This window comes from Bacillus cereus group sp. BfR-BA-01310 (genome assembly GCF_022664325.1).
In the GTDB taxonomy this organism is placed as follows: Bacteria; Bacillota; Bacilli; order Bacillales; family Bacillaceae_G; genus Bacillus_A; species Bacillus_A paramycoides.
In genome coordinates this window covers 230,687-288,357 of sequence record NZ_JAKUHD010000006.1, presented here as the reverse complement: position 1 = coordinate 288,357, position 57,671 = coordinate 230,687, and the positions used below count along the sequence as shown (strand labels likewise).

Genomic DNA, 57,671 nt, shown 5'->3' with positions numbered 1-57,671 from the left:
ATTCTACTGGCATGCGTAAAAAAATTGGTCTTGCACTTGCACTCCTCCATGCACCGAAATTACTCATTCTCGATGAACCATTTGAGGCAGTAGATCCTATTTCTGCAACTACTATTAAAAAGATTTTACAGAAATTTGTTAGTTCTGGTGGTTCAGTAGTATTTTCAAGTCACGTCATGGCGTTAGTTGAACAACTTTGTGATCACGTTGCAATTATTTCCAAAGGAAAAGTGGTATCTTCAGGAACAATGGTAGATGTTTGCGGTGAAGAAACGCTCGAAGACATTTTCGTTCAGTTAGTAGGCGTCCCTGCTGTTAAAGGAGGAGAACTGTCTTGGCTAGTGTTTTGATTCGAATGAAGTTATCAATCCTAAAAAATTCAATGAATAGTGGTAAAGCAGTTCTTTTAATTATTACAGGAATAGTTGGTTTATTGATTGCAATTGGAACCATCTTGCTCTTTTCTTTCTATCCTACGGAACATAACGTTTCAAAAAGTATTCTATATGTGATATTCGCTCTGTGGACAGTAGGGTGGATTTTGGGCCCACTTCTTACTGGGGGAGATGGAATGTTACGTCCTGAATATTTCGCGCTGCTTCCACTCACTTCATTTAAACTTGCTAGGGCGTTACTCGCTGTAGCTTTTATAGGATTAGGCCCACTTGCTAGTCTTATAGCATTCATAGGATTATTAATTTACGCAGCTAGGGCTAGTTTAACTGCAACTATAGTTGCAGTTCCAGCAATTATTTTACAGTTAATATTTGTCGTGCTGTTATCAAAAGTAGTAGTTAGTATAATTGGTGAGACGATGAAATCAAGGATCGGTATGGAATTTGGAGCAATGCTCTTTGGTTTCATCATTGCGTTTTTAAACGTAGGCTGGTATGCACTTCCTGCTATTAATGGGATAACACTTAACGAACCTACATTTCTTTACATGTTTCCGTCTAGTTGGGCGATACTTGCTGTAGAGTTTGCTATTCAATCTAATTGGTTATTAGCTTTTGTTTTATTAATTGTTCTAACAATATTATGCGGACTGCTTTTATTTATATGGACGACATTACTGATGAAAAGTACAGTGAAGGATACTAAGAAAATCCAAAATACGATTACTATTAATAAACATAGAAAAGCTCTACGAATCTTTTCAGAAAAGAAAATTGGAGCAATAATAACTAAAGAATTAAAAAGTTGGGGAAGAGATCCACAACGAGGTCGTTTCCTCCGGATGGGTATTTGGATAGGAGTGTTTTATGGTATTTTAATTACAAGTGCTCATATATCGTATTTAATGCCTTGGGCAGGGGTAATTATGATTGTTTTCACAAGTATGTTTGCCTGCAATATATATGGGTTTGATGGGAGTGCATTATGGTTAACATTAACGACACCTGGCGCAGAACAGATTGATGTGCGTGGTCGTCAATTGGCTTGGTTGATAGCTATTGGCCCGATTGCAATTTTAACAACAATTATTTTCACTATCTATAGCGGACTTACTTTCGTTTATCCTTGGGTATTTGCGATAATTCCGGCATTACTCGGTGGAGCTGCAGGTCTTATTATGTTGTTTTCTGTATTTAACTTAATCCCAATAACTGATCCTCATCGCCGCGGAAGAGGAACCGTTATCTCAGGTGATGATATGAGTGCCAGTAAAATGTTTATAACAACGTGGTTAATGATGGTGATGGTATTAGCAACAGCTATACCCGCTTTGTTAGTTGTATGGATTGGGACATTACTACATATAGAGCTCTTACAATGGCTAGGTGTACTGACTGGCATTTGTACAGGAGTGTTTTTAGCTTGGTGGCTTGGTCGAATTGCTTACTTAAAACTTGAAAAAAGTGGCCCTGAGTTGCTATTTGCAATGAAAAGTGGCATGAAAATATTGCGCGATGATAACAAAGAGAAAAATAACAGAATGGCGGCTGAATTACCTAAGAAAAAACTTGCTGTTGTTGTTCTATTAGTATTTATGGGTATCTTTTTTTTGATTCATCAAAGTATAATACCGTTAATTTTTGAGATATTTAGTGTAGATGAAAAAGTTCGTCTTTTCTTTCTCCCACGCTACTTTTCGCATATTGTTCGTATTCCTATAATCATCGTATTTGCTGTATTAGGTATAGCATCTTTGTATAAAGCTATTTTAATTAAGAAAAGACATGGGAAGGAACATCAATTTATAAAAGATGAAATGTAGAATATACCTAAAAATAAACTAGTAATTACATGATGTTGTTCAACTATGATAACCGTGTAGTTGAACAACATCTGTGTTATATGTTACTGAAAGAATGATTATTTTCGATCTTCATTCTATAAAGATTCATTATCCGTACTTGTTCCTCAGTTAATTCTTCTTTATCCCAATACATATGCATTAAGCTATATTCGAATATCTCCTTTAATTTAATAAACAATGGTAGCTGGTATAGCATCTCTTTAGGTAAATCATGTTCCTCTTTGTATCCTTCAACTATTGCTTTTGTAATAGAGTTCTCATAGTCAACTATGTTACCATTCCCAACGAATGAATATTCTATCGCACTATAGATTGGAACTGCCAAATCGAATATATAAAAATGTTTTTCACAGTCTTGAAAGTCAATCATTGTTAAATTCAAATCATTTTCCACTAATATATTTTCTAGCCATAAATCTCCGTGTATTAACCCGTAATTTGAAGGGGATTTTGAAAGTTCCTGTATAGAAGTTAAAACATCAGATGCAATTTCTCTTATAGTAGTTTCTTCTATAGGGATATAGTGAAGAAAATTATATTCTTCATTTTCATACCAATCGTTTATATGTATTACCGGTTCAATACTTTCAAAGTTTTTAGATATACGATGTAATTTGCCGATTTGTTGTCCTAATTTTTTAAATACATTGGAATTCCATTCGCTTTTTGGCAAATGAATACCGGGAGCAGCTTTATATAATACAGTAAAGAGTTCTTTGTCTAGTGTTATTTTTTCTACTAAATTCCCCGTTAAAGAAGGTATTATTGGAGGTACTCCTAATCCTTCTTTATATAAAAAGTCCGTATATTTTACTTCTTCCAACTGCTCTTCATAAGTTTTATAGTTAGTTATTCTAACGAAATAATTTCCTTGTTTCGCGAGACATTGATACATTTCATTTGTTACTGGTGTAATTTTAATAAAATCCAATGGATATAGCTCGTTAATTCGTTTAAGTATTTCTTTTTCTATATTCTTCATATTAACTTCCTTTCCAAACATGGTTTTTCCATTTACAAAGCTACTAGTTTCTTAACTTACAAAATTCGTGTTTTATTTTACAGAATCCTTTAAAAAGTATTTCTCAGACTGATTAAGTTGGAACTTTATTGGAAATTTAAGTAAATGTATGCCAAAATAAGATAGCTGAAAAAATGTGAAAATAAAAGTTACATATAGTATTTAAAGATTTTAGAGGATGTTTAACGCTATAAATCACAAGAAATATCAAAAGAAAGAAATGGATAGCTCGTATAATTTTATTCAGGGGTGAGGTTAATGAATGAACATATACAACTTATGATCGATTGGATTGAAACAAATTTAAATAGTGAATTTTCATTAGATGCATTATCTAATTATATGGGTTTTTCTCCTTATTACTGTTCTTTTAAATTTCACCAAGTAACAGGTATAAGTATTAGACGCTATACTCTTCTTAGGAGATTGTATTTATCTACGGAAGATTTGATGAATGATAGAAAGATAATTGATATTGCATTTGAATATGACTACTCTTCTCAAGAAGCTTATAGTAGAGCCTTCAAAACTGTTTTTGGTATAACCCCAAGAGAATTCCAGCTTAAGAAAATGCCTGTCCAATCATTTAGTAAACTCTCAATCAATAATGGTAAGGAGTGGTGTAGAATGAATATTTCTAGAAAAATTGAGGTAGAACAGCTAAGACATAAAAAGAGTGAGTTGTTTGATAGAGATGTACTTAACATATTAAATGGTCAAGTTATGTATGAAGAATTTAAAAATGAAAAACTAATGGGAGAGTCTGATTATGCTCCATTTAATGAAGCAATGTGTGTTAACGCAGCTACTACACAAGTTTTTGATGATGAGTTTATTAAAATGAGGGCGGAGGGGCATAATAGCTCAGTAGAAGATTATATAAAAAAGGTTATTGATCCATTAGAGAATCTTTTTAAAAGAGAGTATAAATGTATCGTTTTATGGTTCGGTGAAGATATGTTTTGCCAAATAAATCTACTTACATTACTTTCATACCTTGAACAGTCTGGTTATGACGGGAAGGTATACTTCAATAGCTTCAGAGAGGATGAATTTAAAGTAAGTCAGATGGAACTTGAGTTAGGAAACTATGATGCTATTTACAATGAAGTAGTAATAAATCATAAAAAGCCATCTCATGAGGTATTACCCGTAATGTATCAGGCAATAGATTTGTATTTAGATATGCTGAAAGAAAATAATGCAGTAGTAAAGTATATCTCCAAAAATAAAGATTTACCAACACAAGAACTATTAAAAAGGTTATTTAATCTTTTTCCAACAATAGGATATGGGGATCTACAATATATAAAGCTTATTAATAAAGTGAGATAAAAATTGAAACAAATTAGGAGAGAATACGGAAAAAAGATGCACCTAAAAGGATAAGTGCATCTTTTTTTCTTATATTTGTTTAAGTAAATTTAATTCTGCTTCTACAAATGCCATTAATTCTTTTATTGTTTCACTAGAAAAATCAAAACGAATTCCAGCTGCTTCATATACTTCTGTTAAAGATTTAGAGCTACCTAATGATAAAGCTTTTTTATAATTTTCTAGTGCTTGTTTTGGATTTGCTTTATATTGTTTATACATTTGAAGCGCACCAAGTTGTGCGATTGCATATTCGATATAATAGAATGGCACTTCAAAAATATGTAGTACAGGTAACCAGCCAGTTGCTATCCAATTCTCATAACCTTCAATATTTACCACATTCGATTGGTAAGTGTTATGTAATTCTAAATATTTTTCATTTCTTTCTTTAGCAGTATGATTAGGGTTTTCATACATCCAATGTTGGAATTGATCAACGATAAGCATTTGTGGTAAATACTTAATAATATCTTTAAAGAAATCTAATTTTGCTTTTATAAATTCTTCTGTATTCTCATAAAACGCATCCCAATACTCCATCGAAAACAATTCCATTGTCATGCTAGCTAGTTCGGCTGATTCTGAAGGGATTTCTAAATATTTTTGTAGCTCTAGCTGCTTCATACATTCATTATGAATACTATGGCCCATTTCATGGAGGAAAGTAGTAACATCATCATGTGTATGATTGAGATTCATAAAAATAAAAGATAATTGAGAAGCAGGTAAGTGTTCGCAAAATCCTCCGGGTCCTTTTCCTTTACGACTTTCTAAATCTAAGCAATCATTTTTATGCATACGGCTCAATAATGCAGAAAATTCAGGGTCTAATTTGTGTAAAATGTGAGAACTTTTTTCGATTAAATCCTTCTCGTCTTCAATAGGTCTTAATACTTTTTGATTTGGTGCGGCTGCTTTTAGATCCCACGGACGAAGTGTATCTACTTGAAGCTCAGCTTTTTTCTCATTAAATATATTATCAATAAGTGGTACAACGTATTTACGAACAGATTCTGCAAGTTCGTAGCAATCTTCCGCTGTATAATCAAAACGTTCATATTTTTTGAACATATAATCACGATAATTATCTAATTGAATGTTTTTTGCCTTTTGATGGCGAATTTCAACCAACTTATTTAAGATGTTTTGGAGTTCTTTCTCAACAGTTAAATACTGTTCTGAGATAAGTGTTCTTGCTTTTTTACGTATATCTCGATTTGGATCTTGTAAATATGATTGTAATTCAGTTAGTGTTTTCTCTTCGCCATTCCATATTGCACTTAAACTTCCTGTGATTTCAAAGTACTCTGTTACGAATTTATCTTCCCTTATTTCTAGTTCAATATTTTTCTCGCAAAATAATGTTTGAGCATTTTGTATTTTTTTATCCAACAAACCATAGTCTTTAGAATCTAATTCCATTCGAAAAGGTGATTCTAAATATTTATTATCAAATGAATTTTGATAACGTTTGATAAGTGGTCTTACGTGCTGCTGATCGTATTCAAATGTATCTTTAATATCCTGATTATCTGTATTACATTGAAAAGCGATATAATGAGATCTTAGCTGTTCTTCGATTTCCCAAATTAATTTAGATTGCTCTTTTAGCCAGTTTTCAAGGTCTAGTTTTGAAGAAATGTGTATATCTAATAAAGACGAAAGAGCTTTTTCTAATTCTAGTACATTACTAATATCAATCGTGTTTAAGCGCTGCATTTTACATCCCTCACTTTTTATTTATTCATGGAAATATTCTTCTTTCGCGCTAAAATTCCTTTTTTACCCAAAAAATTTGTACCTATTACACCAATAATAATCATAATTGTACCGATGATATGATAGTAGGCAATTTGCTCGTGTAAGAATACAACGCCTGCGATAATGGTAATAAGTGTAGATAAGTTGCTAAAGACACTTATTTTAGCTGCTTCAATATAAGATAATGAATAGTTTAATAATAAGGCCGTTAGTAAGGATGATAGTAATCCTAAATATAAAATGGAGATAAGAAATGTTCCGTTTGTAAAGGGTTTAAAATATATAGTTATTGTACCTTTATTTAAATGATCGACGATTGCGATGGAATTAAAACTAATAAAACCGAGCGCTGTCATTGTGTAGGTTAAATCCATTAGCTTGAATTTCTTTGTCATTTTTCGAGCTAACACATTATAGCAAGCAGATGATAATGCTGATAACAGGATGAGAATAACACCGATGAAGCTAGTTTTATGAGCAACGATACCATTCATGATAAATATATAAATGACACCGATGACAGAAATGAGTACAGATGTTTTTTGCCATATATTCGTATACTCTTTTAAAAAATAGGAAGCGAGTATCATTGTAAATATAGGGATAGCAGCCTGTATAATTCCAGCTTCAGATGAACTTGTATATACTAAGCCAAATGCTTGGAAAGCAAAGAACAATGCTGGATAAAATATTGCAAGTGGCAAAAGTGCAAGTATGTTTTTGAATGAAATATTCAACTTTACAAAACCAAAAATAACTGGAATACTTGCTGCTATGAAAGCAACTGTAAAACGATGAGCAAGAGTATCAAGAGGGTTCGTAATGGTTAATGCTAGTTTCACAAACATAAATGAAAATCCAATAATAAATGAATAGAGTAACGCTGATATATATGCTTTTGTTGTATTTTTCATAATTTCACCTCATAGTAGTTGATTTCTTACTGGCCAGTATACGTACATAGTAATCTTTCTGATCTAGTGCTACAATGTGAACAAATACAAACTGTACCGGTACAAATTAAATGTTGGGGTGGTAATGATGTATAAATATTTACATGTTTTAAACGACTTAGAAAGTATGATTCAAAATGGAGAGATAAAAGAAGGAAAGAAATTACCGTCAATACGATTACTTGTTACGCAATATGAATGTAATAAGGCTACAATTATACGTGCGCTTCATGAACTAGAAAAGCGTCATATTATTTATTCTGTACATCAAAGTGGATACTACGTTGTTAAGAAATCTGAGAGTTACATAGAAAATAACGAGATGATTGATTTTGCTTCCTCAGCACCTGATCCAGATGTTTTTCCGTACTTAGATTTTCAACATTGTATTAATAAGGCAATTGATACATATAAAAATGATTTGTTTGTATACGGAACACCGAAAGGCTTACCGTCTTTAATTCCAGTTATTCAAAAACAGCTGGCAAACTATCAAGTCTTCACAAAAGAAGAAAATATCTTTATAACGTCAGGTGTGCAGCAAGCACTTGCAATATTAACTTCTATACCATTCCCGAATGCACATAGCACAATTCTAATTGAACAGCCAAGTTACCATTTATATATTGAATATATAGAAACAAATAACGTCCCTGTAATCGGAATAAAGCGTACGCATAAAGGGATAGATTTAGATGAACTAGAGAGGGTATTCCGAACAGAAAAAATTAAATTCTTTTATACAATACCAAGATTTCATCATCCGCTTGGAACTTCTTATTCTAAAAAAGAGAAAGAGAAGATTATTCAACTTGCGAAGAAATATAATGTGTTTATAGTGGAAGATGACTACTTAGCGGATTTAGAAACTGATTCAAAAGTAGATCCGTTTTACAGCCAAGATAATTGTAATCATGTTATATATTTAAAAAGTTATTCGAAGATTATCTTCCCAGGCTTACGAGTCGGTGTTGCAGTCATTCCGCAATCTATTGGAGAGGCATTTTATAAATATAAAAAAATATTAGATATAGATAGTCCTATGATTTCACAAGCTGCTTTAGAAATTTACATAAAGAGCGGGATGTTTGAACGGCATAAACATAAAATTAAAGCATCTTACTACAATAGGTCAAAAAAACTTGCGGAAGTAGTAGAAGGTGTTCAAAATGAAAATCCACATTTGTTTACTTATAGAGCAGTAGATCCAATTGGAATACACACGTGTTTACAGCTGAAAAGAAACATAGTTACCGACACATTTATTGAAAATGTAAGCAAGAGTCAAATAAGCATAGATTCTATTGATAAAAATTATTTAAGTAACTTTCATAAAGAAAGATTGTTAAAGTTAAATGCATCAAATGTAAAAGAAACCAATATTGAAGAAGGTATTTGTAAGATAATTGAGGAAATAAAACGAATGAACCGTGTGGATTTTCAGTTCAAAAAAGAATAATGTTTTTTAGGAGGCTTATTATGAAAAGAAAAATAATAGCCTTGTTTGTATGTATTGCTGTAGTAATTGGAGTGATTACATTTACTATATAATAAAGAAAGTGATAAATGTATAGCGATTGCTATTCACTCAAAGTCAGTTGTTGTTGGCCGAAACGACAATCCTATATCATTTGTGAAGATTTACGCAGGCTCAATTAAAAATAAGGAAGTCGCTATATCAAATATGCAAGGCGAATTTCAATTTTATAATGGAGTTTGCGGTGTAATTACGCTAAAATTTATTACTCCAGATGGAGAAATCTATACGAAAAAATATGATAGTAAGAGTGTACTCAAAATAATAAAACTTGATAATGAAAATTAAGGAGAATGATATGAAACCATTACAAGGTAAAGTAGCAGTTGTAGCCGGGGCAACAAGAGGTGCGGGTAGAGGTATTGCGATGATGCTCGGCGAAGCAGGCGCAACTGTCTATGTAACAGGAAGAAGTACAAAAGGTAATCTATCCTCTATGGGAAGAACTGAAACGATTGAAGAAACGGCAGAACTTGTAACAAAACAGGGTGGGACAGGAATTGCTGTCCGTGTTGACCATACGGTTGAAGAGGATGTGAAAGCGCTATTTGCAAAAATTCAAGACGAGCAAAATGGACAGCTTGATATTTTAGTTAATGATGTTTGGGGCGGTGACCCTTTAACAGAATGGGGCAAAATGTTTTGGGAACATGATTTACATAACGGATTATTGATGCAGCAAAGGGCAGTCCATTCTCATATGTTGACGAGTTATTACGGCGTGCCATTAATGGTGAAAAATAAAAAAGGACTCGTTATTGAAATTACAGATGGCGTCGATTATCAATACCGTGGTAATTTGTACTATAGTTTAGCCAAAGTCTCCACAATTCATTTAGCAGAAGCGATGGCGAAAGATTTAGGGAAGGATAATATTACAGCAGTTGCAGTTAGCCCAGGATTTCTTCGTTCCGAAGCGATGTTAGATATATTTGGTGTAACAGAGGAGAACTGGCAAGAAGGAGCAAAAACGGATCCTCATTTTATCGCATCAGAAACTCCTTTCTTCATTGGAAGAGCTATTGCAGCTTTAGCAAGTGATCCAAATGTTCATGAAAAAACAGGCCGTGCGCTTAGTTCATGGGAATTGGGAAGAGAATACGGATTTACAGATGTAGATGGAAGAAGACCAGATTGGGGAAAATACTTCGAAGAGAATGTTTTAAATCAAAATTAATATTTTTTTAGAGCACTCATTTGTAGGAGTGCTCTTTTTAAAATTTAATTATTATAGATTTTCTGTTAAAACAATGGTAAATAATTCCTGTTTGATGATATCCTATAAAGTATAGTTTATTTATTTTATATGGGGGTAAAGTATATGGCAGTTCTTTTAGTGGAAAATTTATATCAAATGTCTATAGTTTTACTGCTCTTATGCTCATTTTGTTTTTATAGATATTTAAAGAAGATGAAAAGAGAAAGAAAGCTTACAGGTTTTGAACTTACGATGTATATCGTAACACAACTTGCGTATTTCATTTGGGCATTCACTTCTTTTATTAAATTATTGTCTAAATCATAATTTGTATTAAAATTATCTATTTTAAGTGGTTCCTGTTACCTTCTAGGAAAATATATATAGTCTGTGTCTAAATCAATTACAATATCACTTAAAAAACCTTTTAAATAAACCTTTGAAATACGTTGGTAATTATTTTTAACGCAAAATAAAGTAACAATTTCGTTATAAGATAGATCATCTTGTTTTATGCTTTGATACTTTTTCTTCAAATCAGCAATAGAACAGTTACTTCCAATAATATATTCATTTATTTCAAATCCTTCAAATTCAACAATCACTTTATCACTGTTGGTTGCTAGCCAACTCTATAGCTTTAATTTTGGATGAGACATCCATATTAGTTATTATATATAGTTCAAAAGTTAGTTTGAATACATTTCCATAAAAAGAGAGGATAACAATGAAACAATATAAGTTAGTGTTAGAAGGACCCAAACAACTTAAATGGGAAACGGATGAAGTCAGGTTATTACAGGACGATGAAATAATAGTTAAAACAATAGCTGGTGCAATTAGCCTTTTAAAAGTGTACGTTTCATATGAATAATGAAAAACTAACCAAATATTTGTCACATACCTTACATATGTTTCGTCTCAATTATGATATTCAAAATGAGGAGGAACACATATGAAGATTTTTGTAGCAGGTGCAACAGGTGTAATAGGACGTAATTTATTACCGATGTTAATAAATGAAGGGCATACGGTATATGCAATGATTCGGAGTGATTCACAAAAAGAGTCATTGAAAAATCTGGGGGTATTACCGGTAATAGCTGATGTATTTAATCGTAAAGAAGTATTCTCTGTTTTAAAAGAAACATTGCCAGATGTAGTCATCCATCAATTGACGGCGCTATCAACTTGGAATTTAGAGGACAATGCAAGGATTAGAATTGAAGGTACTCGTAATCTTGTCGATGCTGCTAAAAATGTAGGTGTAAAGAAAATAATTGCCCAAAGTATTTCGTGGGCGTATGAATCGGGGGATAAACTTGCGACAGAAACAGACCCGCTAGATTTTTACGCTCCTATGCCTCGTCAAGTTACGATAAATGGTATTGCTAAATTAGAAGAAACAGTTTCTGAATTACCTGAAGCAGTTATACTTAGATACGGTACGCTATATGGACCAGGAACATGGTATGCGGAAAACGGAGTGTTTGCGAATCAAGTTCGTAATAACGAAATTATTGCAACAGATGGTATGAGCTCTTTTATACATGTGGAAGATGCCGCTAGAGCAGCTGTGTTAGCTCTTGATTGGCCTTCCGGAATCGTAAATATTGTAGATGACTCTCCTGTAACTAGTAAAGAATGGTTACCGATATATGCAGCTGCAATAGAGGCACCTGAATCTAAAGTTCAAGTTTGGAAAAATAGTTGGGAAAGAGGAGCTTCAAATAATAAAGCCCGTAAAGAATATGGATGGAAGCCTTTATTTCCATCATGGTCCGAATGGTTTAAAAACTTGAAAAGTATGTAAAATATAATAAAAATGATCCTTTAATGGGAATGCTAGTAACATTCACTATTAAAGGATTGGGCTATTATGAATATTCTTTTGGAAAGCATTATTTTAATCCTCACTGGAATTATTGTTTTAAAAATGACAGGTAGTAAATCTGTTAGCCAAATGACGAGAGCTGAAATAATTATAGTTGTATCAATTGGACGTATTATTGTAGAACCAGTATTGAGTAGGAAAGTGATTCCATCTATTTTTGCAGCTATAACATTTTCGAGCATACTATTTATTATTCATTTCTTAGAATTGAAATCACGGAAGGTAGAACAATTTCTAAATGGAAGTAGTATTGTAATTGTTGAAAACGGAGAGATTGTAAAAGGGAATTTGATGCGGGCAAAAATGTCAGAACAACAATTATATATGCAGTTAAGAGAAAAAGGGATTCATGATTTAAAGAGTTTACAGAAAGTTACAGCGGAACCGAACGGGCGTATTGGGTATCAACTTAATGCATTAGCGCAACCAGTTACTTTGGAAATGCTAGAAAAAATATTAGATCAGCACATTATGAAAAAGTGATTTGTCATGAGAAAAGCCAATACTACATTACAAGTATTGGTTTTTCTCATGTTTATAAATGACTTGATTTTAAAAAAATACAAATGGTTTTCATGAGAATGTATCGAAAAATTAGGAGGAGAAAGGTTTTGTACTATGACAATTCCAAGAAGTAATACAACAAAAAAATAATCCTTTTATTAATCAAGTGAAAATATTTATAAATAAACATTTTCAGGAATTGCTATATTTTGTGGTGGAATTAGTTTTGTTCTTATAATAATAACGTTAATGGATTGTTCTTTAATCAACGTCGGAAATAGAACTCGATTAAAGTGACATGACATTAATAGATACCATAGTGACATCTCTGGAAAAACCTGTATTAAAAAAGTTGATAATTTTAAAAAAAGTTTGATAAACCCCTGTATAATAGGATTTTTCTTTTGACCCTTTAACTTCATCTGGAATGTTCAATTAAAGGGCCAGTTTGTAGAGGGTTTTAATAGGTTCTTAGAGTTATTATATAAATAGGGATTTTGAAGTCTTTTGGTGAATATTAAATGTTAATCTAAAAGATGGAGGTTGCTGTGATGTTGAAACTGTTTCAATATAACTGGCAAGTTCGTGATGATTGGTTTACATTGTGCGAAGATATACCGGATGAAGAACTATTAAAAAAACGGGTCGGTGGGTTCGGCAGTATCCTACATACCCTATTTCATATTGTGGATGTGGAATGTATGTGGATCTTAGGTTTACGAGGTGAACCAGTGCCTGAGGAACTATTGTTTGAAGATTATGCTAATTTACAAAAAGTGAAAAATCTTTCAGCTCAATACCACGAGAAAGTGAAGGCATTTGTGACATCTTGGACAAATGAAATGGATTCTCGGAAACTTTCAGAAACTGATTTCAATGAAGAACCGATTAGCTCTAGAGACGCACCAATCAGGCGCCGAGTCATTGAATGTACACATGGAGAGATTATACGTCATGTCATTGCCCATGAAATCCACCATATCGGCCAGTTATCTATATGGGCACGTGAAATAGGAAAGGAGCCTGTTTCCGCAAATCTGAGAGGAAGAGGGCTATTCGATAATTAGACTGCCTTTGCCAATTTCGCAATTGGACGCTTTAATAGCACGAGGATCAAGAAATGATCAAACTTATTTCTACGATTTTTATGCATTAACGTGAGAGTCTTTTGAAGTGTACCTAAAGATGCGTCAGGATATCGAGCTATCGAAACAAAATTCCCCTGAAATTAAAAAGTACGCTATCCTATCTGTAGAATCATAAGAAATGATGGTGTTTTGATGCTGGTGAAAGAACACTAAAGCTTTCGCACGTGAACCTAATATTATTAATTTCTATACCAGCATCTTCTTTTATGAAAATAAGATAACAATTTTATTTAATCTTATTTGTTTTATAGGAATTATAAGCTATGCTGAATGTAGGTGCAAAAATGTACCATTTGAAAAAGAGTGTGAGGCAAAAAGGAACCTATAAAAGGTTCCTTTTTTGTGTTTAAAAAATGAAGACACATTATAAATCTGGAATGAAAAGGGGTTTTATAAACAACCGTATATTAAGTTGTGTTAATATATTGTTACAAATATATTGTTATTCAGTGAATTATCCTAATTTTACGGAAACATTTGATATAATAAACTGCAAAAAATAAATATAATGGAGGCTATTATGAAAAAAATAATTGGTGCAGCAACAGCAACAGTTTTTGGGTTGGGGGCTTTTACAACATCCGTTACCGCAGAAACTATTGTAACAGCTGATGTACTAAACGTACGCGAAAACCCAACTACAGAATCAAAGGTTGTCGGTAATGTATTAGATGGGCATAAGTTAAATGTCATACATACTGAAAAAGGGTGGTCGAAAATTGAGCTAAACGGTAAAGAGGCATTTGTAAGTTCCGAGTTTACAAAAAATATTTATCATGTAACAGCAAACTTGTTAAATGTACGTTCTGAAGCGAACACAGAATCAGAAATTCTTGGCAGACTGAAAAAAGATGATGTAATTGAAACAACGCAGCAAGTGAAAGATGGATGGCTGCAATTTGAGTATAAAGGAAAAACAGCGTATGCAAATGTTTCTTTCTTATCAAGTACAGCAACAGTTGAAAAGAAAGGTGAAGAGAAAACGCAAGAAGTAGTAAAAGCGAAAAAAGCAATGCAAGTGAAAGAAGTAGCAAAAGCACAGGAAGTAGCAAAAGCGCAGGAAATAGCAAAGGCAAAAGACGTATCTAAAAATTACACACAGTCTGCTAAACGTGAATTAACGGTTATAGCAACAGCGTATACTGCTGATCCAAGTGAAAATGGTACATATGGTGGACGCGTATTAAGTGCGATGGGGCATGATTTAACGGAAAATCCGAATATGGGAATTATCGCATTTGATCCGAAAGTAATTCCATTAGGATCAAAAGTATGGGTAGAAAATTATGGTGAAGCGATCGCTGCTGATACCGGTAGCGCAATTAAAGGTAATCGTATTGATGTTTTAGTAGGTTCAAAAAACAAAGCTATTAATTGGGGAAGACAAACTGTTAAAGTAAAAGTTCTATGATAATTATGGTTACACAAATAGAAGTCAGTTCTCTTTATTGAGACTGGCTTTTATTTTTTGAGTTAGTGCAACTCATTGCCGACCTAGGCATTTCAAAATCTGCACCTAAATATTAATATATTGGTTCAAAACCTAATTAACATTTAAACGATTTAAAATAAAAATTCGAAATTATTAACGCTGATAAACTGTCAAATAAACAAAGACCCTGTAAAAAATACAGGGCCGGATACAGGGTTAAGGGAACACATAGTTTCTTAGCAACATAATAGCATATGTTTTTTGGGGAATTACATATGAAATTTGACAACTTTAAGAACAAGATAGAAGGTTTTTAAGAGAACAAATATAGTACTGGAATTCGATTAGATTAAAAAAGAAAAGACACCTTTTTGGTGTCTTTTCTTTTTTAGTATACAGCTCACACGTTGCTGAATTAGATATGAAACCATAATTCGATTATGAAATAAACAACACAAGAAATTCTAACATAATTTGGACTATAAAGAATATGTAATACTGCATTCTATAAGTTTTTATTTACTTTATTGGATATAGCAGCAATGTAAGTAAAAAGGGCATGCAGTTATATCTGCCGCCCTTTTTAGGAGGAATTTATTCTGGATAAAAACTACGAATAACCAGAAAATGTGCTTATGATCTGTAAAATCCAAATATTAAAGAAGCTAAGGAGGAATTCAAGACACCAATAGGACACGTATTGGTAAATAGGTTCAAAAATAGTATATGTGAAAAGGAAAAGTCTTATACAAAAAGTAGATAGAACCTTACCCTTTCTGCTTTTTCAAAAATCAATTTCCTTCCTGTTTAAAATCAGTACAGCACGCTATTTCTATATGGTTTGAAATGAAATCAGAAAAAGTATACATGAAAATGGCAGGCAACAATTTTTGTTGCCTGCCGGTACCAGTGGATCGAATGAGTTAGTCAATTACAATAAATTGCTTTCCCATTACCAGAAGAGTGAAGCCGCTAGTTCAAACGGCTTAGGCATAGTTTGCCTAATAAATAAAAAATTATGAGTAAAAATTCTGTTTGCTCTATATGAAAAGATAAATAGATATTCATCAGACAAGGATAAAACAGCATATCTTGAATAGGGTGTAGGAACTAAATAAGGAAAAGGGTATTCATGAAGGAAGGGACTGAATCAGGAGTGGGGTTTTCAGACAGGATTTGGAGAGCGGTAGTTGCTTGTATATAGCCATTAAAGTCTACTGAAGAATAATAAATTTCTTTTGGTATACTTTCTTTAGACTGGAAATGTGCTTTTGAGTACTTTACATAGTGGCATTTAATAATTTTTGATTCAGGAACAAAAGTATTTTTGTGTAACAGTAGAAGATGGTATGAACTTAATAGAGTCTTGATAATGATGATTTTAATATACTATTAAACCTGCTTAATGAGTTCATGGTTAATATTTTATAGTTTTAAAAATTTAGCGCATAAATTGTAAGGTTTGTTGTATAAATATAAATTATTATACAGATGTTTATATCTATGATTTGGGAATGTTTTGATATTAAAAGGTGGAAAAATAAGTTTTATTATAACTTGACAAGTTCAAATATAGTGGATATGCTTTAACATGAAACAAGCAAAAAATTTTAAATATTTATAACCTGTTAGGTGAGGCTCCTATACAAACACAGGCTATTGCCCAAAAATATCGAAAGATGCCAATGGGTAGAACAGGAATTGTCGGATTAAGGCTCTTCTTAAGATAGCTAAGTGATGAATGATTCATCCTTTACGTTGTATAGTGCCAAAACTCAACTAGGGGGAATGAGCTTTATTTAGCTATGTCTTTTTTAAAATCAGCCTCCTTTAGTTGAATCACTAGGGGAGGTTTTTTATATGCAAAATTTTATTTGTAATAAATCTCTTATAAAAGGGGGGGAAACTAATGATTGATGATATTGATCCCATATGTATTAAGAAATTTGTTTTCCCAAAAGTGGGAAAATGAAAACAAGTACCACTGTCCTTAAGGAGGAATTACGATGAAACAATGTTTACAACAATTATTAACGACAAAAGACATACACTTAGTGCGAGAGCTTATAAAAACTCAATCCTATGATATTGCAATGGAAATGAAAGATTTTCATTATAAAGATCAGATATCTTTAATGAAATGTTTTCCTACTGAAAAAGGTGCGAAAATTCTTAGTTACCTTACTCCAGAGGAGCAATATAATATTTGCACCAACTTGTCTGTGGATAAAGGGGAAGAGCTATTAGCTAGGCAATCTATTGATGACCTTGTTGATGTAATTCTTTCAATTCATCCACTTCAGGCTGAAAAGTTGATACAACTTTTGTCTGAAGAATCTCAACAAAGAATTAGAAGTCTGCTGGTTTTTCAATCTGGAACAGCTGGCAGTCTGATGACAATTGACTATATTGCTGCCAGAGAAAATTGGAAAGTGAAAGATACGCTGTCGCATATTAGAAAAATTGGGGCAGGGGTAGAATCAATTTCGTATATTTATGTTCTTGATACGCGTGGTCAGCTTAATGGAATTGTTTCTATTCGTGAATTATTGCTAGCTTCAGATGATAAGACTTTATCATCAATAATGGCATCAGATGTTATTTCAGTTTCAGTGGACCTAGACCAACAGGAAGCTGTACAAAAGCTAATGGATTATGATTTATCCGCTATACCTGTAACAACGATGGATAATCGGATGATAGGTATCATAACCTTTGATGATGCAATGGATGTTTTCGAAGAAGAAGCAACTGAAGATATTCAAAAATTAGGAGGGAGCACCCCATTAGATAAGCCATATTTCGAAACCTCTATTTGGCAAATATACCGTAAACGTATAGGTTGGTTATTACTTCTGTTTGTAGCAGAAGCATATACTGGTTCTGTACTTCGACATTATGAAGAAACCTTGACTCATGTAGTTGCACTGGCTTTCTTTATTCCATTGTTAATTGGAACTGGTGGAAATACAGGTACACAGGTCGTAACTACATTGGTTCGTGCTGTAGCTCTAAATGAAGTGAAATTTAAAGATATATTTCGTGTTATGAAAAAAGAAGCATTAGTAGGTATTTTACTCGGGCTTACATTAGCCGTGGCGGCATTAATTCGTGCGTACACTTTAGGCGTAGGTACAGAAGTCGCACAAGTTGTAGCTATTACTGGATTATTCATTGTTATTTGGTCGTCTATTGTTTCATCTGTATTACCCTTGATTCTAAATAAGTTAAAGCTGGATCCAGCTGTTATCTCAGGTCCGTTCATTACGACATTAGTCGATGGGACTGGGTTAATTCTGTACTTTACCATTGCAAAAATGTTACTAGGTTTATAAAAAATTTATATTAAGTTTTTATACCTAAGTTCGTTCCCGCAAAGTTTGTAGACAAATTTGTTGGAAGTATGGGGAAAGAGAGAATAGAAATGAAAAAAAGTATTAAAGTTAATAGATTATCCGTTGGTGTTTTCGCTTATCATTACAATTCAAAAGGAAGGTTTTTTACCTAAGCCTCATACTGATTTTACTATGTCAATTGTATCTGAGAAGCTTGGTATTATAGGGGTACTGATCATATTAACTGGTTTATTAACTATAGTACTTCGCTCTTTTAAAATTGCTCAAGAGTGTAAAAATCAATTTGGAAGGTGTCACGGGAATTTTTCCCCCTTCCGTTTATAAAAATGAGCCCATAGTAAAAATAACCTAAAAATAGGCATATGAACAAGCTGCATCATCTAGTGATAGGTCATATTTTGTTGGTGTACGTATTGAACTTAGTTTATAGCGCTATTTCTACTTAGATTTAGCGAACGGAAATATAGGAAAACATCGATGGGGTTTTAGTTTATAAACGGGGGGCATGAAAATGAGTAATTTTCAACAAGAACTACAATTGTTAAGCCTTAATGATTATCAGTCTGGAAATGTTGTGTATTGGGACCAGCAAAACCAATATCCATATTACTATATTGAAGATGATGCTCGTCGCTGTGGCGGTTGTGGTCGTTGTGGCGGTGGTCGTTGTGGTGGATTTCGTTGTGGTGGATTCCGTTGTTTTGGTTGCTTCGGTTGCTTTAGTTGTTTTGGTTGTGGTGGTTGTGGCGGTTGTGGTGGCGGTGGTTGCTCTAATTGTTTTGATGGTTTTGCCGGTACTACTGATACTATTGTAACATATGAATATTGATAAGAGACAAAAGGAATCCGTTTTGAAAAAAGATTGATCAAAATGGATTCCTACTTTTTTAATAATTATACGAATTTTGTAAAATGTTTAATCAAAACTCACTTAGAATTTTTAATTTGAAGGAATAAAGCATCGTTTCTTTTTTATAAATATCGTAACTTTATTTCAAAGCTACAACGACCACTTAATAAATTTCGGGGAATTCCGCACAAAACAGAAGAAAAGTTAAACCGAAAGGGAATACATTCTATCGGAGATTTAGCCATTTACTCTCTTAAACACTTAAAACAAAGCTTCGGTAAGAACGGAGAGGAATTGCACTTACATAGCAACGGAATTGACTTCAGCCATAATTCGGAGAAATATATTCCTGCTACAACTTCTGTCGGGAAAAGCCAAATTCTAATGCGTGACTATACAAAAGAAGGGCATGCAAAGTTTGGTGATGATGGGAAGGTTGTATCAAGAGGAAAGCTTGCGCATGCATTACTAAGGAACGAATCATGGTTACGTTTATTCTGTCCAGATGATTGGCAAGTAGAAACAGAAATACGCTTCAGGAAGAATGGAGAGAAAAAGAAAATTATTCCGTATGTGAAATGTCGAGATGAAGAAGGCGTGCTCCATGCAATTAAAGTAAATCGCTCACAGAAAATGAAAATGAATGAAGAGAAATTAAAAAAGTACGAAGAGTTCACATGAATTTATAAACAGAAATATAACGGGAAAATGCCGATTATTCATTTTTTTACGATTACAAAATACAGAGAAAAGAAATTGGAAGAGTTAGCAGCTAAGTATGATGTTTTTGTGAAGGTGTATGTATTAGAGGGAATATAAAAAAGTGCTAACAAGTTTGCAAACGAACTTCAAAAATAATAAATGAAGAATCTACACTACTATACTAGCGACAGACCACATTATATTCAAAAGTTTTGCTGCTAATAAGAGGAAACTTATAAATAAAAATTACTTTTTACGGTGAGAATAATACTATTTAAGTGCAATAGCACTTCTAAATTTAATTGAAAATTCAGGGTGATTTTAAAAATGTAGTTTTAAAATTATATTTTGAAAAAACAGGGGGATTTTATTTAATGGATAGGAGGTTAAGTTGTTGCGATCTAATAAAAAAAAATCTTTTTATAATCAGGAAGTACTAAGCAAAAATTATAAAATGCTAAGTGAAATTGCAAAAAGTGATGTTGAGTCGACGTTAGCTTTTTTTAAAACAACGTCTCGTGGACTTTCTCAGGAGGAAGCTACTAAGCGGCTTGAAGTATATGGGGAAAATAAAGTAGTTTATCAAAAAAGAATAAAATGGTATATAACATTATTTAATTCTTTTAGAAGTCCGTTTATTTCTCTTCTAATAATATTAGGCATGTTATCTTTTCTTACTAATGATATAAAGGGTACTATTATTGTAGGGATTATGGTGGCTGTAAGTGCGTTAATTCGGTTCATACAAGAAATTCGTTCTCAGAAGTCTATAGAAAAATTACAAAATCTTGTATATGAAAAGGTAACCGTTCTCAGGGCGGGGAATGTTTTACATAAAGAAAATAAGAGGGCGGTATTAGAAGAAAGTGAAAAGGTACAAGTTGCTCTTGAGAATCTTGTACCAGGGGATATTATAGAATTATCTGCTGGGAATATTGTACCTGCAGATGTACGAATTATCTCATCGGAAAATTTACTTGTAAATCAATCATCACTAACAGGGGAAGCATTACCTATTGAAAAATCAAATCAATATTTCCTTATGTACAAAAAACGTAAAATTAGAAAAATCCAAAATTTAATTGAATTAGAAAATCTCTGTTTTATGGGAACCCATATTATAAGTGGTACCGCAAAAGCAATAGTTGTAGGTACTGGAACAGATACTTACTTTGGTTCAATAGCAAAGAATCAGTTCAAACTGAACAAGAAATCTGATTCTAGATTCGATAAAGGGGTAAGCAAAGTTAGCTGGCTATTAATTAAATTTATGATCATCATGACACCTATTGTCATGATGATACATGGGGTTATAAATGGGAATTGGTATGAGGCATTTTTATTTGCTATAGCTGTAGCGATTGGACTTACTCCAGAGATGCTTCCAATGATTGTAACCGCTAATTTAGCTAAAGGTTCTATTAATATGAGTAAAAAGAAGGTACTTGTAAAACAACTATCTTCTATCCATAATCTCGGAGCTATGGATATTCTCTGTACCGATAAAACAGGAACGTTGACAGAAGATAAAATGGACCTGGTACGCCATACAGATACAAATGGGGAGAAGTCGGATGAGGTTTTGAAATTAGCGTATTTAAATGGTTACTTTCATACAGCATATAAAAATGAAATTGATCTATCGGTTATGCGTTATGTAAGAGATAGTAGTAAATATGATATATCTCAATACACAAAAATAGATGAATACCCATTTGATTTTGATCGAAGACGAGTTTCAGTTGTTGTAGAAAAAAATGCTAACGAACGAATAATGATATGTAAAGGTGCTGTTAGAGAAGTTGAATCAATTTGTAGTTATATAAAAGAAAATAATAAGATTATTCCTATTACAGATGAAATCCAACGTAAAAATAAACACTTAATTGAACTCTGGCAGGAAAAAGGGATGCGAGTTATTGCAGTTGCATATAAGCAGTTAAAGAGTGATAAAGTGGGGAGTTACTCAATTGATGATGAATCAGATATGATACTTGTTGGATATGTAGGCTTTTTAAATCCACCCAAACAATCGGCTATCGCTGCACTTCATACTCTACAAAAGAAAGGAGTACAAGTGAAAATTTTAACTGGTGATAATGAGTCCGTGACAAGAAATATATGTAGGAAAATGGGCTTGTATATAGGAGAACCAGTACTGGGTTATGAAATTGATAGTCTTCCTGATAAAGTATTAGTAAAACTTGCAAGTAAAACAAGTGTGTTCGCAAAATTAAATCCTAGTCAAAAATTCCGTATTATTAAGGCACTTCAAATGAATGGTCATACAGTTGGGTTTATGGGGGATGGAATTAACGATGTGTTTGCTTTAAAACAGTCTGACGTTGGTGTATCTATCCATACAGCAGATGATATTGTTAAAGAGTGTTCAGATATTATACTTATAGAAAAGAATTTACATGTTTTAGAAGATGCTATAGTGGAAGGTCGGACAACGTTTGGAAATATACTGAAGTATATTAAGATGACAGCAAGTTCAAATTTTGGAAATGTATTAAGTTTATTAATTGCTAGTGCATTTCTTCCTTTTCTTCCAATGCTACCAATTCAAATATTATGTCAAAACTTACTATATAATCTATCCCAGCTTTCAATTCCATGGGATAAAGTAGACAATGAATTTTTAGTAAAACCAAGAAATTGGGATACAAAAGATTTATTTCGCTTTATCATTTTTATTGGGCCGGTAAGTAGTGTTTTTGATATAATCATTTTTATTGTAATGTGGAATATATTTGGTGCAAATATTCCTGAAATGCAATCCTTATTTCAAACGGGTTGGTTCGTAGTAGGGTTATTAACACAATTATTAATTGTACATATGATTCGTACTCAACATATTCCTTTCTTACAAAGTACGGCTGCTGGGCCAGTTTTGGTACTTACAGGCTTAGTTATGATTATAGGGATTTCCCTTCCATTTACCAGTTTAAGTGCTCAAATTGGCTTAACTCCACTTCCGTTTTATTATTTTCTGTGGTTATTGGGAATTTTAACAATGTATGCACTAGTTACTCAGATTATAAAGAGGATATACATCAGGAAGTTTAATCGATGGCTTTAAAACTAAAAAAATTGGTCAAATTAGGACTTTATAATGCCTCAAAACAAAGGAATTGTACATCTTCTTTGTTTTGAGGCATTTGCTTTTCTTAGTATATTGGAGATGAAAAGACTATTTAAAATTGCTTATTGTATCATGTAATTTCTCTAAACCAATCAACATATCTTTTTCATTTAACATTGAATAACTAATTCGCAAGTGATTACATTGAGTTTCATGATTTAATAGACAAGCTGTGCCGGGTAAAAAAGAAACATCTACTTCATTAGCTTTTTGTAGTAATGTAAAGGGATCGATTGAGTCAGGAAGTGTAACCCATAAATTAAATCCGCCATTAGGTATTTCAAACTGTATTTCTTTTAATGGCAATAATATATCAATTGTTATATCACGTCTTATTTGTAAAGCTGTACGTAATTTTTCTAAATGATTTTTCATACGTTCTGCACGTAAAAAGGGAAGGAGTGCTTTTTGTGTTAATAAAGGACTGCCAATATCCATTGAACCCTTTACTGCATAAAGCCATTCAAAAATAGGTCCTTCGGCTACAAGTGCTGCAATGCGAAGTCCTGGTGCTAACGTCTTACTAAATCCTTTTACATATATAACATGACCATTCGTATCAAAGCTTTTCATTGGAGGTGGTACTATAGCATCCTCAAAATATATTTCTCCGAAAGAATCATCTTCAAGTATAAAAAATTGGTATAACTCTGCTAGCCCTACAATCTCCATGCGTCTTTCTTTACTCATCACAGTACCTGTCGGGTTCTGAAAAGTAGGATTCACATACAACAAAACAGGATTCTTTCTTTGACAAATATCATCGATCAAATCAGAGCGAATTCCGTTTTCATCAAGACTGATAGGTATAATTTGAGCTCCTTTATTAACAAACACATCAAGTGCAGCGCTATAACACGGACTTTCTACTAACACTATGTCTCCAGGCTTTAATAATGTTTGGGCGATTAAATTGATTCCTTGCTGGGCTCCGCTTGTAATTAATAATTGAGATGGATCTGTAACTAATTGTTGGTGTTCTTTTAAGTAATTGGCTATTTCACCTCGGAGCTCACTATCGCCTTGAACAGGTCCGTAAGTAGCTAGTATCATCTGGTCTTTATTAAGTAATTTGTGCATTTCATCAGATAGAAATGGATTTGGTAATAAACGTGGATACAAGATCGCTTGTGAAAAATCATAATATTTACGATGTTGATTCATTACATATTGAGAACGCATAACATTGATGGATTTCGTTTGTTGCCATTGATATGGAATTGGTTTGAAATCTTTCTTTACACGTTTATATATATAAGCACCTTTTCCTTGCTCAATCCGTAAATAACCTTTCGTTTCTAACTGTTTATATGCCTTACGAACAGTTAATAAGCTAATTTGCAAATCCACGGCCATAGAGCGTAAAGAAGGGAGGGAATCACCATGTAAAAGCATTCCGTTTTGCACTCTCTCAACAATTTGCATATATATTTGTTGATAATAGGGTATGTTGGATTCTTTACGTAGTACAATCTTCATGACATCACCTATTTTTCTTTTTAATTTTATTAAAGCGAAAAATATGCTAGTAATCAACTATAACTGTGGGCAACTGTTATATGCGCTAATACACTGTTATACACCGTATCCTCTATACTCATTTCAAGAGTAAAAAGGAGGAAGCTTAATGGTCATTTTCAATTACATTTTAGTATGTATCATTTTTGGAACAACATTTTTAACGATAAAGCTCGGAATAGAAGCAGGTGCACCACCTTTGTTTTCGGCAGGAATTCGTTTCTTTTTGGCGGGGATTATTCTTATGGTTATATTTAAGTTAAAACGAAAAGAAATTATGCCGTATTTATTTTCAAAGCGTATTATGTACGCTGGTTTTTGTTTAACATTTATGACATTTGCAACATTGTACTGGGCTGAACAACATATTTCTTCTGGCTTAGCTGCTGTCCTTTCTGCGACGGGACCAATGATGATTTTGTTATGGCAGTCAAGGCGAAATAAAACGAAATTACAAAAAGAACAACTCGTTGCTTTAGTTATAGCACTTGTAGGTGTTTTTTGTATTTCTTTACCTGGACTGCATCAAGAACTAACATTTATATGGAGCATCGCTTGCCTCGTTATATTAGTGGGAGAGTTATTTTACGGAATAGGTTCTATTCATTCAAAAGAAATACTTTCAGATTTATCGGGCGTATCACCATTTCTAATTAACGGTATTCAAATGTTTTATGGTGGGATTTTGTTATTAATTGTATCTATTGCATTTGAACAGCCAAATCTAGCAATCTTAATATCTTGGAATGTACAATGGCCGATTTTATATCTCATATTTGTAGGGTCGATTGGTGGACACGGCTTATACTACTGGCTCTTATCAAAAACAAATCCAGTATTTCCATCAACGTGGTTATATGTATCACCATTAATCGCTGTTATTGTGGGATATATCATTTTAGGAGAGCCTTTAAATCCTGCAATGGGTATTGGAGCTTGTTTAATCTTGATTGGTGTATTTTTAGCGAATCGTACTACACTTGGAGTTTATTTTAAGCAAGGGAAGTTATTGAAGAAGGAAATGTAGTTTTGAAAAATAAGTTTTTATAATAAAAAACACACTAGATAACAAGTGTGATATCTAGTGTGTTTTCGTAATTAATTCACTTTTTTTATAAATCCTTTATAATGACGTTTCACAAGTTGGCTTTCTAACGTCTTCATCGTTTCTAATGCTACACCTACGATGATAAGTAAGCTTGTACCACCGATTTGAGCAGATGGCGGTAATGTAGCGATTTTCGTAAATACAAGTGGCAATATTGAAATTGCTCCTAAGAAAATTGCGCCAATAAATGTTAAGCGATATAAAATTTTTGTTACATATTGTTCTGTAGATTTACCTGGACGAATGCCAGGTACGTATCCATTTTGCTTTTTCAAATTCTCAGCCATTTGTTCAGGGTTCACTTGAATGAATGCATAGAAATATGTGAAAGCAACGATAAGACCTACATAAAGTGTCATTCCAATTGGATGTGCGAAATCGAAGTTCGCAATTATCCATTTAGATACGCTTGAATCAGGGAAGAGCTGCGCTATTGTACGCGGCGTCATTAAAAAGGCAGAAGCAAAGATGACAGGGATAACACCTGCACTATTTACTTTAAGAGGTAAATGAGTATTTTTTGCTCCTTGATATTGATTGTTTCCTGAAACAGCTTTTGCATATTGAATAGGTATTTTTCGAACAGCTTGTTGGATGTAAATAACACCTACAACAATTGCTAAAATAACAAGTCCAATTAAGACAATTTTTATGATATGCATAAATAACTGATCGCCTGCGTTTTGAAATTGTTGTAAATAAATTTGATTTGCAACGTTTGGAATCGCTGCAACAAGACCTGCGAAGATAATCATTGAGATTCCATTACCGACGCCGTTAGCGGTGATTTGTTCACCTAACCAAAGTAAAAATGCAGTACCAGCAGTTAAAACTGTCGCAATAAATAAGTATGTAGTCCAGCTTGGATCTGTTATTAATTGTCCGCCTGCTATATTATTAAAGCCAATAGACATTCCAATGGCTTGTATGAATGCGAGAATGATTGTAAAGTATCGAGTGAATTGAGCTGATTTCTTGCGGCCCATTTCTCCTTGTTTTGCCCATTCTGTAAATTTAGGTACAACGTCCATTTGTAGTAATTGTACAATAATAGAAGCTGTAATATATGGTGTGATACCTACAGCAAAGATTGAGAAGTGTTGCAGTGCTCCTCCGCCAAATACGTTCAGCATGCCTAAAACGTTGGCTTGATCTTGTACTTTTAATACCTCTGCGTTAGTATGAGGAACTGGAATAAACGTGCCAATTCGAAAAACAATTAACATCGCTAGTGTAAAAAGAATTTTGTTTCTTATCTCAGCCACTCTCATAAAGTTTGAAATCGTACGAAACATCATGTCGCCTCCTGTATTTTTATCAGTTCAATAAAACCGATTATTATATCCCGATGAAATAACCACAAACCTCCTTCCGCATTAAATTCATTTGACAAATGGAATTTCATACATTTTGTAGTTTTCACGGATATAAAAATATAAGGTGTTATATAAGCGACCTATAAATTTTTCGTAATCATTCAATACCCATAATATATCGAATAAATTAACAAATGTACATACATACGCATTAAAAATGAATGAATAGGGTGATTTTTTACATTTATTTAATGTTTGATTGATAGAACATGTTCTTAATTGTTATAATTTTCTTAACGAATAAAAGGAGGTGAGTAGATCGGATGAAGTCTTTAAAAGAGAAACATGTGGAAATACATCTAGATCTTTCTCACATAATTGATGGTGTATACATTAATAAGTAATAAGCAGTATTTTATACATCATACATAAAGTACATTTCCACATTGTTTAAAAACGTGATGAGGTGGATTGTATGATGAAATTAAGTACGATGTTAAAAGTGGTCGTAACTGTTGATGAAGAATGGCGAAGTTCTTTTGCTGAAAATATTTTAACAAACTGGGAATACGATGAAGGTACTCTTTATTACATGCGTGCTAGCTCAAATTTTGTATTTATTTTTCAAAATAATGGTGAGCATTTTTTCCTTAGATTTGTAGAAAAAGAAGAAAAAAGTACAGAAGCTATTCAAGCTGAAATTCATATTTTGCAATATTTATCAAGTTGTTCATTGCAAGTGAATGTACCAGTTTTATCGAAAAATCAGTGCTTTATTTGTACCGATTAAAAAAATACAAAATAACAAATAACTTCATATCCGAAATATAAGTTTAAATAAGTTGTATAATTAAGTAAGTTAGAAGTATAGTTCTTATTCATATATTAATACATTAAAAAAACAGCTAATATCTTGATATGATATTAGCTGTTTTTTTGTAATGTAGCAAGGCATTAGCGGAAATAAACTTATTTTGTCTAGAAGATAAGTTTATTTTCAAATTTAAATACTATTCACTCTGTCTAACTTTAATAAGTTGTGACTTTAACCATAAATGAAATTAGTAAAAACAGAAAATTAATAATATATTGACCTCTTAGTAGTAAGTGCTATAGAATGAAAGCGATAACAAACGATTGCTTTAAAATGATTTCCCTGATCTTTTAGTATTTACAAATATAATAAGGTATAAACAAATCTATTTTTTTAATCTTTAATGCAAACGCTTTCGTATTAAAAGATCATTGAAATACGTATGTGAAAATAGCAAATATGGAGGTGAAGTAAAAGAGATTTCTAGATTAATTTAAGCAGTGTTATTTAGTATGAGTATAATAAATCGCTCGTAATATTTAAAGAAAGGGTGTATGTGGTGCGAATTACAAAAAGATTAATTAACAAATCGTTTTTATTACTTACCATTATCGTTATGTTATCATCTGTTTTCTCTTTTCAGAGTGTGAAGGCAGTTTCAAATTCGAAAACTACTGAAATTATCATTCATTACAAAGAGAAGTCTGGAAATACAAAAGACTGGAATCTTTGGATATGGGGAGAAAATGCAAATGGTAAATCTTATGAATTTACTGGTGAAGATGAATTTGGAAAGTACGCTAAGATAAAAATAGATGGTGACTATAATCGTGTAGGATTTATAATTCGCACGAATGAATGGGAAAAAGATGGTGGTGATCGCTGGATTGAAAATATAAAGGACGGTCGTGCTGAAGTATGGGTCCTTTCAGGCGATGAAAAAGTATATGATTCTAAGCCTTCTTCTGAACTCTCTATTCAAAAAGCTACTATTGACAGTTTCAATGAAATCACTGTAACTACTAATGTTCCGTTTAATATTAAGGAACAGAAAATTGAAATTGAGGGCGTTAAAATTAAGGGAATTAGTCCTTTTGATACAAATGGTGGGGATATTACTAATAAAGTTAAAATAATTACGGAACAGAAAATTGATTTAAAACAAACATACAAAGTTAAAATAGAAAACTTCGCTGATGCGAATACTGAAATCGGTAAAGTCATTCGTAGCGAGGAATTTGATAATTTATTTTATTATGGTGGTAATGATCTAGGGAATATATATACTCCACAACATACAAAGTTCCGTTTATGGGCTCCTACTGCGAGTGAAGCGAAGTTAGTTACATATAAAAAATGGAGCGATAAAATAGGTACTGAAATAAACATGCAACAAGGTGAAAAAGGAACTTGGATAGCAGAACTTAAAGGGAACCAAAAAGGTCTCTTTTATACGTATAAGGTGAAAATTGGTGATAAGTGGACTGAAGCGGTTGATCCGTATGTGCGTGCTGCTTCTGTAAATGGAGATAAAGGTGTAGTCGTTGATTTAAAAGAAACAAATCCGAAAAACTGGAAAGCGAATAAAAAGCCAAAATTTAAAAATCCGGAAGATGCTATTATTTATGAATTGCATGTACGCGATCTTTCCATCCAACCTGAAAGTGGTATTAAGCATAAAGGAAAATATTTAGGTGTAACAGAAAAAGGAACAAAAGGGCCTGAAGGTGTAAAAACAGGGCTTGATCATATTAAAGATCTTGGTGTTACTCACGTTCAGTTTTTACCTATATTTGATTATGCTTCAGTAAATGAAGAAACTTTAAACGAACCACAATATAACTGGGGGTATGACCCGAAAAATTTCAACGTCCCAGAGGGCTCCTATTCTACAAATCCTTATGAGCCGACTGTTCGAATAACGGAATTAAAGCAAATGATTCAAACACTGCATGATAATAATCTTCGTGTTGTGATGGACGTAGTATATAACCATATGTATAATGCCGCTGAATCTAATTTTCATAAGTTAGTTCCAGGTTATTATTATCGTTACAATGAAGATGGAACATTTGCAAATGGAACTGGAGTAGGAAATGATACCGGTTCAGAACGAAAAATGATGAGGAAATTTATGGTGGATTCTGTCACATACTGGGCAAAAGAATACAATTTAGATGGGTTCCGTTTTGATTTAATGGGTATTCATGATTTTGAAACGATGAATGAGATACGTAAAAGTGTTAATCAAATTGATCCTTCTATTATTCTGCATGGAGAAGGCTGGGATTTAAATACACCTCTTGCCGCTGAGTTGAAAGCAAATCAAAAAAATGCAGAGAAAATGAAAGGGATTGCTCATTTTAACGATAATATACGTGATGGATTGAAAGGCAGTGTATTTGAGGATACAGATAATGGTTTTGTAAATGGAAAGCAAAATATGGAAGATCGTATTAAAAAAGGCATTACAGCAGGTATTGACTATGATACAAATTCGTCTACCTATCAAGATCCAGAGCAGGTGCTAACTTATGTGGAAGCACATGACAATCATACATTATGGGATAAACTTGAGTTGACTAATTCAGGTGAAAGCGAAGAAGTGCGAAAACAAATGCATAAATTGTCTTCTTCTATTTTATTAACATCGCAAGGTATTCCATTTTTACATGCAGGACAAGAGTTTATGCGCACAAAGTATGGTGATCATAACAGTTACAAATCTACTGATTCAATTAACCAAATGGATTGGTTGCGCCGTGCAGCGTATAATAATGAAGTAGAGTATATGAAGGGCTTAATAGATTTACGCAAAAAATACCCAGCTTTTCGAATGACATCTGCAGAGCAAATTAAAAAGGATATATCTTTTATTGATGCTCCAAAAAATGTTGTAGCTTATACAATAGATGGAAAGGGTAATGGGAATAAAACTGAATACTTTATGGTGGCTCACAATGCAAATAGAGAAGCGGTTGACATAACGCTCCCATCGAAAGGTCAATGGAAAGTACTAGTAGACGGTAAGCAGGCGGGAAGTAAAACACTTTATGTTGTCCATGACAATAAAATTAAAGTTCCTGCATTAAGTTCATTTGTTTTAAAATCAGAAAAGCCGATTAAATAAAAGCAAATAATGTGAAAGTGTATACTGAATTGAGCAAATTAAATAAGGATTATAAATGCAAAAAGCGAAGTGACGGTTGTTTTCACTTCGCTTTTAAAGTTAAATTAGTATAATTTCACATACTGTAATTATATTACAATTTAATAAGAAAAATAAACAAGAGATTGTTGCTATTGTAACAGTAGGGGGAGATATTTTTGTATTTATTTATAAAATTATCTAAAATACATTTTTCTTTTTCTAGACTCATGAAGAGGTATGAAAATCAGAATTTACAATTCAAAAGCCAGCTTAAAGTAATTGCAATAATCACTTTAGATATTAATCTTAAAAAAATAAACAAAAAGAGAAGAACTCACCAATGTTCTTCTCTTTTTTATGTGTAATTAGGGTTTCCATAACTGTAGATATGGATGGTGTAAATTAATGGATGAATAATTTACTCTTAAAATTATAACAGAACAAATAAAGATTTTTATATGTAATATTGCATATAAAGGGTAAACAACAATAATTTCTTTTGATAAAAAGGAGCCACTGGTGAAAATGATGAGTAGCGCTTTTCCATATGGAGAGTTTGTTTCTTAGTTATTTCCTATATTTTATTTCATTTTCCAATCGTGTAAGGTTAAGGGAGATACCAGTAGAAAGGAAGATTTAAAAATGAGCTTGGTATAAAATGAAACATTGCAAGTATAAGATTCTGTACTTAGTAATCTCCCGTCTTACTGCATGTCATTGGGTAAGTGTGGGGGGTTCAATCGATTCCGAATAAAATCGATAGTATCAATTGCAATTTTTTTACGTTTAAGAACAATCCCGGCATGTCCACATGTATAAATATATCGTGTAGGTCTTTCCCAGGATTCCCACAAGTAGTCCGTATCCTCAGAGTGCACATATAGATCGTGCTTGCCTGAAATTAATAAAATATTTTCTTTTTTTACTTTTGGTAATGCTTGACTCGGTTCAGTGATTTTCCAATAATCTATTAAATCATCATACGTTATACCATGATGTTCCAAGTCTTCTCTAATAAATTTACCTGGATTTGTCTTCCAAATTGAATAAGATAGTCGATTCGCGTAGAAAATGGATGCTAAAACATTAATCTCTGGTTCAACAAGAGCTGTTAGGTTAGTAATAACCCCACCTAAACTGATTCCTATTAGAATCAGGGGACCATTTTTATTTGCTTTAACCCATTTGATCAAAGTTCGTAAATCAGCTACCGCTTGTCTAGTTGCTTCTACAGTTCGTTCAATATTGGCACTTACCATGTACTCTCCACTGAAAAGGGATTGTTTGGGTTTTCTTTCAAAGTGATATGGTAGAGTGAAATAATACATATTCCACCTCAAGTTGGTCATATGGTCGTGAAATATTTTTTTTACACGTTCGTTAGAATCCATTCTCCAACCATGAACAAAGATGACATGAGGTGCATCTTCATTTTTATGTAAGAATATTTCTCCAGTTACAGAGTCGTTGCGTGAATCACCAGATTGAACCGAGCTTTTATACTTGAATTGTCCAACCATGTATTCCTTTTCCTGTTTTGAATGCTTAATGTTAAAATGAATATCAGATGGTTTTACTTTATAAAATAAATCTATGTCCTTTATATCTAGTGAAGTGTTAGAAAGAGAAGCATACTGAAACTCTACACTTCTTTTTTTGTGCAAATCATACAAGGCGTATCGATCAATGAGTTTTGAAAAAATCAAATTAACCTCCTCCAAAATACATATTGTTTAAAACATGGGCAAAATTTTTGTTTTATTTATGCTGTAAATTAATTATAAAATATTAAAAGGATTATACATCATGAATAATCTAAATGTATTTCTAGAAGAATATCAATTTATCAAATGTTCTCTTTTCCTAATATTAGGTGCTTGAATTATAAAAATAGGTGATAAATTTGTATATTATATTATAAAACTAGCAATAAAATAAAACCATAAATAATTTATACTAAAATCTAAAAAGAAAGTTAATATTCTCATTATTATAAGAGAATATTAACTTTCTTTTTTTCGTATTAAAAGGTACACCTTTTGAAGTGACGTGCTTTCTATGAAATACATTAATAAATACCCATATAACTATCCAAATAGGATGCTTTTTCTTTATTGTGTAAAAACTGCACAATAAAGAAAAATTCGTATGTTATATACATTAAATAAAGCTTAACTCTTTTTTCTATAAGTGCCTTAAATGGAGTGATTCCTTACCAATATTCAAAAACGATTACGTCTTTTGAATATGTGTTCCGGTTTTTTTTGACCAGGTCAATGAACAACTACACATAAACTCCTTATATCTCTAGATAAACTACCGATTAGCTCCATATAGACTCTAGATAACCTATATAGAATATAAGTTATCAAGGAGGTAAGAAAAAATGAACTTTATGAAACGAGCAATTCTCAGTATGAAAAAAAGAGTAGGAACATCATTAATTTTGATGGCAGTCTTCCTAATTGTTACAAATTTAGTGTTGGCAGGATTTGCAATCCAAAATGCATCCAAAAAAGCTGCGGATGCAGCAAGAAAAAAACTAGGTGCAGATGTTACTTTAAGTCTTGATTTTGACAAATTAGGTCAACAAGCGCGGGAAACTGGAGAGATGCCTAATCCGCCGAAGCTCAACACGAAAGAAGCAGATCAATTAGCGAAGTCAAAATATGTAAAAGACTATAATTACATAAGCAATACTTTCGGAATTTCGGATGGACTTAAACTAGTAGGAGCTTCAGAAGGAGAAGAAGAAGGAAAGGGTAAAACGGGAATGGCGGCTGTACGAGGCGGTTCAAGCTCCGGTACAGAAATAGATATGAATGCTTCCTTTATGATTGAGGGAGTTCGCAAGACTGCATTACAAGAAAGCTTTAAGAACGGAAAAAGTAAAATCATTGATGGGAAACCAATTACAGAACAGATGAAAGATCAGAATGTAGCTTTAATGGAAAAACGATTAGCGGAATTAAACAATTTGAAAGTAGGAGACAAAGTTAAAATGCAATCAGGGGATAAGAAGGAAACCCTTGAAGTTGAAATTATCGGCATTTACGAAACGAATGAGCAAGCAATGGGTCAACAGGCCCCTCCTATAATGGATCCAGCTAATAAACTATATATGCCGCATTCAACTATAAAAAAATTAGAAGTAGACCAAGGTATAAGTAGCGTTCAAGTCGTGTATTTCTTGAAAGACCCACAAAACATTGAAGCATTTAAAAAAGAAGCAAAAAAATCTAATATTAATTTTAATTATTATAAATTAGATGCACATGATTCATTGTACAAACAAATGATTGGGCCTATCGAAAATATCTCATCTACTTCTCAAATGATTATTTATATTGTATCAATTGCAGGTGCGATTATATTAGGGTTAATCATTATGTTATCGATTAAAGGGCGTCGTAAAGAAATGGGGATTCTATTGTCCATTGGAGAAAAAAAGTGGAAGCTGATGGCGCAGTTTGTAGTAGAAGTAGTATGTATCGCTATTTTAGCATTTGGATTATCCATAACAACAGGAGCTAAAGTTTCTCAATATATAGGGGATAATTTACTTTCAAGTGAAGTTGCTACAGCAAGCGAAGAAACAAACACCCCGCAAAATGGGACTGTAATGATGTCTGGACCTGGTGGAACTGTACAAAATCAAAAAGAGGATCCGATTGATAAAATTGATGTAAGTGTAACAGGAGAAGATGTAGGCAAAATGGGAGGGATAGGACTAGCTATTGCTATATTAGCAACGCTTCTTCCAGCATTATCTATTCTACGTTTAAACCCAAAACAAATTCTTTTAAAAGATGAATAAGGAGGCTCGATATGGAAACGATTTTACAATTTAAAAATTTGGACTATTACTATGAAAGTAATGGCAAAAATGTAGCGATATTAGATAATGTTAATTTTTCTTTTCAAAAAGGGCATTTCTACACGATTTTAGGACCATCTGGATCTGGTAAAACCACAACTCTGAGCTTAGGTTGTGGACTGGATGTCCCTAAAAATGGTTACGTACTGTATAACGGAAAAGATATTCGGAAAATTGGTTTGGATCGATACCGTAATCAAAATGTATCTGTAATTTTCCAGTCTTATAATTTGATTACCTATATGACTGCTCTTCAAAATGTCCTAACAGCAATGGAAATTACAGGTGTTAAAGTGCAAAATAAAACTGCAAGGGCATTAGAATTATTAGAGAAGGTAGGACTCACAGAAGTAGAAGCGAAACGTAACGTTCTGCAACTAAGTGGCGGGCAACAACAGCGTGTAGCAATTGCTCGAGCGTTATCTTGTAATGTTGATTTACTGATTGCGGATGAGCCGACAGGAAACCTTGACGAAGAAACGGCAATGGATATAATAGAACTGTTTCAAGAACTTGCACATAAAGAAAATAAATGCATTATTGTTGTGACGCACTCACAGGAAGTTGCTAAAAAATCAGATCGTGCAGTTTATTTAAGTAAGAAGAAGTTGGTAGTAAACGAAATCTAATATAAATACTCTAATTTTTTATTCACATAATTTTCGAAAGTCGGTTTCTTCAAATATTTATATTTGATATACAATAAAACCAAGCCATAATCAAAATGGTCTCCCTGTATTGAATGTTAAGATAGTTTGTTGTTCCCTTTTTAACAATATTTGAAAAAGAACTTGTAGGATATTCTACAGGTTCTTTTTGTTATAATCGGTTAACTATATCATTGAGGAATTACATATAAAAAAAGGGACATTACCTAGATGTATAATCTAAATACTGTCCCGTTTAACTGTTTATCTGTATAGTTATTGAAGAATTAAACCTACAATCATAATTAAACTAAATACTATCATCCAACCAAACGCACAATAGCCGAAAATTCTAATCCATTTTGGTAATTGATTCATGTTAACTTTATTTGTGGGAACTCCTTGCATAGAAAGCATCATTTTTTGATCTCTATCCCTATTATTTTGTTGTTCATACATAATATCATCACCCTTCTAGAACGATTGTGTTTATAGTATATCAGCCTGGAGATAACTAAGCACAGAATATTCGACAACTATAGTGAATTAACCTGTTTTCCAGTGCTGCATACTAAATTTCAAAAAACTAAAATTGGATTACTCAAAAGCTATATACTAAAGTATTTGCTCATTTAAAACATAGTAAACCTATTAACAAGAGATGCTTATTATTTGGTATTGAATAATTTAAATACATTCAATGATACTGCTCATTTAAAACATAGTAAACCTATTAACAAGAGATGCTTATTATTTGGTATTGAATAATTTAAATACATTCAATGATACTTCTTAGCGTTTAGATACGTAAATGTCTTTCAAACTATATGTACCGTAAAGTAGGAGCAGCTTACATTCATGACTATTATTATTTATTCGTTACTTTTAAAGCATCTAACACTATTTTCGTTGCATCTGTAATAAGTTTATCATCGTACTTCGCATCCTCTTTCGCATGATTAGAAAGTATCGCAAGAATAATTGGCTTCTTATTTGGTGGCCAAATGATTGCGATATCATTCCTTGTTCCATAAGATCCAGAGCCAGTCTTATCGGCTACTTCCCATTCTCCTGGAACTCCAGCACGAATTAAGTTGTCCCCCGTAGTATTTCTTTTCATCAAATCTATTAAAAGGTTCCGTTTCTCAATTGAAAGTATATCACCTAGCGCGTAAGCTTGAAGACTAGTAGCTAATGCCTTTGGGGTACTAGTATCACGAGTGTCTCCTGGCTGTACTTCGTTTAATTCTGGTTCAAAACGTTCAGGATTTGTAACAGTATCTCCTATTTCTCTCAGTGATTTTTTGAATTCACTTGGCCCACCTAATTGCTTAAGAATAAGGTTTTGTGCAGTATTATCGCTATATCGAATGGAAGCATCCACAAGCTCTTTCAAAGTCATACCTGTATCTATATATTTTTCAGTAATTGGATTGTAATTCACAAGATCTTTGCTAGTATACTTAATTTTTTGTTCTAAATCTTCTATTGATTTCTTTTGTAACAGTGCTCCAACAGCAAGGGCTTTGTGGGTAGATGCGTATGCAAACCGTTCATCTGAACGATAAGTAACAGTTTGATTCGTACTTGTGTCCAATGCATAAATACCAAGTTTAGCATCATATTCTTTTTCAAGTTTAACAAAAGATGGATTACTTATATGTTCTTGTTTGGTTTGTTTGGGGGATTCAGATTGAGTATTACTATTGGAACAGCCTATAATCGTTGCACATGAAAGTAATACTACAGGTAGCATCTTTTTATAATGTGAAATATGAAAAAACTTCTTTGAAACTATCATACATTTTCAACCTCTTTCAAGAATATATGGATTTTGTTTAGGTATTTTACATACCGATACAATTAACAAATGTACAGGATAGCACTCCTCTTGTATTTCTTACGTTACAAAATGAGAGAACTACCAAGAACACCTTTTTTATACGTAATAGACAATCTAGGTAACACATTTGTTCCATTTATGATTAAGGTTTTGAATATATCCATTAATTTTATTTATAAGAATCACAAAATCCACCTTTTTTGAACTCCACTTAATTTAATATGGATTTAGATTGAGTTTCCCTCGTAATGGGAATTTCAATTGGATAGCGCATATATAACAACCTCGTTTCGGATAGAATAAGTAATAACAACTACTGATTTCATTTTAAGTGAGGTGTTATACGATACATACGACAAAACAAAAAAGACTTGTGGTGCAAAGTATAACTACATTTAGTCTACTAATAACGACTATCTTCACACCCATGCTTATTTACATTGTTTATGGATTACAGATTTCGAAAGGCTTTGAGGGATACTGGCCATCAATCTTGTTTTATACAACCTATATGACGGGTGTGTTTATCTGGATACCTATTGTGAATAAAGCTGGGATTCAACGCTCCTTATATTGGGCTGTTTCTATTCTGATAGTATCATTACTTAGTGTTACTTTCTTTGGATGGAGTTCAAAATGGCTAGAAATAAGTGCGTTAGTTTCTGGTTTTGCAGTTAGTACAATTTCTACCATGACGAGTACTTTATTGTTTCTACATGTTGAAGGTGGGGGAAAGATTTATAATAAAAATCAACAAGCGATTATTATTGGCATCGTTTTTCTTTTACTAATCATCGTATTGTTAGCGATTAGTTTTCTATCGCCGCCGCTGATAACATGCATATATGGGATTTGTTTAATCAGTATCCTTTTTGCTATAAAAATGATGCCGAGAACAGAGTTAGCCAAAGGGTTTTTACCTATCTCCATCGTATCGGTAGTAGGAAAGTTTCTTTTTGTCTCAATGCTTATTCTTATGATACGAACAAGTCGTAACATAAATAATGAACAATATATTTTCTATTTTTTTCTACTCTCTATAGCGCTTATTTGTTTCATGTTTTTGAGTTTGTTGAAAGGAAAGTTCTTTCATAAACTTTCATCTTCTTTACCAATTCGATTAAAGGCAGAATCATTTTTACTTGGATTAGGAAATGGATATTTATTTTTGATGGGTATTTTTTATAGTTTTACTTTCTATAACATGTTAACCTGTATTTTCATTGTAGTTGGTCCATACCTATTAGGGGTTTTGATGTCCATATTTTTAGATATCAAAGCTGCTAAGAAACTTAATCCAATCCATTTATTTTTAGTAAGTACCTTAATCATGATATTCGGGTTTTATTCTCCAATATTTATAGTCCTTAGCGTTACATTTGGGAGCTATGCCATTAATAGTATTTCTTCTCAAAATAATATGAAAGTATATATGGTGAATGCTGCTACACATAGAGAGCTTTCTTTACTCATTTACACAACATGGAGAAATATGGGGAATATATTTTTACAATTTTTTATATTGATTGTGATTGTGGGAGTAGGGGTGTTTTATGATGTCGAATGGTCGCAACTTTTCCAAACAATTGTTGGGAAGAGTCAAATGCAGATTGAAGGTTTATCCGTAAAACGATTGATGTTTATGTTAGCAATTTGCTGTTGGCTTGGCATGGTGGGCTTAGGTATGTGGATTGGTAAAAAAGCTAATCCCAATATTGCTTAAAAAGTATCTAGAAAAATACCGGTACTAAAAAATGAAGTACCATCTGATTGTAGCTTTTAGTTTGTCCACAATCTAAGTAACATAAGGTGGATGGTAAAAATAAAGGGCGTAAAAAAACGAGATGTAATCACATCTCGTTTTTTTATGGTCAGATCAATTTAAAAAACTAAAGGGGTACCATTCGTAGTATGGTCACGAGTATGCCAGTACCCATATTTTTAAGTGTATTACCAAAATTAATAAAGCTTAGGGCTAGTTATTTTCTCGAAAAGATAAATACGAATCTGCTAATAAACTCGTCCTACTAAGTGAGGAGTTTGTTTGTTTTTTGTTTAGATAATGGAATGTTCATACAAAATTGCACACTATGTTGCATATTTTTTATAGAATACTTTATACCTAGCGTTTCAAGAATTTGTTTAACAATATATAGCCCCAAACCACTTCCTCCAGTATTTCGATTCCTTGATTTTTCAATTCGATAAAATGGTTTGAAAATTTGTTGTATATCTTCTTCTTTAATATTGACACCTGTATTCATAATTTTCATTTTAATTTGACCTTGTTTAGAATCCTCACTTAACTTTATATAGACTTTTTCATTATGTGGTGAATACATAACCGCATTATGGATAATATTTTTACATGCTTTTTCAAAAAGAACACGATCTGTATAAACAGAAAGGTCAGAATCAATTTCTTTTATTATTTGGATGCTTTTTTGAGAAGCGAAAAATTCGAGATCTTTTGTGATTGTACCTATTAACCTTGAAAGATTAACTTCTTCTATTTTTAGTTTAAAGGTATGTTGTTCTAACTTCGACATGCTTAAAATTTCACGAACTAATTGTTCCATACTTTCAATAATTTGATGATTTTTCTTTAAATATTGATCACGATTTTGATAAGGGCCAATATTGTATATCATCCCTTCTAAGTATCCTTTCATTACAGTAAGAGGGGACTTTAATTCATGTGCTACAATCGCAAAAAACTCTCTGCGTTTTGTTTCTATTTCTCTTTCTTTTTCAATATCATTTTTTAATTGTTGATTTGCTTTTTTTAAATCAAACATAGCTTGTTGTAAGTTAATAGACATGTCATTCAAACTATTAGATAATTCTCCTAACTCATCTGTAGAGCGAACCTCAATTTTTTCGGAGAAATCTAAATTTGCCATCTTTTGTGCACCTTCATTAATATAAATAAGTGGCTTTGTAATAAACCTGGAATAGAAATAAGCACTCCCTACACCAATTACGAGTACAATGATACTAATATAGGGAAGAAAGCGTACTAAAACCTGTGAAGCTTCATCAATCGGTTGAAATGTTGCGAACACTACAAGCGTTAAACTACCATCTTGGAATTGAATTGGTTTCGTAACGTTATATGAATTGCTAAGGGTACCTGCATTCTCAAACCGTGTCGCTCTAGTAACTACTGTTGTTTGCGAACCACTTTGAGTAAAAGAAAATGAAGGAGAGTATTTAACTATTCCCTCATTATTTTGAAGATAAAGCATCGCATTATTTTTTTTTGCATATTCATCAAAAAGTGGTATCGCATCTTGAAACGTAAGATCTTTAGACTTATCAATGATTTCTTTTATCCCTGTTTGAAGTTGATCTGTTTTGTATTGCTCATAAAACGTAGGGAGAAAGAAGTATAAAGTTAAATAAATCAATACTGCAAAGGATAACAAAATGAGAGATGTAGTCATAAAGAGTTTATAAGTAATTTGCTTCATCTTCATGATTTTTACAATTCTATTCATCAATTTTATAACCAATACCCTTTATTGTTTTAATGTAAGGGATAGCTAATTTTTTGCGTAGGTTTTTAATATGTGTATCAATTATTCGTGTTTCTCCAAAATAATCGTATCCCCAAACTTTTTCTACGATATTTTCTCTTGTAAGTACTTTTCTCTCATTTAGAAATAGTAGTTGTAGAATTTCAAACTCTTTTGTCGTTAATAAAATTTCAACGTCATTTACATATACTTTATATGCATCAACATCGACACGCACTTCCTTAAACACCAAATGATTATTTACATTGTTATCATAACTTCTTCTCAGTACAGCTTCGACTCGTCTAATCAAAACATGAAACGAAAAGGGTTTTGTTATATAATCATCGATTCCAAGATCAAACCCTTTCATTTGATCTTCTTCTTCCTCTAATGCAGTTAGCATAATAATTGGTATATTTGACTGGCTTCGAATCATCTTGGAAACTTCAAATCCATTAAGATTGGGCATCATTACATCTAGAAGAATTAAATCAAAGGATTGCTTATTAAATTGTGTCATACCCTCTAATCCATCTGATGCAACTACAACTGTATACTGTTGTGTCATTAAAAATTGTTTAATTAATTCTTGAATTTCTTGATCGTCTTCTACCACGAGAATATGATAGTTCCTCATAATATCACCTCTGGTAGTCATTATAGCCTTACTATGTGGAGTTTATGTGGAGCTTCATAAGTCGTTTATCGTGTTAGCTCCACGTTCAAGATTGCGTGTTATCAACTAATAAGTATTAATAGCCACATTACTTCTATATGGATAAATAATTGTATGCTTGAAAAATACTCATCGTATAAAAAAATGAACGATTAATATTTAGGGGAAACCACTGTATAATAATGTAAAATGCATGTTACTTCTTAAAGTGTATGAAAATATATTTTTGCTTCTTTACCAGAAGGGGAAAGGAAATAAATTTCAAAAGAAAAGAAGTTACCGAAATACTAGAGCGCGTGGCACAAACTTTGAAGTCTTTTATCAAGTCTCTGTTTAATCGTTAATTACCTAAATAACAATTCTCCGGGTAAACCAAAAGTTTAAAGGTACAAACTAGGAATTATTTATAGAATGCAAGAAAGGTTGTGAAATGATTTGAGGGGCTATAAAGCTATGCTATTTGATTTAGATGATACGTTACTTGATAGGGATATGGCAGTAGAAAAATTGTTTTCTATTATTTTAGAGAAGTTTTATGGGGATATTAAACAACATGCAGTAAAAAACGCTATGTTACAGAAATTCAAAGAATATGATAAAAAAAGCTATGGCCACAATGACAAAGTAAAAGTTCTGGAATTATTTTTTGATGAATTTCCACCAAAATATAGATTACCACGCAATTACGTTCAAGATTTTTGGAATAATAATTTCCCTTATTGTTTTTCTATAAACCAAAATACTATTAATATTATAAATACTATAAAGTTGCATGTTAAAATTGGAATTATAACAAACGGCTCAACTCAGAGGCAAAAAGCTAAAATAATTAGCACGGATTTAAATAGTTATTTTGATACAATCATTATTTCTGAAGAATCGGGATTTAGTAAACCTGATAAACACATTTTTGAATTAGCATTAAATAAGCTAAATGTGCAACCAGAAGATGTACTATTTGTTGGAGATGACTTAGAAAAGGATATTGCTGGTTGTCAAAATGCAAATATAAAGGGCATATGGTTTAACCCTCATATGATCGAGAATACTACCGAAATAAAACCATATGCCGAGATTACTTCTTTTGATAGTTTGTTAAGTTATTGTGGAGAGATACATTTTCAAAAACAGTGATAGATTACCCTTAATTTCATTGACCGTATGAAAAATTTAAAAATAATATTTATTTACAACGGCATAAGGAAAATATTGAGCCAGGGCAAATCATTTATGTGTGTTAATGAAGAACTGCAAAGTATGTTTTCTACATGATGTGAAAATTATAGAGGAGTGAAACTATGGAAATAAAGAAAATAGTAACCAGCGGAATAAATATTGCTGTCGTAAGAAACGATACAGTAGTAATATCTGACGTTCAATCTGCATTGGATCTTATGGCAACAGTTCAATATGAGGTAGATGCGAAACGTATTATTATCCATAAATCATTAATAAGTGAAGATTTCTTTAACCTAAAAACACGTCTTGCGGGTGAAATTCTTCAAAAGTTTATAAATTACAAGGTAAAGATTGCTATCGTTGGGGATTTTTCTATGTACGCTAGTGAAAGCTTAAAGGACTTCATTTATGAGTGTAATAAAGGTAAAGATATTTTTTACTTAGCAACTGAGCAACAAGCAATTGAAAAATTAAGTACAGTAAAGTAATTTGGTCGATTTGTTTTTGTTCCATAGGATTTTTTTGAAAAAATACAATCATACTTCTCTTTTTCTAATGCTGCTATTTGTATTTTTAAAACTTGATTCAAAGTTGATACTCTTGCATAATCATATTCCACTAAAATACCCCTCTTTTTCACGTCGCTAATGACCATATGTTATTTATCCAATATATAAGAACTAACGTTTGTGATAAACTTAGTGATGGATAAAGGGGGCGTTTACTTGAACAATTTTAATGATATAATCCAAAATTTAAATAATATAGTATATAAACCAAATAACTTAATGATAACTAATTTAAAAGAAGAAAAACAAAACTCAGAGTATGCAGGGGCGTTATTTCACTTAAATAACAAAACGATACGTTTTAGAGTATCAAAAATTACTCCTAATAAAATTGGTCAATTTGTTTCTTTTTGGGAGAAAAATGAAAACATGCAAAATCAAGCATTTTCTTATGACTCTGTTCCTGACTTATTAGTTATCACTTGTATAGACGATAATAAACTAGGACAATTTATTTTCCCAAAAGATATTCTTCTTAAAGAGAAAATATTGAAAACTCAAAGTCAAAAAGGAAAGATGGCTATGAGAATTTATCCGATTTGGGATATCCCTGTTAGCAATCAAGCTAAAAAGAGCCAAATGTGGCAACTTCAATATTTTGTTGATTTAAGTGATACTAATAATTTATCCATAGACAAACTATTACATTTATATTCGTAGCTTCTTGTTTTAGTTTTGTATGTGGCTCCAAAAGAAGTAATCGTTGCTGTATCCCAGAGTAAAGAAGAGGCATTTGTAAGGATGCCTCTTCTTTTAATTCTCATATTAAGTTATCTTGTGAATTAGAATTTTTTGTACCGGTACAGTTAAACGAAATGTACATTGTTACAGTACCCCATCAAATTTACAATCAGCATATACTATTTTAACTTATAACTATTAAGGGGTGCTGGATATGAAAAGTTTACAAGATCAACTCTTTACAAGATTAAACCTTGAAAAACGTACTGAAATAAAATTTGAAGAATTAAGTACAATACTCTTTGCATTTGCACACACTATACCGTTTGAGAATTTAGATGTAATAGCAGGTAATACGAATAAAATCTCTATGGAAAACTTACAAGAGAAAATTTTAACTAGTTCCCGCGGTGGACTTTGTTATGAATTAAATACTCTTTTTTATTATTTTTTAAAGGATAGTGGTTATGATGTACAACTCGCACTAGGTACCGTATATAAAAATGATATAAACGCTTGGGCACTTGAGGACGGACATATAACAATTATTTTAAATAATGATAACGTACGGTATTTAATTGATGTAGGTATAGCTTCGTTAGTACCTCTCGTTCCTGTACCTTTTACTGGTGAGTCTGTTTCTTCAAAAAATGGTTCGTACCGGGCGAGACGAAAAGATACGAGTAAAGGAAATTATGTTCTAGAAAGAATAGATGTTGATGGAGAATGGAAAGTTTGTCATGCTTTTTATATTCATATTATTGATGAGGCAGTAGTAAATGAGGTTCAAAGACGCGTAATAGAAGATGAGAAGTCTATTTTCAACAAGGGACCAATTGTAGTAAAGTTGACGAACGCTGGCCATGTCTCTTTAACGAATACTAGTTTGACTGAAATTATTTATGGAGAAAAAACGAAGCGTGAAGTTACAGACGAACAATATAGAGAACTTTTATATACTTTATTTGCTATTAAGTTATGAATATACAAATAGCCGGTTCTTATTCAGAATCGGCTATTTGTATAATTTTCGGTTTAAAAGGTTTTCTTCTAATATGTTTTGGAAACTGCGGTATAGTTAGTGTTTTTAACGTTTCTGCAGCCACTTCATACGTATGAAAAACGGGTTCTTTTCCATTGTCTCCTTGCAAAACTAGTCCTTCATCACGGATTACATACGGCATAAAACCACTCCTTCTAGTAAAAGAATTATGTCCTTTTGAAATAGAATGATACGATTTAAAGTTTGATTTTCTTAATAGATATAATACACTAGAACAGTATAAAAAAATATGTACAATGAATTTTGAATGTAAAGGAAGATTATTATGTCAGTTATCGATAAATTGAAACTTAATAAGTATACAAATATGGTCGTTATTAACGAACCAAGTGATTATAACATTTTTACAGGTAAAGAAACTGCATTTTCAAAAGAACACGATGCTATTTTTATTTTTGTTGAAACGCTTGATGACATGGTGAAACAAACGAATTTTATTATTAGTAATGAAGAATTACTAATTGAAAAAGGTTATGTGTTTTTCGCATATCCGAAAAAAGGCAATTCTCGTTACAGTACGTTTATTCATCGTGATGAGATGTTTCCAGCATTACAGGTTGGGGACGACGGGTATGTAGGAAAAAGCGATATTAAATTTGCGCGAATGGTAAGTATGGATGATGTCTTTACTGTTGTAGGTTTAAAACGTGAAAAGAAAAAAGCGACGAAAACGCCTGCTGCGAGTCAATGTGTAGCTGATTATGCAGATCGAATACAAGATGTGGAAGGCTTATTAACTAATCATCCGAATGAACTTAAGTTTTATCAAAGTTTAACACCTGGATACCAAAAAGATTGGGCACGTAATCTTTTTTCTGTAAAACAAGAAAAAACACGTGAAAAACGTCTTGAGAAAATGATTGAAATCCTTTCACAAGGCTATAAAACAATTGAATTATTCCGTAAGAAGAAAAAATAGCGATTAGGAAAGTCACAATGATGCAACAATTAATTGCGATGAGTACATTGAAAAAAGTATTCCTTCCATTATACTAAGGAATGTTCTTATATTTATATAATTAGCCAAAGAGAAAAGGTGTTTGAAATGAAATCTTATATTGTAGTTGGAGCTGGAATTTTAGGAGCGTCTACTGCTTATCATCTTGCTAAGGCTGGTGCGAATGTTACTATCGTAGATCGCCAACAATTAGGTCAAGCAACTGATGCAGCAGCAGGTATAGTATGTCCATGGCTTTCACAACGTCGTAATAAAGCGTGGTATAAAATCGCTAAGGGCGGTGCACGTTACTATTCTTCGTTAATTCAGCAATTAGAAGAAGACGGTGAAACGGATACAGGATACAACCGTGTAGGTGCAATTAGTTTACATACTGACGAGAAAAAACTAGATCAAATGGAAGAGCGAGCTTATAAACGACGTGAAGATGCGCCAGAGATTGGTGAAATCACTCGCTTATCAGCTGAAGAAACGAAAAAATTATTCCCAGCATTATCGGAAGAATATAGTTCTGTTCATATTAGTGGAGCTGCACGAGTAAATGGAAGATCATTACGCAACGCATTAATAAGCGCTGCGAAAAAACATGGTGCAACCTTTATAAAAGGCGATGCAGTATTAGTCCGTGAAGGGAATCACATTACTGGAGTTAAAGTAAACGACGAGACAATTTTAGCAGAAAAGGTAATTATAACTGCAGGCGCTTGGGCGAACGAAATATTAAACCCATTAGGTATTAATTTCTTAGTTACATTCCAAAAAGCACAAATTGTTCATTTGCATATGGAAAATACTAATACAGAAAATTGGCCAGTTGTTATGCCGCCAAACGATCAATACATTTTAACATTTGACAATGGTCATGTTGTAATTGGTGCAACACATGAAAATGACACTGGTTTCGATCATCGTGTAACAGCGGGTGGTTTACATGAGGTATTCCATAAAGCATTGACGGTTGCACCTGGTTTAGGAGATGGTACAATGCTTGAAACGAGAGTTGGATTCAGACCATTTACACCAGGATTCTTACCTGTTATCGGACCACTACCTAACTTTGAAGGTATTCTCGTTGCGAACGGATTAGGAGCTTCAGGTTTAACGGCTGGTCCATACTTAGGAGCAGAACTGGCTAAACTAGCGCTCGGACACCCTATTGAATTAGATATAAATGATTATGATGTTGCTGGTGCAATTGAATAATAAAAAAGATTAGGATTTTATCCTAATCTTTTTTATTTATACTTAATTACTATATGGAGTGGGGGTTCTTTTGAATAAAAACACTACTGACAGAATAATAATTACAGCCTTCAAACTGCCCCAATATGGATAAACAGCATGGTCAGTTAAACTAGCATATTGAAAAATATTCTCTAAACCGAAAATCCCTATCATGACTGCTAAAAGGAATGAAACTGTTCCAAACCTCCCATTACGATAGAGGCTAAATAAATACACCGCGAAAATTAGTGGTAAGATGATTTGTAGTACGATTGTCATAGTTCGTCCCCCAGATTATTTATAATTATATTATATGCAAAATTGTAATAAAAAGGAATGTTGCTTGTTTGATACTAATAGAACTACTCTAATCATATTCTTCTATAAAAAAGAATAAAAAGGGGTGTACAGTTAATTGACAAAAGTTAAAGTTAGTTTACGACCCATTGTTCATAATATAAATTTACCGACTGTAATGAAAACAACTATACTTCCGGGCGATTCAACTGAAAGACTATTTATTGCAACACAACTGGGAGAGATTTTTTACATAGGAGACGGAGTTATAAAAACATTTTTAAATATCCGTCCGCAAGTTATCAAGTTAGGTACATCTGAAGAAGGCGTTTCTAGTAGTGGCTATGATGAACGTGGATTGCTAGGTCTAGCGTTTCATCCACAATTTTATCAAAACGGTTTATTTTATCTTCATTATTCAGTAGCTGGAACTCAAGGACCGGGTGCGCTTACTGAACAATTTAAACCGAATCCTTGTGACCCTAAAGCTTTAAACTTAAAGTGGGTAAATAGAGATACTCAGTATGATCATATCGATACAGTTGAGGAATGGATTTTACAATCACATGGTCAACCTCAAAAAAGACGAACATTACTTAATATAAGAAGGCCATTTTTTAATCATAACGGAGTCAATAGTTTAAACTTTTCACCGGAGACTGGAAAACTTATTTATACAAATGGAGATGGTGGATCGGGTTATGATCCATTTAATTTAAGCCAGGATGATTTAGAAATAGCGGGTAAAATAATTGAAATCGATGTAAGTAAAAATACATTCATACATAATCCGCCAGTTGTTACACGTTTCAATGAACTTCCTTTATCTATACAAGAAACACTTACAGTAATTGCGAAAGGAGTTCGTAATATAACAGGTATTTCATTTCAAAGATTTTATAATCAATTTGTAAAATATGCTGGAAATGTCGGACAGGATATTGTAGAGTCTATTTTTTCGTTTGTTCATTATAAACCAATCCCGGTTACCGAACTTGTTCAAACGTATTTAATGAGATCTACTCCTAATCAAGAAGGATTTATTAACTTTGGTTGGCGAGGATGGGAAGGAGACTTGCCCACCTCTTTTATAAGACACTGTTCTGAGAATCCTACTTTGGATGAGAGAACAATGGCTTATTATGATGAAACAATACAAACATCAGTGAAGCGTATTCAACCTCTTATTAGTTATTTTCATAAAGATTCTAGACCGGATAAGTTTGGAGGAACTGCACTTACAGGAGTTCAGCCATATATGGGAACTGCAATCCCGAATTTAAATGGTAGCGTTGTGTTTACTGATCTCGCCAAGAAAGAAGAATCTCAATCTCCAGTTAAAGGCGTTTTAGCTTATACTAGAGCAGGTACAGACGGTAAACATAATGACTTTCATGCTATTGAAACCAATTATGATTTTGGTGCTCAAGCAGCTTATTATGTTAGTTTGGCAACAAATTTGGATCAAACTAGATTATATTTAGGAGTGTATGGTTCTATGAAAGTATCTGATTTTAATAAAGGGACTATTTTTGAAATTATTCCTTGATACGATATAAACTCTCAGTCTAAATTCTTCAAAATACACGATCTGTTGTCCCCCTAAAAATACTTCTATGTATAAATGACTATTGTATAGTGATCGATAACCAGCAGAAAGTAACGCATAAACAAAAAGTGTATGAATAATATAGGAAGTGATGAATTAGGTATATTTGGGGGGGATTTTGATGAATCGGTTTGTACGTTATTGGTATCAACTGATGATAGAGCCGGATGCGAACTTTGTTCATAAAAGAAAGTTGTCCCTTGTAAATAAGTTAGTAATTACAGCTTTAATGAGTGCATTGGCCACCATGTTTCAAGCAGCGGGGAACTTAATTCCTGGTATAGGATTACTCATTAGTCCATTTGCAACGTTACCGATTTTTTTTGCTATTTGTTATTCTATTCGTGAGGGAATACTCTCTTATGTCCTTACTATTTTCCTACTATTTATTATTCAACCAAGCGAACTATTTGTTTTCCCTTTTACTACAGGTTTATTAGGTATAGCGTTAGGAGTATCCTTTCTACAATTAAAGAGGAGAATATGGGTTGTTTCCTTTTCCGCGACATGCCTACTTATAGGTATTATGATCGTTCTCGATATTTTCCATTTTCCAGTACTCGGTCCTGCTGTTCATACAACTATGGATATAAAAATTATTTCATTAATATTTATACTGAGCTTTCTATACTGCTGGATCTATGCAGGTCTTTGTAGAATAATGATGAATAGATTATATAAAGTATTGTATTAATAATGTCATAAAATATTTTTGAACGAATATACGTGTGATGCCATAAAAGTTTAAAAAGAATCAATACACATAAAAAGGCTACTGTTTAGTGCCAAAATAATTTACAATATAAACTTTTCTCGGATATTTTCATAGATTGGAGAATTAATTCATGACTTACGTTGCGATTAGAAGACCGAATTCGAATGATTTAGATGAACTGTACTTGTTTTTCCGCATGGTTATTACGAATACATATAAAGATGAAGGATTATCACAATTATTGGATGACAAAGAAAATGAAATTAATACGAAAAAGCAATATTTGAAAAATGATTTTGATAGTAATGGAGAAAATCGTTACTTTTTATTAGCAATAGATACAAGTAACGAAAAAATCATTGGAACAATTGAAGTCGGTCCAGCAAGTTCATTGATTAATAGTTGTACTGGCGATGTACTTAAAAATTTATATGAAATAGGAACTGTATTTGTCCTTCCTGAATACCAAAGAAAGGGTATAGGGAGTTTACTACTAAATGCAATGTATCTTACATTACTTAGCAGAGGGATAACCGAATACTGTTTAGATAGTGGATACAAAAAAGCACAAAGTATATGGACAAAAAAGTTTGGAAAACCTAGTTATGTACTGAAGAATTATTGGGGAGAATCAAGCGATCATATGATTTGGAAAAAGAGTTTGCATGATATACCTATAATATTTGAATTATAAAATGAAATATACCTCTGAACGTAGCTTTTCTTACATATGTATGCTATTATTTATCTTTATAATAAAAGAGGACGTGAATGAACTTGATTAAAATTAATATTCCTGAGGCTGATGTTTCAATTACTGAACGTAAACAAGTTATTAAAGGAGACGAGCCGATAATTACTCCTATTAACGGTTTTATCGATTTCCACTTGTTCCCTAGAGATAAAGGCGGCATTTTTATGTTTTACAATATTAATGACGAACTTCTTTTCGTAGGTAAAGCTCGTAAGATTAGACAACGTATTAAGAAACATTTTGAAGACAATGTTTCACCAATTAAAAATCACCGTGATGAAGTATACCGCATTGATGCATGTATCGTAGAAGATCCAACAGAAAGAGAAATTTACGAAACATATATCATTAACGAATATAAAGCAAAATATAACGTTGATAAAGTATTCTATAAATAAGCAACATAAACGAAAAACAATCCTAGCATATATACTGGGATTGTTTTTTATTTAGCTTCATTCTTCATTTCTTTCTCCTTTTTTAAAGTGATTAGCAACAATTAAACAGAAAAGCCCTATAAATAAAATTATTACTCCAAGCGTTTTATGTTTTCCTTCAAAGAAAGGAATGTCTGAAATAACATTAGTCATACATAACCCTAAAAACACAAGGATAGGTCCCACCCAAAGTAATACATTGCCGAATTTTGTATGCTTCCACATATTAACCCTCCTCGATTCTCTTTACATATATATCCATAATTTAAAAGTAAATTCATAGAGAAATATAGTTTTTTTCATATCGAAAATTTAACCTTCATATATTGGTACAAGCAAACGAGAAAGGAGACCATCATGAATTGGTTAGAAGCTTTTATTTTAGGCATAATTCAAGGTTTAACAGAGTTTTTACCAATAAGTAGTACAGGGCATCTTTATTTAGGAAGGCATTTGTTTCAATTAGATGAAGCAGGATTATTTTTAGATACGATGCTGCATATTGGGACTTTGCTTGCAGTGTTTATTTATTACAAAAAAGAATTTATATATTTAATTAAAAATCCATTTTCAAAGCTAATGTTATTACTTATTGTCGGGACGATACCTGCGGTCGTAATCGGATTATTATTTAAAGATTTCTTTGAAGATATTTCAAAAACAGGTATCACCATTGGTTGGGAATTTTTAGTGACAGGTTTATTCCTGTATATGGCCGATAAACAAAAGAATGGTCGTAAAAAAATGGACGACATTACATATAAAGATGCATTTATCATCGGTTCATTTCAAGCGGCTGCTATTTTTCCGGCAATTTCTCGTTCTGGAATGACAATTGTCGCTGCATTATGGAGAAGGTTAGACCGCGAAACAGCTGCTTACTTTTCTTTTTTATTATCAACACCAGCCATTGTCGGAGCTATCATCTTGCAATTTGTTGATGTTTTTCAAGGGAAAGCAGAATCTATTTCTAGTACATCCTTAATTGTCGGAACGTTATCAGCAGCTTTCTTTGGTTACATAGCAGTTTCATGGATGATTCAATATTTAAAACGTCATTCATTAAAAGTATTCGCGTATTACGTATGGGGGCTAGGTATTTTAATTTTAACGTTGCAATTTACTCATGTATTTTAAATATAATGATAAAGAAGCTATTAGTTTAAGATCCTGTTTCATTCATACACGACAGGATCTCTTTTCATTAAGGGGGAAAATATGTTTAATAAAGCTATTGTTATTGGCGGAAGTATTGCGGGAAAACTCGCAGCAAAAGCATTATCAACTACTTTTAAAGAAGTAATCATTTTAGAGGCTGGGGAAAGATGGAACGGAATAGACCCTCGTAAAAGAGTTCCACAAAGCAATCACCCTCATGTGTTATTAAAAGGCGGAGAAAAAGCAATTGAGGAATTGTTCCCTAATATTACTAATGAATTAATAGAAGCAGGCAGCATCGTAAATAACTTTACTCGGGATTTAAAATGGCATCAATTTGGCTTATGGAAACAGCCATTTATAGGAGAAGTGCATATGATCCAACAAAGTCGTCCTATGCTAGAATCACATATTCAAAACCGAATTAAACAAGTTTCAAATATTACTACGAAGTATGAAATATTGGTTGAAGCATTACAAGTAGATGAAAAACGTAACAAAGTATATGGAGTAAAGGCTAAATGTTTAGAGAAAGGCACGCAAGAAGAAATTCACGCAGATATTGTTGTTGATGCGAGTGGATTTGGTTCAAAAAGCATAGGGTGGTTACGAGCATACGATATTGAAGTGAAAGAAGAGAAAGTACGCATTGATTTATTTTACGCAACTAGAATGTTTAGGCTAAAAGAAGATGAGACGTTAGACTATTGCAATATGCTAATGTCTCCAAGTTTTCCGGAAAACCCTTATGGTGTACTTATACAAACGATTGAAGATAATCGTTATTTTGTTACTTTTAGTGGATATGCAAATGAGAAAGCACCACGAACTGATGATGAGTTTTACAATTTTGCTGAAAATCTTTCAATCCCTAATGTAACAGATTTTCTAAACAAAGCTGAGGCGATTACCGATATAAAAACGTACAAAATTCCTTATCAAGTACGTCGGAGATTTGATCTAGTTAATAATTTACCAGAAGGATTGTTAGTAGTTGGAGATGCACAATGTCGTTTTGATCCCGTTTTCGGTCAAGGTGTTTCAGTTGCAGCTATGGAAGCTCACCAATTGCAAGTACTTCTGCAAGGGAGAAAACAGCTCGATAAAACATTTACACAACAATTTTATAAAAAAGCCGCTAACATAATAGAAACCCCTTGGGATATGACAACAACGGAAATATCACGTCACCCGCAGCTAAAGAGAGAATTAACTATGAAGCAAAAGTTTCAGCTTTGGTACACGAAACAAATATATCGACTATCCGCAAGTGATTCTGACGTTTATATTCGATTAGTACGAGTGATGAATTTAATTCGTAGTCCATTTCATCTTTTTCATCCGAAAGTGTTACTAGCTGTATTACTTAATCGAAAGAAATAGCAGGAATATAATCGATTAAAAAAGAATGTATAGCAGTTAGTAAATTAAGAAGGAGTATACGGGATGGAAATATACATAGAGCAACTAAAGAAACAAGATGCTGAGGATTTATTTACGTTTGAACTTACGAATAAATCTTTTTTTGAAACAATGGTACCAAATCGCGGTTCAAAATATTACGATTTTGAATATTTTCAAAAACTACTAGACGATTTATTAATAGAACAGGCAGATGGAAATTCTTATTTTTATTTAATTCGTAATGATGAAAAAGAAATTGTAGGACGAATAAATTTAGTAGATATAGATACGGAAACTCGAATCAGTTCGTTAGGTTATCGAGTTGGAGAAAAGTTCACTAAAAAAGGAGTTGCAACAGCAGCTGTAAAATTAATTTTAGACGTAGCGAAAAATAATGAAATTAATGAGGTTCATGCTAAAACAACGACTAATAATCTCGCATCACAAATTGTACTAGAAAAAAGCGGATTTTCTTATAAAAACGAAGCAGATACAACTTCTGTAGAATTAAACGGAGAACATGTAAATTTTGTACATTATATTTGGAGAAATACTTCGTGTTCAAAATAATAGGGGGGACTTATTCATGAAGGATTTACGTTATCCAATTGGCCAATTTACTTATGAAGGTACAATTACAGAAGAAATGATTGATAAATGGATTCAAGAAATTGAGGATTTACCAAATGAATTAACAAAAGCGATAAAAGACTTAGATCAGAAACAGCTAGATACACCGTATCGTGTTGGTGGATGGACAGTTCGTCAAGTCGTTCATCATGTTGTAGATAGCCATATGAATAGCTACATACGCTTTAAATTAGCACTAACAGAAAAGAATCCGACTATTAAGCCATATAAAGAAGAAAAGTGGGCAGAGCTACCTGATTCAAAGCTACCAGTAGATGTTTCACTTGTTATGCTAGATTCATTACATAAAAGATGGGTAAACTTATTATATTCTTTAGAAACTACGGATTTAGAAAAGACATTTAATCATCCTGAATCTGGGGAAACAAAACTTGCTGCTGCAATCGGTTTATATGCATGGCACGGTCGTCATCATACAGCTCATATTACGTCGCTCCGAAAGCGTCTAAATTGGTAAAATGGAAATTACATTAGAGAAGGCGACAGAAATTGATGCAGAAATTATTTTTCATATGCAAGTAGAATCATTTAGCTCATTATTAGAAAAGTATAAGGATTATGAAACAAGTCCAGCAAGTGAATCCATTGATAGAACAATTTCAAGAATAAATCATCCGGACGGTGGTTTCTATAAAATTATAGTAAATACGAATCTTGTTGGCGCGATATGTATATCACGAAAAGAAGATCCCTCAAGATTTTGGATTAGCCCAATGTTTATTCATCCAAACTATCAAGGGAACGGAATTGCTCAAAAAGTATTAATTTTAATCGAAGAGATGTTTCCGGAAGCAACTACTTGGGAGCTTGCTACAATTTTAGAGGAAGAACGAAATTGTTTTCTATACGAAAAGATAGGGTATAAAAGAACAGAATTAAAAAATAAATTAAATGATAAAGCAACTTTAATTTATTATAAAAAAGAAAGGTAAAGCACATTTTAAACGCTTTACCTTTTTGTGGTGTTTTAGATTAAATATACAAATTTAATGTATATTCTTCCAAAATATTCGGGTTAGTATTTTTGAAAAAGAATAAATATACAAAAACAAACTATTTTGTCGTGTATGTTACTAACGCTTTTTGAATACTTAATATGCTATCGTCACCTTTAAATTCTTTCGTAATTGGCGTGCTCAAACTAGAAATCCAAATTTTAAGTTCTGCATCTAAATCAAAATGCCCAGCTGTTTCAATACTAAATTGTGTAATACTTTTATAAGGGATAGAATGGTATTCTGTTTTTTTACCAGTTACTCCTTGTTTATCTACTAAAATAAGACGGCGATTTGTAAATACGATTAAATCGCGAATTAATTTATAAGCATGCTCAACTTTTTCATCATCTAGCATAATCTTTTCTAAATCACGTTCTACACTTTCTGTACTCGCATTTGATGCATTTCCTAAAATACCACTAAATAAACCCATATGAAATTCCTCCTTTATAATATGTGGAATGAGTTTCTTATATTGTACCATGCTATTGAATAAGAAATTATGACATACGTTCAATAGTTTTTCGCCAAAGTTGCAATTAATTTATATAACCTCATCCTAAAATCTTGTGCTAACATGTAATTAAGAAAACAGAAGCAGAGGGATTAAGCATGAATAATATCGGTTTAGTTTTAGAAGGTGGCGGAATGAAAGGGTTATATACTGCAGGAGTACTCGAGTATTTTATGGAAAGGGACTTATTCTTTCCATATGTAGTCGGTGTATCCGCTGGAGCATGTATGGGAGCAACATATTTGTCACGTCAAAAAGGAAGGAATAAGAAAGTAAATACAGAGCTAGTAGCAGATCACAGATATATATCTTATCGAAACTTAATTCAAAAACGTGAATTATTTGGAATGGATTTTTTATTTGATGAAGTACCAAACAAAATTGTACCGTTTGATTTTCAAACTTTCCTAAATTCAAATGAACAGTTTGTAATCGGAACAACCGATTGCGAATCAGGACAGGCAGTTTATTATAATAAAACAGAACATGGAAATGATATTTTGAAAGTTATTCGTGCATCAAGCTCTGTACCATTTATTGCACCTGCTGTAGAATATGATAATCGAAAATTGTTAGATGGAGGGATTATAGATCCTATTCCAGTTTTCAAAGCACAGAATGATGGTTATAAAAAGAACGTTGTTATTATGACAAAGCCAGAAGGATATGAGAAGCAGCGGAATAAATTTTCTGGACTGTCCAAAATTTTATATAGAAGATATCCGAAAATCGCAGAACTTTTAGTAGAACATTATCGTTTTTATAATGAAACCGTATCTTATATGAATCACAACGAACAAAAAGATAATTTTTATGTAATTCAGCCAAGCGCACAGCTTCCTATAAGCGGAATAGAAAGAAATAAAGAAAAGCTCGTTAATTTATATAATCTTGGATATAACGATGCTCATAATCATTATGAAAACTTATTGAATTGGATGAAGAAATAAAGGGGTGGAGAGCTGATATTAGGAAAAAAGGTTATTTTTAATGAATTGCTGAAAATGCATAGTCTTCTGAATAAGCCATTTCCTTATCGTGACACACGAAAATTGCGGCAAGACTATAAAAATACATTGTCAGAGGATGACTGTATAAATGCCGATTTAAATTATTATTGGATACATACAGCAGGAACTTTGAGTAGGGTACTTAATAAAAACGAACATAAAATTTCGTTTCAACAAATACTAAGGCTACGAAAATCGTTTTTTGAATACTTTCCACAATATCGTATTCTTGAAACAGAAATTGTGAAATATCCCATTTTATATAGAGATTTCATGAATTTTGAAAAGGCTAGAAAACTGTTACTTTACTACCTTACTGAATAAAAACGAACAGGCTAAATGGCTTGTTCGTTTTTTAGTTCATAGAATAAACAATATTACTACATTGTTTATATAGGGATTTCTCTCATGAGAAAGAAGTACATATAGAATGCTGTAAAGGAGGGAGGAGGAGTGCAATTATAGTTCACTTTTAAATAACACACGTAAGAATCATATTTATACGCCTCATGATTATTCTCACACTTCACACCTCCAAGAACTACTCATTTTATTTGATGGGAATTCGTTTATTGAAAATCTTTCAATCACAAGAACACTTAATTATTTAATTTATGAAAAAGAAATTCCATCTTGTATTACTGTTGCTATAGATCATGTAGATCGATTAGATGATCTCACTTATAACGATAAAATGAATAAATTTTTAACAGATGAATTACTTCCGTGAATTCAAGCTAGATATCATGTGCTTAAAGAACCAAAGCATACAAAAATTGCTGGTTTAAGTCTTGGTGGTTTAGCAGCTTTTTATGCAGCACTTCAAAATCCTCATATT

The 57,671-nt window shown here is 32.5% G+C and carries 50 protein-coding genes, 8 pseudogenes and 1 riboswitch (2 of these 59 running past the window's edge); of the genes and pseudogenes, 42 read left to right on the top strand and 16 right to left on the bottom strand.

From position 1 onward, the window contains the following. Both MR109_RS15665 and MR109_RS15660 read left to right on the top strand, forming a co-directional pair. On the top strand, window positions 1-350 hold the end of the coding sequence (locus MR109_RS15665) for an ABC transporter ATP-binding protein (RefSeq protein ID WP_048373881.1). Its footprint begins 451 nt before the window's first position; the window shows 350 of its 801 coding nt (coding positions 452-801); its start codon lies beyond the left edge, outside the window; its stop codon occupies window positions 348-350. Next, the gene (locus MR109_RS15660; protein ID WP_242272858.1) at window positions 335-2,218 is read left to right on the top strand and encodes a hypothetical protein; all 1,884 of its coding nucleotides are present in this window, start codon (window positions 335-337) and stop codon (window positions 2,216-2,218) included. The genes MR109_RS15665 and MR109_RS15660 overlap by 16 nt, the downstream gene beginning before the upstream one ends. 76 nt (window positions 2,219-2,294) lie before the next feature. Here MR109_RS15660 and MR109_RS15655 read toward each other — a convergent pair whose 3' ends face one another. Further along, window positions 2,295-3,242 carry a phosphotransferase enzyme family protein gene (locus MR109_RS15655; protein ID WP_242272857.1) on the bottom strand — a complete coding sequence of 316 codons (948 nt, stop codon included), beginning with the start codon at window positions 3,240-3,242 and terminating at the stop codon, window positions 2,295-2,297. Window positions 3,243-3,539: 297 nt separating this feature from the next. Between MR109_RS15655 and MR109_RS15650 the strand changes: the two genes are divergently transcribed. After that, window positions 3,540-4,616 (top strand): helix-turn-helix domain-containing protein, encoded by a 1,077-nt coding sequence (locus tag MR109_RS15650; protein WP_242272854.1) that lies wholly within the window; start codon window positions 3,540-3,542, stop codon window positions 4,614-4,616. A 69-nt stretch (window positions 4,617-4,685) separates the two neighbouring features. On the opposite strand, the gene MR109_RS15645 is transcribed toward MR109_RS15650, so the two are convergent. Both MR109_RS15645 and MR109_RS15640 read right to left on the bottom strand, forming a co-directional pair. After that, window positions 4,686-6,377, bottom strand: a complete 1,692-nt coding sequence (locus MR109_RS15645) for a M3 family oligoendopeptidase (RefSeq protein ID WP_242272852.1) — start codon at window positions 6,375-6,377, stop codon at window positions 4,686-4,688. A gap of 17 nt (window positions 6,378-6,394) precedes the next feature. Beyond that, the gene (locus MR109_RS15640; protein WP_071719510.1) at window positions 6,395-7,333 is read right to left on the bottom strand and encodes a DMT family transporter; all 939 of its coding nucleotides are present in this window, start codon (window positions 7,331-7,333) and stop codon (window positions 6,395-6,397) included. A 127-nt stretch (window positions 7,334-7,460) separates the two neighbouring features. On the opposite strand from MR109_RS15640, the gene MR109_RS15635 reads away from it, so the two are divergent. The 4 genes and pseudogenes from MR109_RS15635 to MR109_RS15620 all read left to right on the top strand — a co-directional run bounded on the left by MR109_RS15635 (window position 7,461) and on the right by MR109_RS15620 (window position 10,434). Next, entirely contained in the window at window positions 7,461-8,831 is a 1,371-nt protein-coding gene (locus MR109_RS15635; protein WP_242272849.1) for an aminotransferase-like domain-containing protein, read from the top strand. Between the two features lie 20 nt (window positions 8,832-8,851). Beyond that, a pseudogene (locus tag MR109_RS15630) lies at window positions 8,852-9,197 on the top strand (carboxypeptidase regulatory-like domain-containing protein). A 10-nt stretch (window positions 9,198-9,207) separates the two neighbouring features. After that, window positions 9,208-10,086 (top strand): SDR family oxidoreductase, encoded by an 879-nt coding sequence (locus MR109_RS15625; protein ID WP_071719508.1) that lies wholly within the window; start codon window positions 9,208-9,210, stop codon window positions 10,084-10,086. 144 nt (window positions 10,087-10,230) lie between these two features. Next, on the top strand, window positions 10,231-10,434 hold the full coding sequence (locus MR109_RS15620) for a hypothetical protein (protein ID WP_002172077.1): 204 nt from the start codon (window positions 10,231-10,233) through the stop codon (window positions 10,432-10,434). Between the two features lie 35 nt (window positions 10,435-10,469). Here MR109_RS15620 and MR109_RS15615 read toward each other — a convergent pair whose 3' ends face one another. After that, complete coding sequence (locus tag MR109_RS15615; RefSeq protein ID WP_242272848.1) at window positions 10,470-10,712, bottom strand: hypothetical protein; 243 nt, start codon at window positions 10,710-10,712, stop codon at window positions 10,470-10,472. A 122-nt stretch (window positions 10,713-10,834) separates the two neighbouring features. Between MR109_RS15615 and MR109_RS15610 the strand changes: the two are divergent. The 5 genes and pseudogenes from MR109_RS15610 to MR109_RS15590 all read left to right on the top strand — a co-directional run. Beyond that, window positions 10,835-10,954: pseudogene (locus tag MR109_RS15610) on the top strand (alcohol dehydrogenase); the annotation flags it as partial. Window positions 10,955-11,062: 108 nt separating this feature from the next. Continuing rightward, on the top strand, window positions 11,063-11,920 hold the full coding sequence (locus MR109_RS15605; protein ID WP_242272846.1) for an NAD-dependent epimerase/dehydratase family protein: 858 nt from the start codon (window positions 11,063-11,065) through the stop codon (window positions 11,918-11,920). Between the two features lie 66 nt (window positions 11,921-11,986). After that, window positions 11,987-12,484, top strand: coding sequence for a DUF421 domain-containing protein (locus MR109_RS15600; protein WP_071719505.1), 498 nt, complete (start codon window positions 11,987-11,989; stop codon window positions 12,482-12,484). A gap of 572 nt (window positions 12,485-13,056) precedes the next feature. Continuing rightward, on the top strand, window positions 13,057-13,572 hold the full coding sequence (locus tag MR109_RS15595) for a DinB family protein (RefSeq protein ID WP_048373860.1): 516 nt from the start codon (window positions 13,057-13,059) through the stop codon (window positions 13,570-13,572). 589 nt (window positions 13,573-14,161) lie between these two features. Next, entirely contained in the window at window positions 14,162-15,064 is a 903-nt protein-coding gene (locus MR109_RS15590) for a 3D domain-containing protein (protein ID WP_242272843.1), read from the top strand. Window positions 15,065-16,195: 1,131 nt separating this feature from the next. Here the strand turns inward: MR109_RS15590 and MR109_RS15585 are convergent. Continuing rightward, a pseudogene (locus MR109_RS15585) lies at window positions 16,196-16,466 on the bottom strand (hypothetical protein); the annotation flags it as partial. A 236-nt stretch (window positions 16,467-16,702) separates the two neighbouring features. Then, window positions 16,703-16,879, top strand: a riboswitch (M-box (ykoK) riboswitch). 212 nt (window positions 16,880-17,091) lie between these two features. On the opposite strand from MR109_RS15585, the gene mgtE reads away from it, so the two are divergent. From mgtE to mgtA, 6 genes and pseudogenes are all read left to right on the top strand, one after another. Beyond that, complete coding sequence (mgtE, locus tag MR109_RS15580) at window positions 17,092-18,420, top strand: magnesium transporter (protein WP_242272841.1); 1,329 nt, start codon at window positions 17,092-17,094, stop codon at window positions 18,418-18,420. A 144-nt stretch (window positions 18,421-18,564) separates the two neighbouring features. Then, window positions 18,565-18,729: pseudogene (locus MR109_RS15575) on the top strand (FtsW/RodA/SpoVE family cell cycle protein); the annotation flags it as partial. Between the two features lie 223 nt (window positions 18,730-18,952). After that, window positions 18,953-19,270: a heterocycloanthracin/sonorensin family bacteriocin gene (locus MR109_RS15570; protein WP_242272838.1), complete on the top strand. Its 318-nt coding sequence runs from the start codon at window positions 18,953-18,955 to the stop codon at window positions 19,268-19,270. A 168-nt stretch (window positions 19,271-19,438) separates the two neighbouring features. Continuing rightward, a pseudogene (locus tag MR109_RS15565) lies at window positions 19,439-19,696 on the top strand (DNA polymerase thumb domain-containing protein); the annotation flags it as partial. Continuing rightward, a pseudogene (locus MR109_RS15560) lies at window positions 19,691-20,110 on the top strand (replication-relaxation family protein); the annotation flags it as partial. The pseudogenes MR109_RS15565 and MR109_RS15560, both read left to right, overlap by 6 nt. A gap of 274 nt (window positions 20,111-20,384) precedes the next feature. Further along, entirely contained in the window at window positions 20,385-23,078 is a 2,694-nt protein-coding gene (gene mgtA, locus MR109_RS15555; protein WP_242272836.1) for a magnesium-translocating P-type ATPase, read from the top strand. A gap of 111 nt (window positions 23,079-23,189) precedes the next feature. Here mgtA and pdxR read toward each other — a convergent pair whose 3' ends face one another. Then, window positions 23,190-24,620: a MocR-like pyridoxine biosynthesis transcription factor PdxR gene (pdxR, locus tag MR109_RS15550; RefSeq protein ID WP_242272834.1), complete on the bottom strand. Its 1,431-nt coding sequence runs from the start codon at window positions 24,618-24,620 to the stop codon at window positions 23,190-23,192. A gap of 148 nt (window positions 24,621-24,768) precedes the next feature. Between pdxR and MR109_RS15545 the strand changes: the two genes are divergently transcribed. Continuing rightward, entirely contained in the window at window positions 24,769-25,686 is a 918-nt protein-coding gene (locus MR109_RS15545) for a DMT family transporter (RefSeq protein WP_242272832.1), read from the top strand. A gap of 71 nt (window positions 25,687-25,757) precedes the next feature. Here MR109_RS15545 and secY read toward each other — a convergent pair whose 3' ends face one another. Next, a complete protein-coding gene (secY, locus tag MR109_RS15540; protein ID WP_002172094.1) occupies window positions 25,758-27,062 on the bottom strand; it encodes a preprotein translocase subunit SecY in 1,305 nt (434 codons plus the stop codon). Window positions 27,063-27,558: 496 nt separating this feature from the next. Here secY and MR109_RS15535 point away from each other — a divergent pair, with 496 nt between their 5' ends. Both MR109_RS15535 and pulA read left to right on the top strand, forming a co-directional pair. Then, entirely contained in the window at window positions 27,559-27,873 is a 315-nt protein-coding gene (locus MR109_RS15535) for a hypothetical protein (protein WP_242272830.1), read from the top strand. Window positions 27,874-28,456: 583 nt separating this feature from the next. Beyond that, window positions 28,457-31,027: a type I pullulanase gene (pulA, locus tag MR109_RS15530; protein WP_242272828.1), complete on the top strand. Its 2,571-nt coding sequence runs from the start codon at window positions 28,457-28,459 to the stop codon at window positions 31,025-31,027. 725 nt (window positions 31,028-31,752) lie between these two features. Here pulA and MR109_RS15525 read toward each other — a convergent pair. Continuing rightward, window positions 31,753-32,754: an alpha/beta hydrolase gene (locus tag MR109_RS15525; protein ID WP_242272826.1), complete on the bottom strand. Its 1,002-nt coding sequence runs from the start codon at window positions 32,752-32,754 to the stop codon at window positions 31,753-31,755. Between the two features lie 680 nt (window positions 32,755-33,434). Between MR109_RS15525 and MR109_RS15520 the strand changes: the two genes are divergently transcribed. Together MR109_RS15520 and MR109_RS15515 are read left to right on the top strand one after the other, a co-directional pair. Beyond that, window positions 33,435-34,865, top strand: coding sequence for an ABC transporter permease (locus MR109_RS15520; protein ID WP_242272824.1), 1,431 nt, complete (start codon window positions 33,435-33,437; stop codon window positions 34,863-34,865). Window positions 34,866-34,876: 11 nt separating this feature from the next. Next, on the top strand, window positions 34,877-35,554 hold the full coding sequence (locus MR109_RS15515; RefSeq protein WP_002172100.1) for an ABC transporter ATP-binding protein: 678 nt from the start codon (window positions 34,877-34,879) through the stop codon (window positions 35,552-35,554). A gap of 294 nt (window positions 35,555-35,848) precedes the next feature. Here the strand turns inward: MR109_RS15515 and MR109_RS15510 are convergent, their stop codons facing one another. After that, window positions 35,849-36,031: a hypothetical protein gene (locus MR109_RS15510; protein ID WP_242272823.1), complete on the bottom strand. Its 183-nt coding sequence runs from the start codon at window positions 36,029-36,031 to the stop codon at window positions 35,849-35,851. Window positions 36,032-36,440: 409 nt separating this feature from the next. Continuing rightward, complete coding sequence (gene bla / locus MR109_RS15505) at window positions 36,441-37,373, bottom strand: class A beta-lactamase (protein WP_242272822.1); 933 nt, start codon at window positions 37,371-37,373, stop codon at window positions 36,441-36,443. A 469-nt stretch (window positions 37,374-37,842) separates the two neighbouring features. Here bla and MR109_RS15500 point away from each other — a divergent pair, with 469 nt between their 5' ends. Then, a complete protein-coding gene (locus tag MR109_RS15500) occupies window positions 37,843-39,138 on the top strand; it encodes a hypothetical protein (RefSeq protein ID WP_242272881.1) in 1,296 nt (431 codons plus the stop codon). A gap of 304 nt (window positions 39,139-39,442) precedes the next feature. Here the strand turns inward: MR109_RS15500 and MR109_RS15495 are convergent, their stop codons facing one another. After that, a complete protein-coding gene (locus MR109_RS15495; RefSeq protein WP_242272821.1) occupies window positions 39,443-40,915 on the bottom strand; it encodes a sensor histidine kinase in 1,473 nt (490 codons plus the stop codon). After that, a complete protein-coding gene (locus MR109_RS15490; protein ID WP_242272820.1) occupies window positions 40,908-41,573 on the bottom strand; it encodes a response regulator transcription factor in 666 nt (221 codons plus the stop codon). The genes MR109_RS15495 and MR109_RS15490 overlap by 8 nt, the downstream gene beginning before the upstream one ends. A gap of 492 nt (window positions 41,574-42,065) precedes the next feature. On the opposite strand from MR109_RS15490, the gene MR109_RS15485 reads away from it, so the two are divergent. The 4 genes from MR109_RS15485 to MR109_RS15470 all read left to right on the top strand — a co-directional run bounded on the left by MR109_RS15485 (window position 42,066) and on the right by MR109_RS15470 (window position 45,023). Next, the gene (locus MR109_RS15485) at window positions 42,066-42,746 is read left to right on the top strand and encodes an HAD-IA family hydrolase (protein ID WP_242272816.1); all 681 of its coding nucleotides are present in this window, start codon (window positions 42,066-42,068) and stop codon (window positions 42,744-42,746) included. A 164-nt stretch (window positions 42,747-42,910) separates the two neighbouring features. Then, window positions 42,911-43,279 (top strand): DUF4180 domain-containing protein, encoded by a 369-nt coding sequence (locus MR109_RS15480; RefSeq protein ID WP_071719488.1) that lies wholly within the window; start codon window positions 42,911-42,913, stop codon window positions 43,277-43,279. A gap of 237 nt (window positions 43,280-43,516) precedes the next feature. Next, complete coding sequence (locus tag MR109_RS15475; protein WP_242272814.1) at window positions 43,517-44,020, top strand: MepB family protein; 504 nt, start codon at window positions 43,517-43,519, stop codon at window positions 44,018-44,020. A gap of 235 nt (window positions 44,021-44,255) precedes the next feature. Then, the gene (locus tag MR109_RS15470; protein WP_071719486.1) at window positions 44,256-45,023 is read left to right on the top strand and encodes an arylamine N-acetyltransferase family protein; all 768 of its coding nucleotides are present in this window, start codon (window positions 44,256-44,258) and stop codon (window positions 45,021-45,023) included. A gap of 19 nt (window positions 45,024-45,042) precedes the next feature. Here MR109_RS15470 and MR109_RS15465 read toward each other — a convergent pair whose 3' ends face one another. Next, complete coding sequence (locus MR109_RS15465) at window positions 45,043-45,225, bottom strand: hypothetical protein (protein WP_242272812.1); 183 nt, start codon at window positions 45,223-45,225, stop codon at window positions 45,043-45,045. Between the two features lie 144 nt (window positions 45,226-45,369). On the opposite strand from MR109_RS15465, the gene MR109_RS15460 reads away from it, so the two are divergent. Together MR109_RS15460 and MR109_RS15455 are read left to right on the top strand one after the other, a co-directional pair. After that, window positions 45,370-46,023 carry a YdeI/OmpD-associated family protein gene (locus tag MR109_RS15460; protein WP_098475967.1) on the top strand — a complete coding sequence of 218 codons (654 nt, stop codon included), beginning with the start codon at window positions 45,370-45,372 and terminating at the stop codon, window positions 46,021-46,023. 126 nt (window positions 46,024-46,149) lie between these two features. Further along, the gene (locus tag MR109_RS15455; RefSeq protein WP_242272810.1) at window positions 46,150-47,265 is read left to right on the top strand and encodes an NAD(P)/FAD-dependent oxidoreductase; all 1,116 of its coding nucleotides are present in this window, start codon (window positions 46,150-46,152) and stop codon (window positions 47,263-47,265) included. Between the two features lie 42 nt (window positions 47,266-47,307). Here MR109_RS15455 and MR109_RS15450 read toward each other — a convergent pair whose 3' ends face one another. Continuing rightward, a complete protein-coding gene (locus MR109_RS15450; RefSeq protein ID WP_242272808.1) occupies window positions 47,308-47,565 on the bottom strand; it encodes a hypothetical protein in 258 nt (85 codons plus the stop codon). Between the two features lie 136 nt (window positions 47,566-47,701). Between MR109_RS15450 and MR109_RS15445 the strand changes: the two genes are divergently transcribed. The 4 genes from MR109_RS15445 to MR109_RS15430 all read left to right on the top strand — a co-directional run bounded on the left by MR109_RS15445 (window position 47,702) and on the right by MR109_RS15430 (window position 51,059). Further along, window positions 47,702-49,132: a PQQ-dependent sugar dehydrogenase gene (locus tag MR109_RS15445; RefSeq protein ID WP_242272806.1), complete on the top strand. Its 1,431-nt coding sequence runs from the start codon at window positions 47,702-47,704 to the stop codon at window positions 49,130-49,132. 181 nt (window positions 49,133-49,313) lie between these two features. Continuing rightward, window positions 49,314-49,886, top strand: a complete 573-nt coding sequence (locus tag MR109_RS15440; RefSeq protein ID WP_098304691.1) for a YybS family protein — start codon at window positions 49,314-49,316, stop codon at window positions 49,884-49,886. A 151-nt stretch (window positions 49,887-50,037) separates the two neighbouring features. Continuing rightward, a complete protein-coding gene (locus MR109_RS15435; protein WP_098475970.1) occupies window positions 50,038-50,601 on the top strand; it encodes a GNAT family N-acetyltransferase in 564 nt (187 codons plus the stop codon). A 77-nt stretch (window positions 50,602-50,678) separates the two neighbouring features. After that, complete coding sequence (locus MR109_RS15430) at window positions 50,679-51,059, top strand: nucleotide excision repair endonuclease (RefSeq protein ID WP_001048941.1); 381 nt, start codon at window positions 50,679-50,681, stop codon at window positions 51,057-51,059. A gap of 57 nt (window positions 51,060-51,116) precedes the next feature. Here the strand turns inward: MR109_RS15430 and MR109_RS15425 are convergent, their stop codons facing one another. Then, the gene (locus tag MR109_RS15425) at window positions 51,117-51,323 is read right to left on the bottom strand and encodes a hypothetical protein (protein WP_002172120.1); all 207 of its coding nucleotides are present in this window, start codon (window positions 51,321-51,323) and stop codon (window positions 51,117-51,119) included. A 132-nt stretch (window positions 51,324-51,455) separates the two neighbouring features. Between MR109_RS15425 and MR109_RS15420 the strand changes: the two genes are divergently transcribed. From MR109_RS15420 to MR109_RS15400, 5 genes and pseudogenes are all read left to right on the top strand, one after another. Further along, on the top strand, window positions 51,456-52,235 hold the full coding sequence (locus MR109_RS15420) for an undecaprenyl-diphosphate phosphatase (RefSeq protein ID WP_242272804.1): 780 nt from the start codon (window positions 51,456-51,458) through the stop codon (window positions 52,233-52,235). 81 nt (window positions 52,236-52,316) lie between these two features. Then, entirely contained in the window at window positions 52,317-53,639 is a 1,323-nt protein-coding gene (locus MR109_RS15415; protein ID WP_242272802.1) for an FAD-dependent monooxygenase, read from the top strand. Between the two features lie 63 nt (window positions 53,640-53,702). Further along, on the top strand, window positions 53,703-54,230 hold the full coding sequence (locus tag MR109_RS15410) for a GNAT family N-acetyltransferase (RefSeq protein ID WP_071719475.1): 528 nt from the start codon (window positions 53,703-53,705) through the stop codon (window positions 54,228-54,230). 16 nt (window positions 54,231-54,246) lie between these two features. Next, on the top strand, window positions 54,247-54,768 hold the full coding sequence (locus MR109_RS15405) for a YfiT family bacillithiol transferase (protein WP_025149060.1): 522 nt from the start codon (window positions 54,247-54,249) through the stop codon (window positions 54,766-54,768). Window position 54,769: 1 nt separating this feature from the next. After that, a pseudogene (locus MR109_RS15400) lies at window positions 54,770-55,243 on the top strand (GNAT family N-acetyltransferase); the annotation flags it as partial. A gap of 121 nt (window positions 55,244-55,364) precedes the next feature. Here the strand turns inward: MR109_RS15400 and MR109_RS15395 are convergent. After that, window positions 55,365-55,742: a PH domain-containing protein gene (locus MR109_RS15395; RefSeq protein ID WP_098475976.1), complete on the bottom strand. Its 378-nt coding sequence runs from the start codon at window positions 55,740-55,742 to the stop codon at window positions 55,365-55,367. A 179-nt stretch (window positions 55,743-55,921) separates the two neighbouring features. On the opposite strand from MR109_RS15395, the gene MR109_RS15390 reads away from it, so the two are divergent. The 3 genes and pseudogenes from MR109_RS15390 to MR109_RS15380 all read left to right on the top strand — a co-directional run. Next, window positions 55,922-56,773 carry a patatin-like phospholipase family protein gene (locus MR109_RS15390; protein WP_242272798.1) on the top strand — a complete coding sequence of 284 codons (852 nt, stop codon included), beginning with the start codon at window positions 55,922-55,924 and terminating at the stop codon, window positions 56,771-56,773. 12 nt (window positions 56,774-56,785) lie between these two features. Further along, the gene (locus tag MR109_RS15385) at window positions 56,786-57,157 is read left to right on the top strand and encodes a YxiJ-like family protein (protein WP_242272879.1); all 372 of its coding nucleotides are present in this window, start codon (window positions 56,786-56,788) and stop codon (window positions 57,155-57,157) included. A 136-nt stretch (window positions 57,158-57,293) separates the two neighbouring features. Further along, a pseudogene (locus MR109_RS15380) lies at window positions 57,294-57,671 on the top strand (alpha/beta hydrolase) (its annotated part continues 312 nt past the right edge of the window); the annotation flags it as partial.

Bases quoted from the DNA above. Each gene is read 5' to 3' on its own strand.
- MR109_RS15465 (WP_242272812.1), bottom strand. From the start codon at position 45,225: ATGCCGTATGTAATCCGTGATGAAGGACTAGTTTTGCAAGGAGACAAT.
- MR109_RS15535 (WP_242272830.1), top strand. From the start codon at position 27,559: ATGATGAAATTAAGTACGATGTTAAAAGTGGTCGTAACTGTTGATGAA.
- MR109_RS15420 (WP_242272804.1), top strand. From the start codon at position 51,456: ATGAATTGGTTAGAAGCTTTTATTTTAGGCATAATTCAAGGTTTAACA.
- MR109_RS15500 (WP_242272881.1), top strand. From the start codon at position 37,843: ATGCTTATTTACATTGTTTATGGATTACAGATTTCGAAAGGCTTTGAG.
- MR109_RS15425 (WP_002172120.1), bottom strand. From the start codon at position 51,323: ATGTGGAAGCATACAAAATTCGGCAATGTATTACTTTGGGTGGGACCT.
- MR109_RS15645 (WP_242272852.1), bottom strand. From the start codon at position 6,377: ATGCAGCGCTTAAACACGATTGATATTAGTAATGTACTAGAATTAGAA.
- pdxR (WP_242272834.1), bottom strand. From the start codon at position 24,620: ATGAAGATTGTACTACGTAAAGAATCCAACATACCCTATTATCAACAA.
- MR109_RS15415 (WP_242272802.1), top strand. From the start codon at position 52,317: ATGTTTAATAAAGCTATTGTTATTGGCGGAAGTATTGCGGGAAAACTC.
- MR109_RS15405 (WP_025149060.1), top strand. From the start codon at position 54,247: ATGAAGGATTTACGTTATCCAATTGGCCAATTTACTTATGAAGGTACA.
- MR109_RS15595 (WP_048373860.1), top strand. From the start codon at position 13,057: ATGTTGAAACTGTTTCAATATAACTGGCAAGTTCGTGATGATTGGTTT.
- mgtE (WP_242272841.1), top strand. From the start codon at position 17,092: ATGAAACAATGTTTACAACAATTATTAACGACAAAAGACATACACTTA.
- MR109_RS15455 (WP_242272810.1), top strand. From the start codon at position 46,150: ATGAAATCTTATATTGTAGTTGGAGCTGGAATTTTAGGAGCGTCTACT.
- MR109_RS15545 (WP_242272832.1), top strand. From the start codon at position 24,769: ATGGTCATTTTCAATTACATTTTAGTATGTATCATTTTTGGAACAACA.
- MR109_RS15625 (WP_071719508.1), top strand. From the start codon at position 9,208: ATGAAACCATTACAAGGTAAAGTAGCAGTTGTAGCCGGGGCAACAAGA.
- MR109_RS15440 (WP_098304691.1), top strand. From the start codon at position 49,314: ATGAATCGGTTTGTACGTTATTGGTATCAACTGATGATAGAGCCGGAT.
- MR109_RS15650 (WP_242272854.1), top strand. From the start codon at position 3,540: ATGAATGAACATATACAACTTATGATCGATTGGATTGAAACAAATTTA.
- MR109_RS15620 (WP_002172077.1), top strand. From the start codon at position 10,231: ATGGCAGTTCTTTTAGTGGAAAATTTATATCAAATGTCTATAGTTTTA.
- MR109_RS15510 (WP_242272823.1), bottom strand. From the start codon at position 36,031: ATGTATGAACAACAAAATAATAGGGATAGAGATCAAAAAATGATGCTT.
- MR109_RS15435 (WP_098475970.1), top strand. From the start codon at position 50,038: ATGACTTACGTTGCGATTAGAAGACCGAATTCGAATGATTTAGATGAA.
- MR109_RS15605 (WP_242272846.1), top strand. From the start codon at position 11,063: ATGAAGATTTTTGTAGCAGGTGCAACAGGTGTAATAGGACGTAATTTA.
- MR109_RS15590 (WP_242272843.1), top strand. From the start codon at position 14,162: ATGGAGGCTATTATGAAAAAAATAATTGGTGCAGCAACAGCAACAGTT.
- MR109_RS15495 (WP_242272821.1), bottom strand. From the start codon at position 40,915: ATGAATAGAATTGTAAAAATCATGAAGATGAAGCAAATTACTTATAAA.
- MR109_RS15430 (WP_001048941.1), top strand. From the start codon at position 50,679: ATGAACTTGATTAAAATTAATATTCCTGAGGCTGATGTTTCAATTACT.
- secY (WP_002172094.1), bottom strand. From the start codon at position 27,062: ATGTTTCGTACGATTTCAAACTTTATGAGAGTGGCTGAGATAAGAAAC.
- MR109_RS15570 (WP_242272838.1), top strand. From the start codon at position 18,953: ATGAGTAATTTTCAACAAGAACTACAATTGTTAAGCCTTAATGATTAT.
- MR109_RS15640 (WP_071719510.1), bottom strand. From the start codon at position 7,333: ATGAAAAATACAACAAAAGCATATATATCAGCGTTACTCTATTCATTT.
- MR109_RS15480 (WP_071719488.1), top strand. From the start codon at position 42,911: ATGGAAATAAAGAAAATAGTAACCAGCGGAATAAATATTGCTGTCGTA.
- MR109_RS15470 (WP_071719486.1), top strand. From the start codon at position 44,256: ATGAAAAGTTTACAAGATCAACTCTTTACAAGATTAAACCTTGAAAAA.
- MR109_RS15485 (WP_242272816.1), top strand. From the start codon at position 42,066: ATGCTATTTGATTTAGATGATACGTTACTTGATAGGGATATGGCAGTA.
- MR109_RS15515 (WP_002172100.1), top strand. From the start codon at position 34,877: ATGGAAACGATTTTACAATTTAAAAATTTGGACTATTACTATGAAAGT.
- MR109_RS15520 (WP_242272824.1), top strand. From the start codon at position 33,435: ATGAACTTTATGAAACGAGCAATTCTCAGTATGAAAAAAAGAGTAGGA.
- MR109_RS15460 (WP_098475967.1), top strand. From the start codon at position 45,370: ATGTCAGTTATCGATAAATTGAAACTTAATAAGTATACAAATATGGTC.
- MR109_RS15410 (WP_071719475.1), top strand. From the start codon at position 53,703: ATGGAAATATACATAGAGCAACTAAAGAAACAAGATGCTGAGGATTTA.
- MR109_RS15635 (WP_242272849.1), top strand. From the start codon at position 7,461: ATGTATAAATATTTACATGTTTTAAACGACTTAGAAAGTATGATTCAA.
- bla (WP_242272822.1), bottom strand. From the start codon at position 37,373: ATGATAGTTTCAAAGAAGTTTTTTCATATTTCACATTATAAAAAGATG.
- MR109_RS15395 (WP_098475976.1), bottom strand. From the start codon at position 55,742: ATGGGTTTATTTAGTGGTATTTTAGGAAATGCATCAAATGCGAGTACA.
- MR109_RS15600 (WP_071719505.1), top strand. From the start codon at position 11,987: ATGAATATTCTTTTGGAAAGCATTATTTTAATCCTCACTGGAATTATT.
- MR109_RS15390 (WP_242272798.1), top strand. From the start codon at position 55,922: ATGAATAATATCGGTTTAGTTTTAGAAGGTGGCGGAATGAAAGGGTTA.
- MR109_RS15655 (WP_242272857.1), bottom strand. From the start codon at position 3,242: ATGAAGAATATAGAAAAAGAAATACTTAAACGAATTAACGAGCTATAT.
- MR109_RS15490 (WP_242272820.1), bottom strand. From the start codon at position 41,573: ATGAGGAACTATCATATTCTCGTGGTAGAAGACGATCAAGAAATTCAA.
- MR109_RS15450 (WP_242272808.1), bottom strand. From the start codon at position 47,565: ATGACAATCGTACTACAAATCATCTTACCACTAATTTTCGCGGTGTAT.